Genomic DNA, 46,244 nt, shown 5'->3' with positions numbered 1-46,244 from the left:
AATTTAGAGGCGTGAGAAACATTGAGTTTTTCCTTTTTAGGCTAACTAATATATATGCCTAATTTTTGCTACTCCACAGGTTTTCGTTATGATCCGGTGAATTCATCGATAAGACTGTCTTTTGTGGCATCGGTGATGTGCAGTGACGTAATTACAAACAGGCAAAAACCGAGTAGGTTAGCCGATATGCTTAATATATGTTGGGAGGTTTTGTTGTCCAAAATTTATTTGTTTAAAGGAGCAACAGTTCACATGATTATAAAATACTTTAGGTTAAACCATAAACGCCACAAAGTAAAAGTTACGACGCAGCACTATGAATCCGTCACTTGCATTAGGCAAGTATTTAGGTATTTACTGCAATCGACTATAAATGTATAAAAAAACTACAACCTTCTCGAGCTGTAGCTGTTTATTTTAAACTTGACGAATCATAAAGCAAAAGCCTAAGACAAGTTATCGGATTTATAAATTTAGTTTAATGCTCTTGCATCTCACTTTTACGTTTTTTTAACTGTATTTCTAGATCTCTAATTGTTTCAGCGGCCGCAGCTTCAAAGCTATCTTCATTAGATGAGGCAAATATTCGTGGACCAGGGCAACTCAATAGAACTTCGCATATCTTACCTTTGCCGTAAGTTTCTTTTTCTTCTTTAAATTTAACATCAGCTCGAATAATCCAATCATAGTGTTTTTCTAACTGTTTTAATTTTTCGGTCACTAAAGCATCTGCTGTATTTTTCGTTTCTGCTTGTACAAATTGAGTATTTATTTCCATGGTTACTATTTTTTTTAATGTTAGTATTATCGAAAAAAAGGACTGCTATAAAAGGCATTTTAAATGCGAAATATGAAATTCGAGCGCTATTCAAATTTACGCATTAAATTCATAAAAGTAAAATTTAGAATGTTAAACAAACTAAAAATAAAAGAAAGTGATTTATTTGACTCGATATTTGTTGGATTTAAAAAAAGCAATTAATCTGGGATTAATAATTGTGCGATAGTCTACAAAGCAAGGTCTAGCTCTTTTATTTGTTTTTCGAAAGTTAGCGCATATTGATAACCATAATCAAAAATTTCATCGGCTCTTTTTAGATTAAAAAGGCTAAATTGACTCATGTTTGGTGGTTCGATGTATAAAGTACAACTGTCTATTTTACTTTGAACAGAACTTTTCATCGCCAAATGAAAACAGCGGTCAACAATGTTATTCATATGCACTTGATCGACCTCTTTCTTGATTGAATTTACATAACTTCCTATAATAATATCGCATTGCCCAGTTAACGGTTCAGTAGGGAAATTATTGAGTACGCCACCATCTACAAATAAAGTGTCATTGTAATTTACAGGTTGAAACAACAATGGAATACAGGAAGAAGCCATCAACGCTTGGGAAAGGTTTCCAGATGAAAAGTAAACCAGTTCTCCTTTTAAAATATCAGTAGCAGCTATGTACAGTGGTATGTTGAGGTCCTCAAAAGAATCAGTGGAAAAATATTCTTTATAAATATCATGAAATCCTTTCATCGCAAACAGACCCTGTCTCTTTATTAGAATATTAGAGAAATTAAAGATCTGTCCTTTCTTTAATATGCTTACGATTTCAGGGATTGAATAGCCTGATGCATAAAATGCGCCTGCAATCGCTCCTGCGCTAGTTCCTGAAATATGTGTGGGTACAACTCCAAATTCTTCCAACGCTTTTAAAACTCCTAAATGGGCAATTCCTCTGGCGCCACCTCCTGATAAAACAATGCCGATTTTACGTTTCATTTGCCAATCTTAATATTAGTATTTTTTAACTTTATCACTCAAAGTAGATGCAATGCGATGGGTGAGCAAGTCTCTTTTTATCCTATTGAACTAATGTAAATAAAAAAGACTAATTAGCAATGCAAAACATTGATAATTAGTCTTTATGTAGTTGATTAATTCTATTTTAAATTGAGAATTCCGTTTGCAATGTATAGAACCGCCTTAATTTAAAGTTCAATAAAATCGGCTGTTTTTGGCATGCTATTCATTGTTTTCATTGCTATTTCAGGAGTTGGGTTGGCTATTTTTCGTAGTTTTGTATCCATCCAGGCACCGTCAACAGTTATTGTAGCACATACTTTATCATCTGCATTTTTGAATTCATGTATAATAGACCAACGGGAAGCATCAGGTCTCATTTTCGAGATTTTAGTATGCATAAATATAGTGTCTGAAAGCGCTATTTCATTTCTGAAAACGCATTCTTCTCTAAAGAGTATTGGGCCAAAATGATTGGCCTGTAAAACTTTCATGGTCAAGCCAAGACTTTCCAGAATCTCGATACGATGCTGCGCACCAAAATCGTAATACACGCTGTGACGCACATGGAAATTTGGGTCTAAATCTGACCAACGAAAGGACAATTGTTTACTGAAAGATGTCATTGTAATTATATATTAAAAAGTTTAAATTCAATTTTTATTAATTGTGGTTCTTTTGTCATAAAAAACAATTGTAAAACAGTGCATATTTGTAGTTGTTTGCTCTGAATATGGTTTTCTATAAAACGAATGCTCCGCAAGCGTAAATATAGGAAAAAACAAGAGTTTTGATAAATTTTGTTCTTTTGAATTTACAAAGTAATCCTTTTTTTATTTTAGGAGGCAATGTCAATGTTTTGCTTCTACCATTTTTGAAAAACGACTAAGTTATGTACTTTTTTGGAACGATTAGTACTAACAGAAAAAAAGCAAGTAGGGGAAAGATTTTAAAACTATATTTGCGCCCTTGGTATTTTAGCCAAGATTGATCCCTGTTTTTATGATGACGAAAGATGAAATAATGCCTAAAACCGCAATAACTTCAGATGAAATTGATAGATGCATCGCCATATTGGCACAATTAAATTCGAATACCGACGAGATATTCGATATTGAGAAAGACCAGAGAACGGCCTTAATCAAAGCGGCAGGAATGTTTTCGCGACCGGATCGAGACGAACTTTCCCGACGTAAAAAAGACGGAAGGTTAGTCGCTAAACGCAAAAAAGAAAAGCAAGACAAAACTGCCCGCAAAGAGACCGGAATACGACACGCCCGGGAAGCGAGTATATTTATAGCGCCAAAACTATTGGCGTTTAATGATCTCGCCAATAAAGAACAATTAGAACTGGAAACGCCCAGAAATTGTTACGTATGTAAAGCCCCATTTACAAAAATGCACCACTTTTATGATACGATGTGTACGGACTGTGGAGATTTTAATTATGCCAAACGTTTTCAAACTGCAGATGTAAAGGGACAAATAGCAATTATTACTGGTTCTAGATTAAAAATAGGATATCACATTACCTTAATGCTTTTACGTGGAGGAGCAACTGTTATTGCGACGACCCGTTTTCCTGTAGATTCGGCTTTGCGTTTTTCTAAAGAACCAGATTTCATGGATTGGGGACACAACCTGAAAATTCACGGGTTAGATTTACGACACATTCCTAGTGTAGAGATTTTTTGCAATTTTATAGAACAAAAATACGAGCGTCTCGATATTCTTATTAATAATGCAGCTCAAACGGTTAGAAGACCAGCTGGATTCTATACTCATTTAATGGCAAACGAAGAGCGCCCGATAAGCGCCTTCCCAAAGCAAGCACAGGATTTATTAATGGATCACACCGATTGTTTGCAGGAATTAAAAGTATTGACCACAGGAGCTTCTTCTAATCAAAATATGCCGGTGACTTGGCATGGACCAGAACCTGGGATTGGTTTACGGGCTTCCGCCAAATTATCTCAGATTCCGTATAGTTTTGACAATACGCTTGCAGCAAATGAAGTGTTTCCAGAAGGAGAGTTGGATGCCGATTTGCAGCAAGTGGATTTAAGAAAGACAAACAGCTGGCGTTTGCGATTGGGACAAATTGAAACGACAGAAATGATTGAAGTGCAACTGGTGAATTCAGTAGCGCCATTTGTGTTGTGTAACCGTCTTTCGGAAATAATGAAGAAAGACAACACGGGACAAAAACACATCATCAATGTTTCGGCAATGGAAGGAAAGTTTCATCGCTTTTTTAAAGAAGCTCGCCATCCCCATACTAATATGGCCAAAGCGGCATTGAATATGCTTACGCACACCGCCGCAGGCGAATTAGCAAAAGACGGAATCTTCATGAATGCAGTGGATACCGGTTGGGTAACCGACGAGGATCCTGCAGAATTAGCTAAGAAGAAACAGGAACTGGAAGATTTTCAACCGCCTCTCGATATTGTGGATGGTGCAGCGCGCGTAATGGATCCTTTGTTTGACGGCATAAATACTGGAAAACATTGGTGTGGAAAATTCTTGAAAGATTACAATCCGATTCCTTGGTGATAAATAAAGGATTCCATTTTTAGAATTATAATACGCTTTCTTAACGGGTTGCTACTGCATCATAAAGTATCCTTTTTTTGATTTTTTGTGAGTACAAAATCTCTAGCTTCACCGACTTCATAAATACTTTTTTTATTGGGTGACAGTGAACTTAGTTTACATTACTATGTTTTTCATTTTGCAGTATTATGATTCATTTCTCAGGACATCAGCATTTTAAAATATAGAATCACCCTTACCTTATAATTTTGCAGTTTCCGAAGCCATATGTTTTTAATAGAAAATCATACAAGAATCGAGGTGCGTAACTTAATTATATTTTGATTTTCTAGTGGGCACAAACCTAATAATTGCGTGGTTGATAACGGCTATTTAAATTTATAGATAGCAGCGTCCATAAGGGTTTTTAACAAAAAAGGTCAAAATGTGATATTTATATTTTTTAAATAAAAAACTTATTTTATTAAGGTTTCTTTAACAAAAAAGAATAGCTTTGGTCACTGCAATATATTAAAAACCCAAAAAAACTATTTATGAAATTTAACCAATTTTTTTTAGGCGTACTATTTATGATAATAGGACCCACAGTTATGAATGCCCAAACAATCAAAGGGATTGTGACGGATGAGAATGGGCAAGCGCTGCCTTATTCAAATGTTGTTGATAAAGAAACTTCTAATGGTGTTACCACGGATGGGAATGGTAATTTTGAAATTAAAGTAAAAAGTTTTCCGGTTACTTTAATCGCTAAATATGTGGGATTTCAAAATAAAAGTATTGAGGTAACTAGTGCTGGTGCTGCTATCATTTTTAAATTAGATCCTAATAACAGTTTAGATGAGGTTGTTGTTACCGGAAACAGATCAAAAGTGCGAAGTGTATTAAACTCGGCTGTGCCAATTGATAAGTTGTACGCTGAAGATCTAAAATCAAGTGGACAGGTAACTTTTGATAAAATGTTAGCCTATAAAATCCCTTCATTTAATTCAAGTACTCAAGCTATTTCTGACGCAACTGCGCATTTTGATCCGGCTGATTTACGTGGTTTAGGGCCAAGTCGTACCTTAGTTTTGGTAAACGGAAAAAGAAAAAATCAAAGTGCATTAGTGTACATAAATGATACTCCAGGTAAAGGAGAGGTAGGAACAGATATGAAAAGTATTCCTTTTTCTGCTATCGAAAGAGTGGAAGTACTGCGTGACGGAGCTTCTTCTCAATACGGATCTGATGCAATTGCAGGAGTAGTAAATATTATCCTTAAAAAGCAAACTAATTTTACAGAAGTAAACCTCACATCTGGAGTAACTTCAGAAGGAGATGGTTTCAATTTTGGAGCAGATTTAAACTCAGGGTTTAAAATTGCGGACAAAGGTTTTGTGAATTTTAATCTTTCGTATTTGGATCAAAAGAAAACCAACAGAGCTGGAAAGCCAGGAAAAGACGATTTATTTGAAGATTCAAAGGAACCACAATGGGCCGACTGGTTAAGTAGAAATCCGGATTTAGGGATGACTATTGGACAGCCTGATTCTAAAATGGGAGCTTTAGTAGTTAATGCGGAATACCCACTTTCTGATAAAACTACGCTTTATGCTTTTGGAGATGTTAATATTAGAAAAGGAACCAGTTTTGCTTTGTATAGAGCTCCGTACTGGGTTTCAGATCCAAACAATTTATTGCACGAAGCAGGTACAACTTATAATGGATTCCAACCTACATTTAATACAGATGTATTCGATAATCTAGGATCTATTGGAATAAAATCAACTGTGTTTGGTTTTAACGCAGATTTCAGTTTAACGGCTGGCTCTAATAAGGTAGATTACACAGTAGGAAATACATTGAATGTATCTTTAGGAGCAAACAGTCCTACTGAGTTCAATGTTGGGGGATATTCTTTTAGCCAGTTGGTAGGTAATGCTGATTTTAGCAGAACTTTTGACAAAGTAACTTTCGGGTTTGGAACAGAATTAAGAAAAGAACAGTTTGAAGCTAGAGCGGGTCAGGAAGAGTCTTATGCAGGAGGTGGAGCACAATCATTCCCTGGATTACAACCTGCCAATGCATTAAAAAAAGATCGTAATAACTTTGGTGTATACACTACTTTAGATTACGATATGACAGAGGCTTTTTTAATAGGAGGATCTGTAAGATATGAGAACTATTCAGATTTTGGGGATAATGTTTCTTGGAAAGTAAACTCTCGTTACAAACTTAATAATGATGTTGCTATACGTGCTTCATTTAGTACAGGATTTAGAGCTCCAGCTTTGCACCAAATTTACTTGAGTAATATCCAAACTCTTGTTTCTGGAGGTACAATTTCTAATCAAGGAACTTTTAATAATGTGGATCCAGCAGTTATAGGTTTAGGAGTTCCTCAACTGCATGCTGAGAAATCACAAAATATTTCAACAGGTATTACTTTTAGATCAGGGGCAAATTTTTCGGCTTCGCTTGATTTCTACCATATAAAGGTAAAAGACCGCGTATTGTTTTCTGGAGAGGTTGGCTTTGACGGAGATGACACAACGACAAACCCAGTTGAACAGGTTTTAATTGCTAATGATATTACAAGTATGAAGTTTTTTATAAACGCAGTTAATACAATAACTAAAGGTGTTGATGTAGTTTTGAATTATAAAAACTTAGAAATAGGAACTGGTAGACTTGGACTTAGTTTAGCATCTAATATTGCTAATACTAAAATTGACGGACAAATTGCTACACCATCTATTTTGAAGACTAACGGATATGATATTTTCAACCGTAAAGAGCAAGGTAGAATTCTAAGTGCTAGACCTAATACAAAAGTACTGTTAGGGGCTAATTATGATTTAAAAAAAACAACTTTTATGTTTAATAACACTTATTTTGGCGAAGTTACTTGGCAACACGCTACTGATATCTCGAAAGATCAAACTTTTGCAGGAAAGGTTATTACGGACTTAGGTGTTGCTTATAAATTTACAAGTACGATATCTGCTAATGTGATGGTAAACAATTTATTCAATGTGTATCCAGACAAATTGGATCCAAAAGGAGATGTTGTAACTGATTTGGGAGGTCGTTTTAAATATGCTTGGGAAGTAAATCAATTTGGATTTAGCGGAACTACATTTACAGCGGGATTAAACTTTAAGTTTTAAAGGTAGATTACCAAAGACAAAAAAAAACGGGATTTATTCCCGTTTTTTTATGCCTTTATTTTTCTTTTATTGTCACACAATTAAGAATGTGCATCATGGTATGGAATGACTCGGTGTATACAAAGAGAAAATTAATTTGGGATTTTTTCGATTACAATGGCATCTCCTGCTGTATCAAAATAAGTGCAGGTCATTTCGATGATGTCCACACGCCATTTAGCAATTCCAGATTGGGCTGCTTGTTGGCAAAAAGTAAAATAATCAGTTTGTCCGTCTTGATGCATTACCAAAAACTCTATAAAACGTTCTTTATTTGCATTTGAAGCAATCTTAATTACATCGTATTTTTTATCAGTGCTCGCGGAATAGTCATTGTCTCCATAGTAGGCAACACGCCCGTCGTTGACAATCGTATCATATCCTTTTACACCTAAATTGATTAAGTCTTGTATGTAATTTGGAAAATCAGCTCCAGTTTGCACTTTATCATGTGCTTTTTTAATTTGTTCTAGGGTAAACATGTTTTTTACTTTTATTTTTTGAGAGTTCAAAGATAGTTTAATATACTTTAATTGTGGATTTGTTAGCAATTGTTCTAAAGCCAGAATGTGGTTTAAATAATGTAATCGTTTATTTAATTATTTAAAAGGATGTTGAGGTACTTGGAGACTGTTTTAAATTATAGTTTCTCCATTTAAATCAGTTGTAAGAACAACACTTAGGTAGTCAAAAAAGGGTCGGACAGATTGAAATATTTCGTTTGCCTTGAAAACAAACTGAGGATCAATTACTTCTTGATCTGTAAAATTATGTCTCAAGATAAATTGTTTGTGCCGAATTAAATCGATGGCTTCATGGTCTTTAGCAAATCCTCTTGGTGACGTAGGAACTTTATTCCCTGCTAATTCCACAAAATTATCCTTTATCGATTTTGAGTTTAAAATTTTGCGCCACGTTGCTGAATTAAGTTCGATATCTTTTCTTATTCTTTTCAGATCATCTGAATTAGGGGAGAAAAAACCACAAGCTAGAAAATTATTAGCAGGCTGTATATGCAAGTAGTAGCCACCTCTTTTTGAAGTTGTCGCTCTTTGTAGACCTAATGCGAATCGAGGCTTGTAAGGAGATTTGTCTTTACTGAAGCGGACATCGTTATAAATACGATACAAACTTTTCTTTCCAGAACCGTTTTCAATGGCGTCATGCGCGTTCATTAACGTTATTAGTTGGTCTGCAAACGCAATAATGTTGCTTTGTGCTGCTGTGTATTGTGTTTTATTTTCGGTAAACCAGTCTCTATTGTTGTTCTTTTCTAGATTTTTTAAAAAAGTAATGCTGCTTGATGCGATAGTGTGGTTTTCCATTTTTTTAATGTTTCGGGTTATTATAGTTTGATTTGAAAGGGTAAATCCCAAAATTAGGCAACTTTTTTATTGTCTAGAAATGGATAAAGTTAAACTTTTCTTGTTGTTTTTTTGAATGTAACGTTTAGGGCTTATTTTTACCAAGAGTTTAAATATCAAATTAAAAGATATATAAACAATTTTGTTTACATTTTTAGTATTAAAACGATTGACATTATAAAAGGAATTCACCCCGGAAAAATGGTCGAGCGGGAATTGAAGAAAAGGAACATCAATAAGAGGCAATTTGCGCTTTGTATTGATGAACATCCTCAAACTCTTGGTGCGATTATAAAAGGCAGTAGGAGAATGAATGTTGATTTGTCGCTTAAAATAGAGGAGAAGCTGGAATTTGAAGAAGGGTTCCTGATGACTCTCCAAGTTTTTTACGACATTAAGGAAGCCAAGAAGGATAGTAGTTATAAACCGGATCTTTCTAAATTTAGAAAAGGAGTATTTTGGGATACTACTTTTGATAGAATCGATTGGAAGTTGATGAAAGTTTCGATTGTGAAACGCGTTTTCGCTTACGGTAATAAAATAGAGCAAGAAGAAATTATACGTTTTTACGGGAAAGAGGAAGTTTCTAAAATTAATTTATTAAATCCTGAATGACTAACAAGATAGCTTATGTATTGGAATACAGTTTCGCCATTGCTAAAGTAAATTGAATCAGCAATCCCTTAGCCCTGATCGCAGCGGCATCCTTTATGTTCTTTCTTTAAGAACATAAAGATACAGCGGAGAGCAGGAATAGCTTCTAAATACTAATATTGAAACTGCCAACTGAATTTTATCGTTTTATCAATGACAGTCAGCCTAAAATGTCATCTTGGCAGATTATTTTCCGTCATTTTAACAAAAACTGACAATTTATTAGCCCCTGTTGTATTGGCATAGTGATTGACTTATGCACCATGAGTCATTAAAATAAGTATACATTATAATTAAATATAAATAAAAATGGGTAAAATAATCGGAATTGATTTAGGTACGACAAACTCTTGTGTTTCTGTAATGGAAGGTAATGAAGCAGTTGTTATTCCTAACGCAGAAGGAAAAAGAACAACACCATCTATCATCGCTTTTGTTGAAGGTGGAGAGATTAAAGTGGGAGATCCTGCAAAAAGACAAGCGGTAACAAATCCTACCAAAACAATTGCTTCTATTAAACGTTTTATGGGTCATTCTTTTAGCGAAGTTTCGGCTGAGACAAAAAGAGTTTCTTACAAAGTAGTAAAAGGGGACAACAATACACCACGTGTGGATATTGATGGTCGTTTATATACTGCACAAGAATTGTCAGCAATGACTCTTCAAAAAATGAAAAAAACTGCTGAAGACTATTTAGGTCAAACAGTTACTGAAGCAGTTATTACAGTTCCTGCTTACTTTAATGATGCACAACGTCAAGCTACGAAAGAAGCGGGTGAAATTGCAGGTCTTAAAGTTATGCGTATCATCAACGAGCCAACTGCTGCTGCACTTGCTTATGGATTAGACAAAAAAGGAACTGATCAAAAAATTGCTGTTTACGATTTAGGTGGAGGTACATTTGATATCTCTGTTCTTGAATTAGGAGACGGAGTTTTTGAAGTATTATCTACAAATGGAGATACTCACCTTGGTGGAGATGATTTTGACCACGAAATTATTGACTGGTTAGCTGACGAATTTAAAGCTGCTGAAGATATTGATTTACGTTTAGATCCAATGTCATTGCAACGTTTGAAAGAAGCTGCTGAAAAAGCTAAAATTGAATTGTCTTCTTCTACTGAAACTGAAATCAACTTACCTTACGTAACTGCTACAGCTTCAGGACCAAAACACTTAGTTAAAAAATTATCTAGAGCTAAATTTGAGCAATTAACTGATTCATTAGTAAAACGTTCTATGGCACCAGTTGCTAAAGCGTTGAAAGATGCAGGTTTATCTGTTTCTGATATTGACGAAGTTATCCTTGTAGGAGGATCTACTCGTATGCCAAGAATTGCTGACGAAGTAGAAAAATTCTTTGGTAAAAAAGCGTCTAAAGGAGTTAACCCTGATGAAGTTGTTGCAATTGGAGCAGCTATTCAAGGTGGAGTTCTTTCTGGAGATGTAAAAGATGTATTGTTACTTGACGTTACACCTTTGTCTTTAGGTATCGAAACTATGGGTGGTGTTATGACAACTCTTATTGAGTCTAATACTACTATTCCAACTAAAAAATCACAAGTATTCTCTACTGCTGCAGATTCTCAACCAACAGTTGAAATTCACGTATTGCAAGGAGCTAGAGCAATGGCTGCTGATAATAAAACTATTGGTCGTTTCCATTTAGATGGTTTACCACCAGCTCCAAGAGGGGTTCCACAAATTGAAGTAACTTTTGATATTGATGCTAATGGTATCATCAAAGTTTCGGCAACTGATAAAGGAACTGGAAAATCTCACGATATTCGTATCGAAGCTTCTTCTGGATTAACATCTGAAGAAATTGAAAAAATGAAACAAGATGCTGAAGCTAACGCTGAGTCTGACAAAGTTGCAAGATCTAGAGCTGAAAAATTGAACGAAGCAGATGGAATGATCTTCCAAACTGAAACTCAATTGAAAGAACTAGGAGCTAAGTTATCTGACGAAAACAAAGTTGCTGTAGAATATGCATTAACTGAATTGAGAATGGCTCACCAATCTCAAGACATTCCTGCAATTCAAACTGCACTTGATAACATCAATGCTGCTTGGAAAACTGCTACTGAAGCAATGTACGCTCAAGGAGAACAAGGTCAAGCTGATGCACAGCCACAAGCTGAAGCACAAGGAGATGATGTTCAAGATGTAGATTACGAAGAAGTAAAATAATTATTTACGGTAGATATAGGCTTCAGCTTATTTCTAATATATAATACAAGAAACCGAGCTAGAAATAGCTCGGTTTTTTTATGGGTTTTTTGTTGTTTTTTTATGCATCATTTTCAGAATTACTAATACATGTGGAAATGTGATAGCTGCAAGAAAAGAGAAAAACAGAGCATTAAATATTTCTTTATCTCTAAATAGGAAATAGAGAAGTAAGATTCCTAATAATGAAGCCAGCCAATAAGCAAAGGCGTTCCTACAATAGGCTATAAAGTTGCTAAAAGTAAATGAGCCATAAATAAATTTTATTTGATCTAAAATAGAAGGAATACTATGCCAAATAATAAAGTAGATTGCAAACCCCCAAATTAAACTCGAAGTTTTAAAGAGGATGGCAAAAACTAAAAGTAAAAATAATTCTGTCTGTAATTTTTTTCGAAAAGATTCAAATTTCCAATAAAAATAAGCGCTTATACTTAGAAAGATCAATCCGCTAGTCAAGAGGATTTCATTTATATATAACGTAGGGACTTTAAATCTTATGATCTCAGTTACGATCACTTTGACTTCATTGGAATGAAGGAAAAACAATAAAAATAATATAACGATTCCGTAAATGAAAGGATAAACAATCAGGATGTATTTTGATACTTTAAAATCTAAATAGAACCCTTGCTGATCGCCAAAGTGAAAGGAGCTAACTAAAATAAACAGAAGCAAGGCTACCATCGGTATCAAATAGAATAATAATAATCCAAATAGGACTACAATAACATAGTATAGAAATATTTTTTTAGATGAAATTTTGTTTGTAGAGTTTTTCATATTCTTAATCAAAAGCAAATCATTAGCGCCATGTAGAATTCCGAAGGTGAAAATGAGTGAAAAACCAACTATTATTTGTACTTCTTTAGAAAAGAGGGAGTTGAGCCACAGGCAAAAAAAGCTTGCTATGATTGGAATATTCGAATATTTAAGCATATGTACTTTAATTTTTGTTAAAATTAGGAAAAAAAATTAAGAAAAAACATTTTGTTTGTCTAACTATTATTATATTTACATAAACAAAAAAGAATTTAACCTTAAATTTTAACTATGACAAATTTTATGTTTATTTCAGGAATGGTCTCAAAGCTATCTCCTACAGACTATGTAGGGTTTACTTTTTTCGTAGGATGCATGGCAATGATGGCCGCATCTGCATTTTTCTTTTTATCACTGAGCCAGTTTGACAAAAAGTGGCGTACTTCAGTGTTGGTTTCGGGTTTAATTACTTTTATTGCAGCTGTTCATTATTTCTACATGAGAGATTATTGGGCTGCATTTGGTGAATCACCTACTTTTTTCCGTTATGTTGACTGGGTATTGACGGTGCCATTAATGTGTGTTGAGTTTTATTTAATATTGAAAATAGCAGGAGCTAAGCAGTCTTTGTTATGGAAAATGATTATCTATTCTTTAATAATGTTGGTTACAGGTTATTTTGGAGAAGTTGTAGATACAGCGAATGCTTCCATCTGGGGGGCAGTTTCAGGATTAGCTTACTTCGCAATTGTTTATGAAATATGGTTAGGAGAAGCTTCAAAACTAGCGAAAGCTGCAGGGGGAAACGTACTTGCTGCACACAAAATATTATGTTGGTTTGTACTTGTAGGTTGGTCAATCTACCCATTAGGGTATATGATGGGAACAACTGGGTGGTACAACGGAATAGTTCCTGCTGGTAATATTGATGTTGTCTACAATATCGCAGATGCAATCAATAAAATTGGTTTTGGATTGGTAATTTATACATTAGCTGTAAAATCACAAACAAACTAAAAAAAAATATTTTTTTTTGTTTATTAAAGCCGAGCTAGAAATAGCTTGGCTTTTTTGTTTTACTCTAAAACATGATTTATCTCATAAAACAAAAGAAGCAGTGTTAATATCTTTGTTTCCATTATGAACTATTAGTAATTTTCGTCAGTACTTTTTTCAAAAACGTTAAGGTAGTATTGATTGAAAAAAGTTTTTTGTAATATTACCGTATATATTATTTACATGAGGAAAATTAAATATAAGAAAGGTCGAAAAACGCATCCGAATCAGCTTGAATACACCGGAAGACATAAGAAGATGGAATCGGAGATGCAATTATTTGTGTACGACTCTGTCGACTTTGTTGAATATGAAGATATTGAGATAATCGATTTTAAAAGTTGCATCAATGAGCAAAAAACAAATTGGCTTAATCTGCATGGTTTAAATGAAGTTGAAATAATTGAAGCGATAGGGGCTTTTTTTAAAATTGATAATTTTCTGCTTTCTGATATTTTAAATACTACCAGGAGAACAAAACTCGAAGAATCTCCAGATACTTTGTTTTTTAATATAAAGTCCATGTTACCTACTGAGAATTCTGACAATATCAATGTGGAGCAGATTAGTTTTTTGATAAAAAACAATGTTCTGATTTCTTTTCAAGAAAAGAGAAGTGATTTTTTTTCACATATAAGGGAACGAATTAGAAACCAATCGGGTAGTGTTCGTAATAAAAAAGCTGATTTTCTACTCTATTTGTTGTTAGATACTGTTATGGAGAATTTCTATGTCACAATCGAAAATGAAGAAGATAAAGTGGAAGAATTAATAAACCTTTCCAAGAATAGTGCGGATCCTAAGATTCTGATACGAATTGAAAAACACCGTGATAATTTCAATTTTTTGAAAAGAGCGATTATTCCGCTTCGAGATTCTTTGTATGCGATTAAAAGTTTAAAAGAAGATGGAGATTTCAGTGTTATAGAATTAGAAACTTTTGGTTATTTTTCTAGATTACATCAAAAAAGTTTAGAGCTTTTAGAACAGATCGACTCTGATATGGGGATGTTAGAAAGCGCTTCTAATTTCTTTTTTTCTTCACAGTCTCATAAGATGAATGAGATCATGAAAACTTTAACTATTGTTTCGGCTATATTTATACCCTTAACTTTTATTGCAGGAGTTTATGGAATGAATTTTCAGCATATGCCGGAACTTCAATACAAGAATGGCTATTATACAGTTATTGGACTCATGGTTTTAATAGGAATTATTATGGTGTTTTATTTTAGAAAGAGAAAGTGGTTTTAGAAATAGTAATCAGTGTTCAGAGAATAGTATTCATTAAAATAAGCAGTCTATTAAAACACGAAAATTCGTTTAAAAGAATATAAAAGCAATGCATTTACGTTTTAAAAAGATTCGTAATGGCGATTAGATATAAGCAATTAAAAAATAAGTAAAATGAGCAAAGCCATATATATAGCAACCTCTGAACACAATAGCGGGAAATCGATTATTACTTTAGGTTTAATGAGTATGCTGATTGGAAAGACAGCCAAAGTGGGCTATTTCCGACCAATAATAGAGGATTTTGAAGATGGTAAATTGGATAATCATATTGAAACCGTAATCTCTCATTTTGATTTGGATATTGCATTTGAAGATGCGTTTGCAATTACGAAAAGCAAGTTAATCAAGAAGAAAAACAAAGGTAAAATAGGAGAAGTTCTAGATTTGATCATTGATAAATACAAACGACTGGAAGAGCAATTTGATTTTGTTCTGGTTGAGGGAACCAGCTTTAGTGGAGAAGGGACTGTTATCGAACTCGATATGAATGTGCTTATCGCCAAAAACCTAGGGATTCCAACGATAATTGTGGGTTCAGGTGTAGGAAAAACATTGGAGGAGCTAGTGGATAGTCTGTATCTGGCTTTTGATTCCTTTAAAGTTAAAGACGTCGAAGTGCTGGCTATTATTGCTAATAAAGTACAACCTGAAAACATCAAATTGGTAACAGATGGTTTGAGAGCAAGCTTACCAAAAGAAATTTTAGTTAATGCTATTCCTATAATTTCTAGTTTGAACAATCCAACGATTAAAGAAATTGTAGATGAACTCGATGCTAAAGTACTATTTGGTGGCGAATTCTTAAATAACGAAATAGGGAATTTTAGTGTTGGAGCCATGCAGTTACGCAATTACCTATTGCACCTTAAAGATAAGGCGCTTGTGATAACACCTGGTGATCGTGCTGATATTATTTTGGGAGCATTACAAGCTAATGAATCTGCAAATTATCCTTCGATTTCAGGGATCGTTTTGACTGGTAATATAGTTCCTGATGATAGTATTTTAAAGTTAATTAAAGGGTTGACTAGTATTGTCCCTATTATTTCTGTTGAAGGCGGTACATATGGTATCACTAATAAAATAGGAGATATAAAGGCTAAGATTTATGCTGACAACAAGCAGAAAATAGAGACCTCAATAAATACTTTTGAGAAATATGTTGACTTAGATAGCCTAGCTAAAAAATTAAGTTCTTTTGAAGCGGAAGGGATGACTCCCAAAATGTTTCAGTATAACTTAGTGAAAAGGGCAAAAAAACATAGAAAGCATATCGTTTTACCCGAAGGGAATGATGATAGAATACTTATTGCTGCCTCACGATTGTTAGCAATGGATGTTGTAGATATTTCTATTCTTGGAAATAAAAAACAAATAGAAAATAAGGTGGCAGAATTGGGCATTGCTTTTGATCTTTCGAAAGTAAAAATCATCAATCCGATTGAATCTGAGAATTATGAAGATTATGTAAATACCTACTACGAGCTTCGCAAGAATAAAAATGTGACATTGGGTATGGCTAAAGACTTAATGGAAGACGGTTCATACTTTGGAACCATGATGGTGTATAAAGGCGATGCAGACGGAATGGTTTCGGGAGCGGCTCATACCACGCAACATACAATTTTACCTGCCTTGCAATTCATAAAAACCAAACCAAATACGTGTATCGTTTCTTCTATATTCTTTATGTGCCTAGAAGATCGAGTGTCTGTTTTTGGCGATTGTGCTATTAATCCAAATCCTACCGCAGAACAACTGGCGGAAATAGCCATTTCCTCAGCTGATTCCAGTTTGGCGTTCGGTATAGAACCAAAAGTAGCCATGCTGTCTTACTCTTCTGGAGCATCCGGGAAAGGGGACGAAGTAGACAAAGTTAGAAAATCAACCGAAATAGTTCGATTAAAACGTCCAGATTTAAAAATTGAAGGGCCAATCCAATATGACGCTGCGGTTGATATGGAAATAGGTCAAAGTAAAATGCCAAATTCTGAGGTTGCAGGACAAGCAAGTGTCCTTATTTTTCCGGATTTAAATACTGGAAACAATACATATAAAGCAGTTCAAAGAGAAACAGGAGCATTAGCCATCGGTCCTATGCTACAAGGCTTAAACAAACCTGTAAATGATTTAAGCCGCGGTTGTACGGTTGATGATATTATTAATACGGTAGTAATCACAGCAATTCAAGCACAAGGATTGTAATAATAGTGTCAGGTTTTAAGTTTCAAGTTAAAAAATTAAACACAAACAACCTCCACTCCGGCCCTCTCTTTTGGAGAGGGCCGGAGTGAGGAAAATAAATAAAATGAAAATAGTAATTATAAATTCTGGGAGTTCGTCTATAAAGTATCAATTAATAGAGATGCCATCAAGAGATGTCATCTGTAGCGGTATGATCGATAGAATAGGGTTGGACATTTCAAATATAACCTACAAAACAAATACAGATTCTTTAGAAGAAAATATACCTATTCCGAATCATAAGATTGGATTAGAAAGGATTGCGCAATTATTGATGGATGACAGTATTGGTGTAATCAAAAGTACCCAAGAGATAGATGTGGTAGGACATCGTGTCGTTCATGGTGGTGCTAGTTTCTCTAATACGGTTGTTATTGATTCGGCCGTAAAAGAAAAAATTAGACAACTTTTTGCATTGGCACCGCTCCACAATCCGGCTAACCTAGAAGGAATAAATGTAGCTTCAGCAATTTTTAAGGAAGCGCAGCAAGTCGCTGTTTTTGATACTGCTTTTCATCAGACGATTCCCGTTATAGCACATAAATATGCAATCCCAAATAAATTTCTAACAGAAAATAAAATTAGGGTGTATGGTTTTCATGGAACAAGTCATAAATACGTTTCTGAGAGAGCCATAGAATACTTGGATAAAAGTAATAAAATTATAACAATTCACTTAGGTAACGGTTGTAGTATGACTGCAATTAAGGATGGCGAAAGTATCGATCACAGCTTGGGTTTCGCCCCTTCAAACGGATTGATAATGGGTACAAGAAGCGGTGATATAGACCCGTCTCTTGTGTTTTACATGGTCAATATGCTAGGTTATTCTTTGGATGCAGTGAATAATTTATTATTAAAAGAAAGCGGTATGCTTGGGCTTACCGGTTTTAGTGATTTGAGAGATATAGAATCACAAGCTGAACAGGGAAATGCAGCGTGTCAATTAGCATTAGCTATGAATGCGTACCGAATAAAAAAATTCATAGGTTCATATACAGCGGTGATGAATGGTTTGGACGCCATTATTTTTACTGCTGGAATAGGGGAGAATTCGTCATACATTAGAAAATTGGTTTGTACAGATATGGACTATTTTGGTTTGGAATTAGATGATGTCAAGAATCAAATCAGATCTAAAGAAATGCGTGAAATAAACACACCAAATTCTAAAACTAAAATTATGGTGATTCCAACCAATGAAGAAATTGAGATTGCAAATCAAGTTTATGATCTTCTTTTGAATTAGTAGTGTCTTTTTTATTTTAACTTTTTCTAACCTTCGGTATGCGTACCAAAGGTTTTTTTATGTAGTGTAAGTAATTACAGGAAGGCTTAAAAGGATATTAAATATGGTTTTAGTATTTTAGCTGTACTAAAAACAAAAAACAATAAAAATATGAAACATTTTTTATCAGCTATTCTATTTTTTGTCTTGAGCCTGCTTCAAGCACAAAGTGTAGCTTCTCCCTCAAAAAATATCACGTTGGACTTTAAGCTTAAAGAAAATGGTCAGCCTTCCTATACTGTAAATTATAAAAATGAAGTCGTTGTCTTAGAAAGTGCAATGGGAATTAAATTGAAAGCGAAGCCGGCTTTAGACGCTAATTTTACAATTCAAGGAGTCGAAAATACTACTTTTAATGAAATGTGGGAACCAGTTTTAGGAGAACAGTCCACTATTACTAATCACTATAACGAATTAAAGGTTTCATTGATTCAAAAGGAAATAAACGTAAAAATGAATATCATTTTTAGAGTTTTTGATGAAGGTGTTGCTTTTAGATATGATTTTCCAAAACAATCAGAGCTTAATTATTTCATTATTTCTGATGAAGTTACTCAATTTAATTTGACTGATAATTATAAAACATTCTGGATTCCTGGCGATTTTGACAGTAATGAATATGAGTATAATGAGACGAAGCTTTCTGAAATTGACAATTCTAAAATTGACATGAATAATGGCATTGGAGTCAAATCAATTCCAGGAAAATACATTGTACAGTCTCCGTTGATGATGAAGTCCCCTGCAGGATTATACGTTAATATTTTTGAAGCAGCCGTGGTAAACTACCCAGTAATGCATTTGAATGTTGATGTAAAAAACTATAAATTAAATGCACAGTTAGTTCCCAATGCAATTGGAGATAAAGCCTATTTACAAACTCCCTGTGTTTCGCCTTGGAGAACAATAATGATTAGTGACGATGCTAGAGATATTGTAAGTTCTAAAATGATTTTGAATCTAAATGAGCCTTCCAAAATTGAAGATACTTCATGGATTAAACCTATGAAATATGTCGGGATTTGGTGGGAAATGCACGTTGGGAAATCTACTTGGGATTTTGCAGGTTCGCAAAACGCACAGAATTCATTGACACAAGAGTTATTACCGTCTGGAAAACATGGAGCAACTACTGAAAACACAAAAAGATACATCGACTTTGCTGCCAAAAATGGTTTTGACGGAGTCTTAGTTGAAGGCTGGAACGTAGGTTGGGAAGACTGGTTTGGTAATTGGAAAGAGGAAGTTTTTGATTTTGTTACTCCTTATCCCGATTTCGATCTTGCCGCTATTTCGGCTTACGCCAAATCAAAAAACGTAAAAATGATTATGCATCACGAAACATCGGGCTCTGTAGCAAATTATGAAAGACATTTAGATCGAGCAATGGATGTAATGAAAAAATATGATTACCCAGCTGTAAAAACAGGCTATGTAGGCAAAATAATTCCACGTGGCGAATTTCATGACGGACAAACGATGGTGAACCATTTTAACTTCGTGGCCAGACGAATGGCTGATAATAAATTGATGCTGAATTCGCACGAGTCTTCAAGACCAACCGGTTATGGAAGGACATATCCAAATTATATTGCTGCAGAAGCTGCTCGTGGAGATGAATTCAATGCTTGGAGTGTAGGTAACCCACCGATGCATGAAACCATTTTACCATTTACAAGACAGTTGGGAGGCCCAATGGATTATACGCCGGGGATCTTTGAGATTAAAATGAGTTATTATGACAAAAGCAAAACGGAGCAAGTTCATACAACCTTAGCGAAACAACTAGCATTGTATGTGACGATGTATTCTCCACTGCAAATGGCTGCAGATTTACCTGAAAACTATGAGAAATACATGGATGCTTTTCAATTTATCAAAGATGTCGCTGTCGACTGGGATCAAAGTATATACCTTGAAGCTGAACCCGGAGATTATTTAACCGTTGTTAGAAAAGCAAAAGGGAAAGAATCTTGGTTTTTAGGAGCAATTACTGATGAAAACGCCAGAAAATCAGAAATAAAATTGGATTTCTTAACCAAAGGACAAAAATATAAAGCAACAATCTACGAAGATGCTAAAGATGCCGATTGGAAAGAGAATCCGATCGCTTATAAAATCAAAACAGCAGTAGTAACAAATAAATCAAAAGTTAATTTGAACTTGGCATCCGGTGGAGGAACAGCAATAAGTTTCGAATTGATTAATTAGTATATAAATTAAATAAATCAAGAAAAGTAATTTTTATATCAAGAATCAAAAAATGAAGAAAACCATAATTTTAGCGCTATTCCTTTTTAATGGATTTGCACTTTTTGCCCAAACTAAAGAAGAACAAACTATCAAGGAAATCTATAAATCATCGCTAACAAATTCTAAATGTTATACTTGGTTGGATGATTTATCCAATAAAATCGGCTCCCGTTTATCGGGATCGGCCGGAGCGGAAAAAGCAGTAATATACACAAAAGCTGAAATGGAAAAGTTAGGTTTTGACCGTGTGTTTCTTCAGGAAGTGATGGTGCCAAAATGGGTTCGTGGCGAAAAAGAAACTGCGTATATCCTTGATAAAAAAAATAGAATATCGGTTCCTATTTGTGCTTTAGGTGGATCTATCGCCACTGCCAAAAGCGGTTTGACAGCAGAAGTAGTTGAAGTAAAAAGTTTTGAAGAACTAACTGCTTTAGGTAAAGATAAAATTAAAGATAAAATTGTTTTCTATAATCGCCCTATGGAGAACGAACAAATAGAGTCTTTTCATGCCTATTCCGGCGCAGTCGATCAACGATATGCTGGTGCACAGAAAGCCGCAGAGCTAGGAGCTGTTGGAACTATTGTACGTTCGATGAACCTAAGATTAGATGATTTTCCTCATACAGGAGCGCAAAGTTATGGTGATCTTCCTAAATCACAATATATTCCTACAGCAGCTATTAGTACTAATGGTGCCGAGTTATTGAGTAAGAGTTTAAAAAACAATCCTAAATTGACTTTCTATTTCAAACAATCTTGTCAGCAATTTGACGATGTGTTATCGTATAATGTTGTTGGGGAATTAAAAGGATCTGAAAATCCGGACAACATAATGGTTGTAGGCGGACATTTAGATTCTTGGGATCTTGCTGATGGTTCTCATGACGATGGGGCAGGAGTAGTGCAAAGTATGGAAGTGGTCAATATTTTTAAAAACATAGGCTATAAACCCAAAAACACTATTAGAGTTGTTCTTTTTATGAATGAAGAGAATGGATTAAGAGGTGGTAATAAATATGAGGAATTGGCTCAAGCTAATAATGAAAACCACATATTTGCTTTAGAGAGTGATTCGGGCGGATTTAGTCCAAGAGGATTTTCATTAGAATGCAACGAAGCTAATTTTCAAAAAATAAGCAGTTTTTCAAAATTATTTGAACCATATTTAATACACAGTTTTGTAGAAGGACATAGTGGTTCTGATATTGGACCTTTAACCTCTAAAAACATTGTAAAAGCGGGTTTAAAACCAGATTCACAACGCTATTTTGACTATCACCATGCCGCAAACGATAAATTTGATGCTGTTGATAAAAGAGAGCTTGAACTAGGAGCTGCGACAATGGCTTCTTTGATGTACTTAATTGACCAAAATGGAATTTTGAAATAATTATATTTCTTTTATTGATACCAAAAGCCACTAGAGTGATTCTTGTGGCTTTATTATTTTTAATTAAGGTGTAAACTATGTAGAAAAATTTACTACTTCTTTCTAAAGTATTTGAAATAGACTTAGAGTAAAGGTAAAATTAAGGCTCCGTTTTAGTTTCTTCTTCGTCTCCACCTTCTCCTAATAATAGAGATAAAGTCTTTAAGCTTTCTGTACGATCAGCAATTAGTTTTGCAATACTTGTAAATGGAATGAAGAGAATCATTCCTGCAGCTCCCCATAAAAAACCTCCTGCAGTTATCATTATAATGATAACCAATGTATTAATTTTTAACCTACGGCCTACAGCTAAAGGAAATATTACATATGCTTCCAAGGCTTGAACAATTGAAAATACTACAATAACACCTATTGGATACCAAATGGAATTGAATGTTATCCAGGAAACAGCAATTGGTAAAAGTGAGGATATCATGATTCCTATGTAAGGAATAAAGGTAAGTATGGAGGCGATAAAACCAAACATAAAAGGATGTGGCACACCAACAATTAGAAGACCGATACTATTTAATAGGCCAACGATAAAATATACTAATAGCATCCCTTTGATAAAATTATAGTAGGCACTTATCGTTTCAATCAGGATTTCATGAACTGTTTCCTTTTTGTCAGCGGGAAAAAGTTGATACAATACTTTTGCTAATATTCGACGATAATAAAGAATTAGAGCTGAAAAAACAGGGATGATTAATAGAAAAAACAAGGATTCTGAGAGCGAATATAATGAGCTTCGAAGAAGTGAAAATGCCTGTGTACCTGAATTATTCATGGCATTTTTTAAAAAGATAACTTGTTCTTTTGTAGTTATTTTAAAACGCTCTGCAATAAAAACACTGAATTGATTCAAAGCTTCCAAAAGCTTTTTACTAAAAAGACCCCATTCATGAGAGAACTCATTAATTTGAAGAATAAGTAAATATACTATGATCCCAATGAATGAGATAACGATTAAAAGAGAGCTAATAATAGCGCCCATTTTGTTGATTCCTTTGCTTTCCATCCATTTACAAACTGGAAAAAGAATACAACTAATCAGTAATGAAAAACTAAGAGGAATGAAAAGTGTTCTTCCGTAATAAAGTATAAAACATATCAATACGATATATTGTAGTATTTCAAGTGTTGAATATTTACCGTTCCTGGCGAGATGTTTTGGTATTTTCGGAATTTCTATCATAACAGTTTTAAAATTAAACAAATATCAGGTTCTATTAGATCACTATTGCATTTTTCAAAACTCAAGCGTAACCTAATTCTCTATTTTTTTTTAATTCTTAAATGTGATTATAAATTTAGCGCCTTCATTAACCTTACTTTCCACTGCAATTCTTCCGCCTAAACTAGTGATGTGATTGTAAACCAAATACAATCCTATACCATTACTGTCACTGTTATGATGGAATTTTTCATACAATCCAAAAATCTTATCTTTCACCTTATTCATGTCAAAACCAAGACCTTTATCAGAAAAAATCAATTGATTCATTCCATTTATTTTTTTTGATTCGATGCGAATATAAGGTACTTGATTTATTTTTGAATATTTAATGGAATTGCTTAATAAATTCAAAAAAATACTTTTAATATATGCTTTATTAAAATTGATAATTTCGAAAGCTGAAAAGTCAACATTAATAATTGCTTTAGAATCTAGGACCAATGAATTTATGGAAATTAATACCTCGTTAAGAGATTCCTGTAAATTTATTTCTTCGATTTGAGTATTTATATTTTCATTTTCAATGAGTTGATCGATGGAATCATTCAAAGTGTTTTTCAAATTTTCACTGGTCAATTTAAGAATATTTACTAATTCTAGAGTTTCTGGATCGTTAATTGTCGAAACGTCAATCAGGTTAAAAACAGACAGTAAATTATTGATAGGAGATTTTAAGTCATGGGATGTTTTATGAGATAATACGGTAAGTTCCTTATTAATTTGGGTCAAGTTGGCAAGGAGTAGATTACGCTCTTTTTCAACTCTTTTGGTATGGGTAATGTTTTTAGCAATGGCATAAACTAATTTCTCAGACACAACTGGCATCGATGTCCAAGATAACCAGATAATTTCTCCAGCTTTGGTCAAATATCGATTTTCAAAGTTAAAGAGGGGAATATTTTTGTATACTTCCTCCCTAGTCTCTATTGTGTTTTTAAGGTCTGGCTCATAAACAAAACTATTGATCGGTTTTGCATACAACTCCTCGTCGGTGTACCCTAATAATTTAGAAACTGCTGGGTTTACTCTTTTCAAATAGCCATCATATCCAGCTATACAGAGTAAGTCGGCCGATAAATCAAAAAATTTCTCGAAGTTATCGAAACTATCATAATTATCATTTATCACAGTTTCTTCTGCTCGTTTCATTTTTTCCATTCTCATAATAATAAAGCCTAGTCAATAGCAAAGGCCAGTTTTATAATTGATATACTAAAGTAACTATAAATTATTAGATAACGCACATACACAGCTAAAACTATAAGAATGAAGTATTATTTGCGCTAAGAATTCTGTTTTGAATAGAAAAAGGAGATTGTCTTTATCAGACAATCTCCTTTTTAATTATTTGTAACTGCATTTTTTTAAATTCTAGCAGTACCATTTCTTATTGGATTACAAAAGTAATATGATATCTATTATCAAGTAGTTGCTAAAAAAATTAAAATGAATTAACTGTTTTTCTGATGGCCACAAGTTTAGTCATTAACGCCTCAAAATAATCCAAATGCAGCATGTTTGCACCATCACTTTTGGCATTAGCTGGATCAAAATGAGTCTCTATGAAAATTCCATCAACGCCTACTGCAATTCCAGCTTTAGCAATTGTTTCAATCATATCTGGTCTCCCACCTGTTACACCAACCGTTTGATTGGGCTGTTGTAATGAATGTGTTACATCCAGTACTGTAGTTGCATACTGTTGCATCGTAGGAATTCCTCTGAAATCAACAATCATGTCTTGGTAGCCAAACATAGTTCCACGATCCGTCACCATTACATTTCCATTGTTACAATCTAATACCTTTTGCACGGCATGTTTCATGCTTTCGGGACTCATAAATTGTCCTTTTTTCAGGTTTACTACTCTTCCTGTATTGGCTGCAGCCACAACTAGATCAGTTTGACGAACCAGAAAAGCAGGAATTTGAAGTACATCCACATATTGAGCGGCCATAGCAGCATCTTCATTCGTATGAATATCAGTTACGGTAGGAACCCCAAAAGTTTCAGATACTTTTCGAATGATTTTTAACGCTTTTTCGTCACCAATTCCTGAAAAACTGTCAATTCTTGAACGATTTGCTTTTTTAAACGAACCCTTAAAAACGTAAGGAATTTGTAATTTTTCAGTGATGCCAATTAATTTTTCAGCAATACGCATCGCCATTTCTTCACCTTCTATAGCACATGGCCCAGCAAGTAAAAAAAAGTTACCGCTATCTGTATGTTTAATTTGAGGAATATCTTGTATGTTCATAATAGTTTTTTTTGAAAGTGCAAAGATAGTTATGATTTGCAACTTAATTTTAGATTTTATTTCTTTTTTCAGAAGCTATTTCCTGCTATTTGCTTGTATCTTACTGTTTTTAAAGAAAAACCAGTAAGGATATCGCTTCTATCAGGGCTAGGGGAATCGCGATTATATTTAAAACTTTTTTAAACTCAGGCCCAGAGGTACCATTAAGGCTCCCTTTTCATAAATGTTTATATAGAGAACAATAGGTTTCTTTTGACCCTCCCATGTTATTTCATAGGCATCCAGAAACCCAGCACCCATTTCGCTTCTTTTTGTAGGAAACGGACAACAACTTTCTATTTTTTGGAAAGTGATTTTTTCGCCTTTGGGTCCGGCCAATGCATTTAGAAAGCGTGCTTGATTTATAGTGTCGTCTTTAGTACTTCTAAAAAAAATATTTATAGGATAGTCCTTGTTGTAACCATATTTTGCATCCTTGCTATATTCAGTAATTATAAATGTATTATTCCTTGATACTTGGGGGATAGGAGCATTGTCATCTACGTTTTGCAAAGTAGATTTCGTGCTTACGCAAGAAACGGAAATAACGAGTAAAAAAATAAAAAATACTGTTTTTTTCATGTTTTATAAATATTATAGGTTCCATTTGAGGTTTAAATATAAGGTATTGATTATCTTTTCTATCATTACTTTATAAGATACAAATATAGAGGAAACAGAACTCTTAAAATAATTGTGTCGTAAATTGTGATTACTATAAAAGTTAGAATCCCTACTTTTGCAAAAATTAAATTAAAAAGATGAATATTATTTTTCAAACATGGCCGTGGTATGTATCCGGTTTTTTGATCGGCATGATCATGCTTTCCTTAATATATTTCGGAAAAACATTTGGTATGTCTTCTAATCTGCGCTCTTTATGTTCTATGACCGGCTTAGGAAAACGTGTTGCTTTTTTTGACTTCGACTGGAAAGCACAGCGTTGGAATTTAATCGTGGTTTTAGGTGCGATGATGGGAGGTTTTGTAGCGGTTCAGTTTATGAGTGATCCTTCAAATGTTGCTATAAATACAAAAACTATTGCGCAGTTGGCACAATTGGGAATCGATGCTCCAAACGGAAAATTAATGCCGGACGCCCTTTTCGGTCCTGCTGTTTTTAATTCGCCAAAAGGTATTTTAATCTTATTAATAGGAGGCGTTTTAATCGGTTTTGGAACTCGTTATGCAGGTGGTTGTACTTCAGGTCATGCGATTTCTGGTTTGAGTAACTTGCAAATTCCTTCTCTAAAGGCCGTTATAGGATTCTTTATCGGAGGATTGATTATGGCTTATTTATTATTCCCTTTAATTTTCTAAAATATGAAAGTAATAAAATATTTATTGGTTGGTTTTGTATTCGGAATTGTACTCACAAAATCAGAGGCAGTTTCTTGGTACCGAATCTATGAAATGTTTCAGTTTCAGTCGTTTCATATGTACGGAATCATTATGACTGCCATAGGTACAGGAATCATTGGAATCCAGTTGATAAAAAGAAAAAATTTAAAAGACATCAAAGGATTTGTAATTGAGATTGAGGATAAAGAGGAAGGATCTGCACGATATTGGATCGGCGGATTGTTTTTTGGATTGGGTTGGGCACTTGTAGGTGCTTGTCCGGGACCTATTTTTATATTACTTGGTGCTGGTTTTTGGAGCGTTGGGATTGTCCTTTTCGGAGCTCTGTTAGGAACGTATTTATATGGAGTTTTAAAAGATAAGTTGCCTCATTAATTATAGCGGCATTAACAAACTAAAAAATAGCATTTTCTAAAAATTGAGAATGCTATTTTTTTTATTTAATTTTAAAATTCCTACTACAATTAGATATTGCGCTACAAGATAAGTTATCATGATTAGAAAAGAACTCAATACAACGGGTTGATAAAACTTATTGAAGGCCAGAATACTGTCTGAACTTATAAATATAATGGCACCTATCAAAACATACCAATTTGCGGGTTCTTTCCATATTAGGAAACCTTTAAAAGCAAATAATAGCATTGTTGAGATAACCAGCGCATAAACAAAAACAGGAATAGTTAAATCACCTAGACTTGGCAATAGCACGGCAATCATTACAATTAAATACATTATAATTGCAGTAACACCCATCCAGAAAACAGCTTTATTTTTTGTGTTTTTTGGTTTAATTTGTTTGTTAAATAATAGAATATAGCCGATATGAGAAATTAAGAAAGCGATTAAACCTACGATGAAATACATCTCATCCCTATCCGCAAATAAAAGGATAATATCGCCAAACCAAGAAAAACTTAAAGCCGTTAATAGGTACTGTTTCGAAGGGAAATCACTATGAAAATAAACACCCAGCAATAAAAATGGAATCAAAAAGGGTTTAATAAACCAAGCAATGCTTTCATAACCCAAGAGTATAATCAAGAGGTAGATAGCACTTATAATAAGGTAACTTTTTAAAAACAATGTGTTTTTCATGGTTGTTTTTTAGACATTGATAAGTATTGCGTTTTTTGTTTTAAATTCATAAGCTACAAAATAAACTGCCATGGCTAATGAAAGTAGCAGGTAACCGATAATGATGTAATTCCCAAATGGAAATAAGGAATTGAATCCAAACCAGTCTCCGAAATAATAAATAATACCCAAACCAAATAGAAAACATATGGTTTCCCAATAAATAGCGAAACGACTTTCATCCATCAATTCACTGTAGCTATATATAGTTATGAATATAAACAATCCGTAGATGAAAATAGCTGGCAAGCCTATTTGACCAATGTTATTAAATAAAAAACTGACAAGTAATAAGGTTATGAAAACTTTTGTAACCGACCAATAAATAAGTTTTGACGAAGCTTCAGTTCCATATTTATCAAAAGAATATACGTTAGTAATCTTGTTTACCGGATACTTTTCTTCAAAGTTTTCTGGACGCCATCCAGTGGGTTTAAACCAAATTGTAAATTTATCTTTCCAGTTCTCGGCACGCCAAGCATCAGAAATTAATAGGCTCAAATGTTGAAAGTTAATCCGTATTGGATTCCAGGTTTGTGCTGGTCTTGTAATGCCAAAGACAGGAGGCACAGCTTCCAATTCCTCTTGGAAAGTATTAAATAATTTATCCCAAATAATAAAAATCTGAGAATGATTTTTGTCGATATATTCTGGGTTGATAGCGTGATGTACTCTATGGTGCGATGGTGTTACAAGGATATGTTCTAAAACCCCCATTTTTTTAATATGCTTGGTATGATACCAAAATTGTAAAAACAACTGAATGGGAAGCGTTATGGCAATCACAGCAGTGGGAACTCCTATAATAGCTGCGGGAATAAGTAAAAAAGTAAATAGATTTACAAAACTGGAAACGGTTTGCCTTAAAGCGCAGGCGAGATTAAATTCCTCGCTGCTATGATGAATGGCGTGTTTGTTCCAAAAGAAATTGACTTGATGCGCAATACGATGCGTCCAATATCCGTAAAAGTCGATGATGACAAAAGCGACTAAATAAGTAATAATGTTGGCTTCCAATTGAAAAATAGCGATTTTAGATACCATCCAGCCATAGGAAATAAAAGTAATGCTAAGACCTAATACATCTTTTACGGCATTAGTAATTCCAGAACTGATACTGGAAACACTGTCCATTATAGGAACGCTATCTTCTCCTTTGTAACTACCATAAATTTTTTCTAGCACTATCAGTACAAAGAAAAGAGGCATTGCAATTAGTAATATTTTACCATATTCTTCCATAAAAACATTCTATTTTATCCAAATATATAATAAAATAGAATGTTTTTTGAAAAATTTATAAAAAAAGCACCAAAAAACTATTAATTTTGACTCTAACGTAATTTAGATGATTTCAGCGCTTAATCCTGCTTCCAGTAAACTAGTACATTGTGGCTTTAATTTATTAAGAGGCCCCGTTTTTACGGTACATTTTCCATTATAATGAACAATTAGAGAACATTGCTCTGCTTGCTCTGGAGTGTGTTCACAAACACGCATTAAGGTGTCGATTACATGGTCGAAAGTGTTAACGTCGTCATTGTAAACGATGATTTCGTTATTTTTAGAGGTCACTGCTTTAACACTAACTTTTTCTCTTATTTTTTCTTTTGTACTCATTTTTAAATAATTTAAGGGTTAGATAAAAATATAGTTTGACTTATCGTTTTTTAAAAATACAAAATATAAAATTTTGTATCGTTTCAAAGGGAGTTTTATGATCTTCATTAATGCATTTTAGTTTTTCAAAAGCGACCTGAAATTCTTGTTCTAGTGCCGTTTCTGTATATTGTTTAATATCAAGGCCACTACATTTTGTAGGGCCTTTATCTGAAAAAGTACCCATTATTAAAAAACCAGTAACCCATTTTTGAGCAGTTTTAAAATAATTGCTTATTTGATCAGCGGTGGTTAAAAAATGAAATGTAGCCCGATCATGCCAAATGTCATAACTGCAATCGGGTTTGAAATCATTGATATCTGAAACAATCCAACGCACTTTACTCGCTTTTTCTCCTAAACGAACCTTTACTCTTTCTAATGCTTTTTCCGAAATATCCAAAACAGTGATGTTTTCGTATCCCGCTTCCAATAGGTAATCGACAAGTTTACTGTCACCACCGCCAATGTCAATGATTTTGGCAGATTTTCCTAATTGGGTTTCTCGTATAAAATCTAGAGAAGTTTTAGGATTGTCCTGAGTCCAACTCACCTCCTTAGGCATTTTAGTTTCGTAAACGGTCTCCCAATGATTTTTCCGGTTGATTTCCATTGCTCTAAGTTAACTACTAATTTACGTATTTTAGTGAAACCCAGTTGTTTCTTTCAAATTTTTTAACATAAGTCAACCCTTTTTCTGTGCAGGAAGCATCAATAAATGGGATGTCTTGTTCATAGAAACCGCTTAAAAGAAGTGTTCCTTTTGGGTTTAAGCAATCTGTATAGCTTTGCATGTCGTTCAACAAAATATTTCTGTTGATGTTGGCAATAATTAAATCGTATTTCTTGTCTTTTAATAAAGAGGCATCTCCTTCGTAAACTGTGATATGTTCACAATTATTACGTTCTGCATTTTCGATAGAATTCAAATAACACCAGTTATCAATATCAATAGCATCAATTGGTTGTGCACCTTTCATTTCAGCAAGAATAGCTAAAATGGCTGTACCGCAACCCATATCTAATGTTTTCATTCCTGAAACTTCTGTTTCTAACAAGTGCTGAATCATCATATGTGTCGTCTCGTGATGTCCTGTTCCAAAACTCATTTTAGGCTCAATTAGAATATCAAATTCAGCATCCGTTTTTGGGTGAAAAGGAGCACGTACATGACAATTTCCTTCGACATCAATTGCCTCAAAGTTTTTCTCCCATTCTTCATTCCAGTTTACCTGATCTATTTCTTCAAAAGTATATTCGATATTAAATTCTTCAGATTGTAAAATTTGAATGTTCTCCAAGATCGTTTCGTCCCATAAGTCCTTTTGTACAAAAGCAGAGATTCCTGTCTCCGTTTCAGTAAAACTTTCAAAAGCAGTTTCACCTAATTCAGCGATCAATATTTCAGAGCCTAATTCCTTTGGTTCAACCGTAAAATGGTAACCGATATATATGTTTGACATGTTTAATTTTTTTGCAAAGGTACTATTTCCTTTTTATTGAATAATATAAAAATAAAAAAAGCGGTAAAATCAATTACCGCTTTTCTTGTATTTCAAATAATGAGCTTAAATTGCATTGACAATCGCTATGAAATCATCTGCTTTTAAAGCTGCACCACCTATAAGACCGCCGTCTACATCTAGTTTAGAGAAAATTTCTTTTGCATTTTCTGGTTTTACGCTGCCTCCATAAAGAATAGAAACATCTTCCGCAATATCGCTTCCGTATGCTTTACGAACTGTTTCTCTTATGAATTCATGCATTTCTTGTGCTTGTTCTGGAGAAGCAGTTTCACCTGTTCCAATAGCCCACACTGGCTCGTATGCTAAAATAACATTTCCCCAATCTGAAGCTTGAATATTGAATAATCCATCTCTCAATTGATTTTCTACTACATTGAAATGGTTCTTAGATTGACGGTCTTTTAATTCTTCGCCAAAACAAAAAATCACAGTCATGTCATGCTCTAAAGCTGTATTTACTTTGTTTGCAATCAAGGCATCCGTTTCATTAAAAATCGCTCTGCGTTCTGAGTGTCCAAGAATTACAATATTCACACCGACGTTTTGCAACATATCAGCAGATATTTCTCCTGTAAAGGCACCACTTTCCGCTTGATGCATATTTTGAGCAGCAACATCAATGTTAGTAAATTCTAAATGATCAACCGCTGTAGCCAGATTAATGAACGTTGGAGCTACAATTACTTGTACTTCAGTTTCAAGAGGCATTTTATCGATCAATTCATTCAACAAATCTTCTGTTTGCTCAGCATTTTTATGCATTTTCCAGTTTCCTGCAACTATCTTTTTTCTCATTTCAATTCGTTTTATTTAGTTCTTAGTTTTTAGTTTTTTTTCGAAATAGCATTATTTTAAGTCAGCTAAAGTCTCGTTGATTTTATCGAAATCAGTTTCTATGGCACGGTACAAAACAATTTTACCTGTTTTATCTACAATAATATATCTTGGAATCCAATCTAAATCAATTGCTTTTGCAAAAATGCCTTCCATCTGATCATTGGCCATAAAATGATCCCCCTTTAGTTCGTGTTTATCGATACCTATTTTCCATTTATCCGCCGTTTTATCCATGGAGATAAATACGTAGGCTACATCGGGATTATTTGCTTGTAGTTCCTTAATTTTTGGCATTGCTTTTACACAATCGCTACACCATGAGGCCCACATTTCTATGACTACCGTTTTTCCTTCGTGTTTCTTTAAAATATCTTGAAAAGCAACTTGACTTCCATCAGTTGCTAATACTGTTTCTGATAAAGCTTCTTTAGAAAATTCGGTTTTACCCGTATTTGATTTAGAACAAGAAAGTGCAAGGAATGCAATTACTAAAGCAACTATTTTTTTCATTTTTATATTTTTAACAAAGTTAAACAAACAATCTAATTTGGGTATGCAGATTAAGAAAAATTGAATATCCTCCTTTTAAATAACAAAACTGCGTGGTTTGGTTATGAAACTAAGATTGAAATCGTAATAGTTGGACTTAAATAAATTCTGTTAGAACTTGATGACTGATTTTATCTATAAAACTATCTGAAATTTCAATTTTAGATACTACGATAGTCTAATTTTAGGATCAAGATAGGCATAAATAATATCGACCATAATGTTGATAACGACAAATGTTGTCGAAATTACCAAAACTGAACCCATTATTACAGGCAAGTCTAAATTGTTCAAAGCTTCCACTATTTCTTTTCCTAATCCATTCCATCCAAAAATAAATTCAACAAATACTGCACCGGCAAGCATTGAAGCAAACCATCCAGAAATTGCAGTAACGACAGGATTTAAGGAGTTTTTTAAGGCGTGTTTTCTAATGATTTGATATTCAGATAGTCCTTTGGCTCTTGCAGTACGGATATAATCTTGACCAAAAGTCTCCAATAAGGAGTTACGCATCAATTGAATCACCACTGCCAAGGGACGAATTCCTAAAACCACTGCCGGTAAAATAATATTTTTCCATTGGATATAGCTTCCTTCGCCAAAATCGTCTACTTCATACAAGCTTCCCGTCATGTTCAGGTGGGTATATTTTTGCAACACAAAACCAAATAACCAGGCAAACAAAATAGCACTAAAAAACGAGGGAATACTCATTCCCAATGTGCTTACCAGCGCAATTAAACGATCGATCCAGGTATCTTTGTGCAAGGCCGAAATGATTCCAAACAGAATCCCAAATACAATAGCGATTACAATGGCAAAAAAGGCCAATATCGCTGTGCTGGGTAGGGTGTTTCCAATGATTTCTGACACTTTCTTTCCGCTTTTCTGAAAACTTTCCCTCAGATAAGGAGTCTTAATGACCATATTTACATTCGAAAAACTAAATAATTGTGTCGCATTGTATTTGTCTTCGCTCAAATAAGTATAATCCGATTCGGTTTTACTGTGTAAGGAAATAGGAGAGAGGTCATTGAGATAATAAAAATATTGGGTAGCAATAGGTTTGTCAAAACCATACTTCCTTTTAATCAATGCCAGTTGCTCTGAATTTTCATTTTGATCTAGCATCATTCTTGCAGGATCTCCGGGCAAAACATTAAATAAAAAGAAAATGACCGTAATCACGCCATAAAGTGTGAGCAGTGCATATCCGAATTTATTTAAAAAGTATTTAAGCATTGGTATTTTTCTACAGTCAAATGCCTAAAGTTCTCGCGTAAAATATTTTTTTACGCGAGAACTTTAGGCTTCTGGTTTATTTATAATTTCAAATCTTTGATGTCGTTGTAATGAACTTTTTGTTTAATAGTTCCTTTCTCTAGAACTACAATACTTGGATTAGCTCTTTCAATTGTTTTTAAAGCTATTGCGTCACAAGTATAGAAGTCAAAAGTAAGACCATATTTCTTCTTAGCTTTTTCAATTTCTTCTACTGCAGAGTTTGTCATTCCAATTACTTTGTATCCTTTGGCTTTAGCTTCCTGGTTTAATTTCTCCAGTTTTTCCATACCACCTTCTTCTGCTATGGTTAAGTCATAAGTTACAAACATTAGCAATTTAGGTTCTACTAACAATTCTTCTTTATAATCTGAATCGTCTTTCATCATCGTAAAATCATGAATAGGAGGAACGTAACCTTCGATGATTACCTTGTCTTTTCGATCTACAAAAGTGGCTCCTTCAGGAAGATTCATCAAGTCATCTGTCGAAAATTCTTTATCTACTCCATTTACTTTATAAATAAAAATCATTTCTACAACAGACTGTGGCGCACCTTCAGGAATTTCCATTGCTTTTTGGATATTGGTTCCTACTTTATAAGGGCGAAAGTCAATTAAAGGCAAATGATTAAGTACCCATACTGCCATAAACATACACAAGATGATACTGGCATAGGCTATTATGTTTTGGGCGCTGTTTGCAAAAAGAGGTTTTACTAATTTTTGATTAATGAATAAAATAAGGATGAAGAATAATAAAACGATATCCTTTGTAAAAGACTCCCAAGGCGTTAAATGTAAGGCGTCACCAAAACAACCGCAATCTTTTACAACATCATAATAAGCAGAATAGAACGTTAAGAATGTAAAAAACACAATCATAAGCAACAGGCTTCCAATTGTGAATTTAGATTTGTATCCTATCAGTAGCATTACACCAAGAACCACTTCGACAATGACTAAAAACAGAGCCAAGCCTAGTGAAAACGGAACTAAAAATGGAATGTTAAAAACAGGTTCTCCAAAATATTCAGCTAGTTTATAGGAGAAACCTACTGGGTCGTTTAGTTTTATTAATCCTGAAATGATAAAAAGTAAGCCAACGAATATTCTAGAGAATTGAGTAATAATGTTTTTCATTTTTATCTTTTTTTTATTTAGCAAAATCCATTAGTATTAGTGCAAATATCGAGTAATTGATCATGTCTTGATAATTGGCATCAATGCCTTCTGATACAATTGTTTTTCCTTTGTTGTCTTCGATTTGCTTTACGCGAAGTAATTTTTGCAAAATCAGATCTGTTAGGGAACTCACGCGCATCTCGCGCCAAGCTTCACCATAATCATGATTTTTATTTTCCATCAACTCTTTGGTTAGTTTGACTTTAGCATCATATAATTCGGTTGCTTTTTTAACATCTAAATCTGGCTGATCTGCTACTCCAAGTTCCAATTGGATTAAAGCCATTATCGAATAATTGATGATTCCGATGAATTCACCAGTTTCGTCTTCGTTTACTTTTCGAACCTCATTTTCCTGTAAACTGCGTATTCTTTGTGCTTTTATGAAGATTTGATCCGTTAATGAAGGCAATCGTAAGATGCGCCAGGCACTGCCGTAATCAGTCATTTTATTGATAAATAGCAAACGACAAATTGCAATTACGTTATCGTATTCTTGAGAAGTATTCTTCATTATTGATGTATATTTGTCTAAAATTTCCTCAAAAATAGGAATTAATTTTAAAAGGTTTAAAGTTTCAGGTTTAAAGTTAATGGAATAGTTGAGTTTTGCATTTGAACAACTTTAATCTTTAAACATAGAAAACTTTAAACAAGTAAAACCTTAAACAAAAAATTAATGACAATTAACTGTAAAGGACAACTTATCGATTTATCAATTCCTAAAGTAATGGGGATTTTGAACGTGACACCCAATTCGTTTTTTGATGGAGGAAAGTACAATGATGAAAGTGAACTATTGACTCAAGTTGACAAAATGATTAGTGATGGCGCGACTTTTATTGATATTGGGGCATATTCCAGTAAACCTAGTGCAGAATTTGTTTCAGAAGGAGAGGAATTGGGTAGAATCATTCCTGCAGTTCAATTGATCTTAAAACATTTTCCGGAAGCCTTGCTTTCTATCGATACTTTTAGAAGTGAGGTAGCCAAAGCCTGTATTGAAAATGGCGCTGCTATTATAAATGACATTTCTGCTGGAAATCTAGACGATGAAATGTTTGATGTCATTGCCAAATATAAGGTTCCGTATATTATGATGCATATGCGTGGCACCCCGCAAACGATGCAGAGTATGACCCATTATGAAGATATTCTCAAAGAAATACTGTTCTATTTTTCAGAAAAAGTCAATAAGGCGAGGAGTTTAGGGATTAACGATTTGATTATTGATCCTGGTTTTGGCTTTGCCAAAACGATTGACCAGAACTATGAAGTACTTCGAAAAGCAGAATTATTTCAACTACTGGAATTACCTTTATTAGTGGGAGTCTCTAGAAAATCAATGATCTATAAAACGCTGAATAACAGTGCTAAAGAAGCTTTTAACGGAACCACGGTTTTAAATACCATTGCCTTGACTAAAGGAGCCAAAATTCTCCGCGTTCACGATGTAAAAGAAGCGATAGAGTGTGTGCTACTTTGGAAAAAAATTAATTTATAAATAGGATAGGAGCGTGCCAGAAATTCGAGGTAAACACGAATGCATTAATGTCAAACCAAGTTTAATGACTCAAATAAAAACCCAAAAACGGAATTGTTTTTCTGTTACTTTTAAAAAATAAATAATATCTACATATGAAATATTTAAGTTTAGTTATCGTTTTTCTTATAGTGTCTTGCGGAAATAAAGAAGATATCTTATTGCCAAAATCCAATGTAACAGTAGTAAGCAATGTTGTTGATCACTCGGCCATTTATATTTTTTTTAGAATAAGCGGCAAAGATACTTTGGCGGAAGTAAACCGAAAAAATAGCATTATCACAACCAATTGGATTCTTAATATTGACAAGCGCTTGCCGTTGAAATTAGTTATTCCTGAGGTAGTGAAATTACAAGATAAGAAACGCAAAGAAAAAGCCCATAAAAATGAAAAGGCTGAGAATTATTATTCTTATGCAGATAGTATCGGGAAGAATATGGCTTTTATTCCTTTCACGAAGGTGTATTATAAAATGGAGAAACCAATTGGAACTATTATCTATTTCGATAAAAAAAATGAAATTTTAATTGAAAATAATGTTATTAAAAGAGAAAAAATTAAAGAGATGTTTACCACGATATTGCCAAAAGAATTAGCTAATAATTTTATTTTTATGTTTGATAAAAACATGAGCTACGGAATGTACATTCAAAATAAGATTTTTATTGAAAGTTTGAGATTGGATATTAAGAATAGAGAGGAGTTTGTGTATTAAAAGACACGATACTGAATACTAAAGACTGAACCCTGATCACTTTTTATTGGTGATGATACGGTTCATTCTTTAAAATAGTAAATCCACGATATAGTTGTTCGATAAAAAACAAACGCACCATTTGATGAGAGAATGTCATTAACGAAAGCGAAATCTTTCCTTGTGCTTTGGCGTAGACTGTATCAGAAAAGCCATAAGGTCCACCAATTACAAATACTAAAGTTTTTATGCCAGAATTCATTTTCTTTTGCAGTTCTTCAGAGAATCCTACACTTGAAAAATTCTTTCCATTTTCATCCAATAGGATCAATTGATCAGTTGGGGATATTTTTGCCAAGATTAATTCACCTTCTTTCTCTTTCTGTTGGCTTTCAGATAAGTTTTTTACATTCTTAATATCTGGGATAACCTCTAAGTCAAACTTGATATAAAAAGACAATCGCTTTGTATAATCGTCAATTAAGGATTGTAATGCTTTATTATCTGTTTTGCCAATGGCGATCAATTTGATGTTCATTAGAATTTATTTTAAAGGAAAATTGGCTTCAAAAGTTTTAAATCTCAAGTCAAGATCTTTTAATAATTGTTTTTTTACCTTATCATCCTGTATAAAGCTGTAGTTTATGCTGTTGTACACATATTGCTTGATATCAGCATAGGATATGTCTTTGTATCTCTTAGCCAATAAAACATATTGTTCAGTCATATTAGATCGCAATATCCCGGCATCATCTGTACTGATAACGATGGGAACTCCAAACGCTTTGTATAGAGAAATTGGATGGCGGTTTTCTTTGACTTTCAAAATGAACTCATTGCTTACTAGATTGATTTCAATAGCAATCTTGTTTATTGCCATGTAGCGTAACAACTCGTATGATTTTGCTTCGTACGCCATGTCAACTCCATGTCCAATACGATTGGCTCCAGCCGTATAAACAGCATCGTTAATATGTGATGTCAGATCTTCAGGTTGAACCAGTCCTAAGGTGAGCTCGCCCGCATGCATCGAGTATTTTACATCAGGAAATTTAGTGTGGCAATAGTTGAACATTACCATGTGCAACCAATAATCTTTCATCGAGGTTTCACTGTCTTCTGGCGAAACAATATTAACACCAGCCATTAGCGGACTGCTATCGGCTGAGATAAAAGCGACGACTAAATTTTTAAATAAATCCACAGGTTCCATAAAACGCAATACAAAATTTTGATAACGCATCGTGAAACGTTCATCGTCAATTTTCAAATCGGTGTGTAGTTTAGTTACAAAGTTCGTGTTGAAATCCTTCGCATCTGCCACTGCATCTCTTTTTAGCATTGTGCTGTAAAGCGTATCAAGAAGTGATTTTACTCCTTTTTCGTTTCTGTTGTTTGCCAATTGTCTTAATTGGGTATTAAAACCTAATAGATCAGCGGTATTGATTTTAGAAGGGATAGTCGAGAATTCGGTTTCGATATAACTCACGTTTTCCTTAATTGCTCTATTTTTTAGTTCCAATAAACCTTCGCCAAAATGCCCCACAATTGCTGGACTGAACTTTCCAAAAGACTCAAAAAACAATTTGTCTGACGGGTAACTAACATGATTATAGTCTTTTACAGACCATTTTTCCATTATTTTCTGTTTGTAAACGCCTAGTTCACCGCGATTAGCTATAGCAGAGAATTTTTCCCAAGTACCAGTTGCAGGTTTTTCCTTAAGCACTTCCATAGTGGTAGTATTCAAGTAAAAGTCTTCGGTTATTGCGTCTTCTAACATTGGTTCGGCATAAATGGAACCACTAAAATGGTGGTGTAGATCGCCTCCTTTTGGCATTTGAGAAAAGAAAGCTGTAAGTTCAGCTTCATTATTTCTAATTTTCTCTAAGTAAAGACTAGGGGATTGTGAGTAGCTTAGATTCAGCATTGCCGAAAAAAGAAGCGTATAAATTAATTTCATAATATCTGTTTTTGTGGTTCCGATAATTATCGGTAAAATTGAAGCAAAGGAATTCATTTTGAGTACCTGAATTATAGTTTGCATATCATTATATCTATTCTAAATCATTAATGTCCGATAAAAAATAAAATCGTAATATTTTATTTTTTATCTATTTGATTTTCATTGTTTTAATTTTCATCTTCTATGCTTTTCCAAAAACAGGTCACAAAATTAATGATAGTTGTTCTGTTTCAGCCTTGTCAATTATCCAATCCTTTTCTGGATTTTCCAGAAATTTCATTAAATTGATGTAATTAAAAAGATGAATTTTACAAAAGCTAACCAAATTTGAAAATGCCCAACTGCGCTTTAGTTTCTTTTTGACCACCGCTAATAGCAAGTTAACTATCAAAACACAATAAATCTGTATTTTAATGGCATTTTCATTATCTCCCAAGAAATATTTTAATGGAAAATTTTGCTTTAATTGTTTGAATAATAACTCTATTTGCCATCTTGTTTTATACAAAGCCGCAATTAAATCGGCGCGCAAGTCAAATAAATTAGTTAAAAACTCAAATTCTCGTTTGTTTACTAGGTCATAAAACGTCACTTTTCTCAACCTTAATTTCGACATTTCTTTACCTTTTTTCACATCAATTTCAATAATTTCATCTTCTAAAACTCCGTTATGAATTCGTTCTCCAATATCTAGTTTTTCGATACTTATATACGATGCGTTGTCTTTTATTCGAGTTACAAACCCTGTTTTTTGAGCTGTAAAATGCTCAAAAGCCTTGTAATCATTGTATCCTTTGTCAAAAACATAAATGGTGTTTTCATCGCATTTTAATTTTTCTAAAAAATTGTGGTCGTGTGTTTTGGCTTCGCTGAACCAAACCAAACTCGGCACCATTTCATCAGCATTGACAACCGTATGCAATTTAATTCCTCCTTTTCTTTTTCCACTTTTTGGATTTCTTCCTACGCAACCCATAATGTCTTTGAATAGGCTAATTGTTGAACTATCAAAAATTTTGACCTGCTTATTTATAACATCTTTAATGCGGCTGTCCGATAAAAAACCACCATATTGCTTTAGCAATTGATGATAAATATTTTCAAAAACCAAAACATCTCTTTTCTTATTAGCATCAGATAAAGTACTCCTTTTAGGGATGTGATTTAACTGAAAACTACTTGTTTTACCTGATAAACCAAGCATTGCTCCAGATATTTCTCTAAGTGATGTACACTTTGAGAAAGAACAAAAAAGCATACTTATCAAATGGTCTTTTGTGGTAAATCGCTTTGTATAACGGTCTGATTCACATTTTTTGACTTCTTTTTTTATAATCGAATCGTCAATTAAAGAAATCAGCTGTCCGAAAACAGATTTACTAGAAAAATAATTACTTTTACTCATCGTATTTTGTATGTCGAAACACAAATTTACGATTCATTTAAAGAAGCCATCTTTTTGGCTTCTTTTTTTATCGGACAACAATGATTCTAAATATGCTATTCAGAATAAATTGGAGGCAAATATAAGCGATTAAACGTTTAAAAAAAATAGCCGATATGAATTACTCTTTTTTCAATGTCACATTAAATGGAGGAGCTTGATATTCTTTGTCTAAATAATTCTCAGGAATAGTGGTTCTATTTCCATCTCTTGCTGCGCGATAATGTGGCGACATAATTTCAATTCCTCTTTCATTACACACATCTTGAATGTTTTGATGTAGATCAGAATAGATTACCGCCTGCTTGTTAGGCTCTTTGATATACGCATTGATCTCATAAGATACATAGAAATCATCTAGGCTGGTTTGTAATACAAAAGGTTTTGGTTCTTGTAAAATTAATGCTGTTTTTAAAGCAGCATCAATCAATGCTTGATGCATGTCTTTCCAGGGCACATCGTAACCAATAGTTACTGTGGAGTGAATAATCAGCCCTTTCTCAGGAGCATCGCTACTGTAATTAATCGTGTGGCTACTCATCACGGTCGAGTTAGGAATAGAGATGATTTCGTTTTTAATCGTTCTTATTCGGGTGACTAATAATGATTTTTCGATTACGTCACCTACCACTTCGCCAATTTTTACTCGGTCACCAATTTTAAACAAGCGCATATACGTCAGTATTAAACCAGCAATAATATTCGAAAGTGATCCTGCTGAACCAAACGTAAACAGGAAACCCAGAAAAACAGAAACGCCTTGAAATACAGGGGAATCACTTCCAGGAAGATAGGGGAAAATTACGACAACCATAAAAGCAAATACAATTACTCTTATAATTTGATAGGTGGGATTAGCCCAATCTGGAAAAAAACCAGGTAGTTCTAAATTCCCTTTTTCAATTTCGTTTTTAAGGAACTTAATTCCTTTTAATACGTATCGGAACACAAAAATAATCACCAAAATCGTAATCAAATTTGGCAGATAATTCCAAAAACCAAGACCTATCTTTTTAAGCGGATTTAGGATATATCCAAAAAGGGTAGAAGCAAATCCTTTAGTCCATGGGAAAATCCCAAAGAGAATGGGTAAGGCAATATAAACGAGTAATGCGATTAGCAACCACTTAAGTACCGTGTTGATATTAAGCAATGCATTCACCTGCTGCTTGGCATCAAATAAAATGAAGTTCCTAATTTTTATTCCTTGGATTCGTTTGTCTTCCTGAAATTTAATTTTAAATGCTGTCCATTTAAAAAACTTCTTCAAATAAGAAATTAATACAAACATAATAATCAAGACAAGTAATGCTAATCCGATTTCTTTGGCTAATGTGGCCAAGCTGGTTTCACTTTTGTATTTGATTATAGCGGCACTAATCAATGCTTTGTATTTCTTTGCCAATGTCTGTTTTGTGGTATTGTTCCAAAGAGCATCATTTTCAGTAATACTCATAATAATGCTTTCGCCATTCACTAAATCCAAGCTTGTTTCTGTTTCAACTGTTTTGATGGAATCTGCATTGAAACCATATTGATCAGCAAGATTTGTTATTCGAACACTAATAGCATCAGCTCGGTCCTTGGCTGAGAAACTACCTAATTTACTGTAGATGTGAAATAAAGTGTCATTAAAAAATCCGTTAACTGGATATCCTTTAGCGGTAAGCCGCATTGAATTAATTTGTGCTTTCTTTTCAGTAAGGCGTAGCGAGTCTTTTTCATGTAACGCTAGTAGTTGTTTTTCTAGGTCTTCTTTTTTAAGATTATCGGTTGTTTTTAAGGAAAGGAGTTGCTTTTCTAATTCCACTTTTTTGATGGAATCAGTAAGGCGTTGCGCTTCAATAATAGACAGTTTTTTGTTGAATGCCTGAATTAGAGAAGTGTTTATGGAATCATTTTGCTTATTGATGCTATCGTTTTGTGAGAAGGCTGCCGCCGAAGCCAACAGTAAAAAAACACTTAATAATATGGTTTTTATTTTTCTAATTATAAAACCCGAAACAGTTTGATTCGATACAGAAAGAAAAATGTTTTTATGATATTTAGTAGGTCGGTGCTGCATAAATTAGTTCCATTAAAGGTATTAAAAACTGTATTTTTATGTTTTTTTGGTAAATAAACTCTCGCTTTTTAATAGGCTAAGATCTCCATTAAATTTCATTTCTATTTCTGCCCTTTCAAAAGCTTGATAGGAATGATGCATTGCGGCTATTTTTATAGCAGAATTATCGATGGCATAAACGCTGTTAAAGGCTTTTTGAAGTCGGATCATTACTTCAATATTTCCGGCACCATCTCTGGCTATGGGTCTAAACGCATCTTCAAATAGATCTGCAATTGCAAGTTCAGGAACGGCGATACGGTCATAAGATAATTTTTCTTCCTTTTTCGAATGAACCGGTTCGGCCCACAAAGAAAATAAACGCACATGGCTACTAATTATCTGGATCGCCGTTCCGGGGTCATTGACTGCGGGAGATAAAGCACGACTCGCAATTTCGCTTAAAGTGATGAGTCCAAAACGTGGATCTTCTTCAAAATAACGCATGTTACCTATTACAAATGCTTTTCTCATTTCATTATAATCATCCTCAGTGGTCGTGTTTTTTAGTACTGAGATATAAAACAAGGGCTTGTCTATGGCCGAAAAAGTTCCAGGAACTGCGTTTATGGTAATGAGGGCATCTAATTTTTTTGCAATTATCTGTAGGTTAGACATATATATTTGTTGGACATACCCAGTAATGTTACCATAAACGGCCGTACCTTTTTCTTGATTTGGATTAATACTGATTCCATTTAACGTAGGGGACGCTAATCTTGTTTTTATCGCATTTTCGGTGGCATTTTCCACTAATTTAATGGTATGTTCCATACGCCCCAATCGGGAGATACGCTCAACCCATCGTAAAAAAGTAAGAATAACCAGTGCGAAGAAGAGTAGTGTAAATACAAATAAAGTAAAGTTGCCTGCCACGCCGTAGTAGCCATTTTTTAAAGCGACCGTTGCCACAATACTATAAATGAACGAACCTATAAAAACAGAAAGTGCGTTTCGTGACACATCATCTGCAATAATTAGTTTAAAGGAGCGGGGAGTGGCCGTATTGCTGGCTGCCGAAAATGCTGAAACCATCGAGCCCACCGCGAAAATGGAAATCACCAACATACTTGCTGATATGGTATCGAGTAATGTTTCCAAGGATTCCGTATTTATTTTGGGAACTAATTCATGAAGACGGGTACTGTCGGCTATTTGTGCAATTAACGCTCCCAAGATGGAAAGTATACAAAAAATCAAGGGTCTAAACCATAATTTTTCTGTGATGCGATTCATTGTAAAAAGTACTTTTTCGTTCATAACGGGAAGGTTTAGTACTAAATTAATATTTATTTCTTGAAATAACTAAAATCCGTCTCTGTTACGCTTTTCTTACAATAGCTAGAAAAAGTTTTTTTAGGAATAATTTTAGCTTTTTAAAGGTTTGAAAAAAAACATTTTTTGTGTTTTAATCAAATAGGGGTCATTTTAGTTTTGCATGTATCATTATAGTAATTTCAAATATAGGTATCTGATTTTTAATAAAGTAAACCATTTTATCTTAATTTATTCGGGAACAATATATGGGAGTTCTTGGAATGGAATCACTACTAAAAGAGATTTTATAAGAAATGTATAGCAAAGTAAAGAGCACCTTTGGAATAATAGTAGCTCCAATTTTAAATATTAAAAAAATGAGGTAAAGATTATTGTGTAGAGTATTGTAACAATCTGATAAAGTCTACTTTATTTTTCTATACTCCAAGCGTGGGCCGTCGCAGTTTTGCCAGGTACTGACTAAGACATCAGTAGTGTCGTAATAAAGTTCTTCTTTTAAATTGCCGTAGCAGCTGCCAATGATGTCACTTTGGGATGAATAAGTAAGTTCAATATAGTTTTCGGTACCGTTAGTATTGGTTTTGTATGTTCCAGTACTTTGGGAAGTATTGCTAGCGAAGGTTCTGGACTTGGTAAAAGTGCCATTGTCATTAAGTAAATAGAATTCCTGCCACTCCATATCAGTACCTGAAGTTTCAGAGTTCAGCGTTCTGCCGCTCATTTTTACCAATTCCCATTTGCCTTGAGAACCAGGCTGTGACTCAATGACATCTGTACCTGAACAGGAGATAAGTAGCGCAAATGCTATAAAAATAAGAAAAGTGGATTTCATTTTATTTTTATTTTGGTGTTTTAATGTTCCTTCTTTTGTCAAAATATATTTTAAACAAGAATAACGTGATTGGTAATCTAAATCAACGATAAAAACCTATATCTTCTTTAAAAATAGTACCTCGTACGAGGATTTATTATTAGATAAACCGCTAGCAAAGAAAAGAAATATTCACTAATATATTCATAGCTGATACAGTGTATTTTTCTTCTATGTTAATTAACTACATTTTTTTGTTTATAGATTCTTCTTGTTTTTAAAATAGTTTCCTTAGTCGTAAAATCATTTTTATGTAACAAAACGGAAGTTTATTTATTTAACTATAGCACATTTATGATTTTAGATCAGAATTATGGTCTTTTCAAATACAGGAATTATTTTACTTAGTAACGTAAAAAAAAGATTATTATTTTTATCCTTTAATGCATGGTTGAGGGATTGTGCAGCTTGTAAATTCTAGTGTATTGCCTTTTCGTTCTCCATATTTGTACTTCTGCAAGATTGCTTAATGTCACGAACTCGGGATCATATTCGTTAAACAAATTTTCAGTTTAACAAAAAAAACCTACTTTAGCAGTATATAAATTTCTTATAAAAATGATTAGCGAAGCACAATTTAAAAACGAGTTACAGATACTAATTGCAAATGCCATACGTGAAGATGTTGGTGATGGAGATCACAGTTCTTTGGCTTGTATTCCAACGTTTGCAGAAGGTAAAGCAAAGTTGTTAGTAAAAGACAACGGGATTATTGCTGGTGTCGAATTTGCTAAAATGATTTTCCATTACGTAGATCCAAATTTAACAGTAGAGACTTTTATAGTTGATGGCACACCAGTGAAATATGGTGATGTAGTGTTTCATGTTTCAGGTAGCTCACAATCCATCCTAAAAGCAGAAAGAATGGTGTTGAACTCAATGCAAAGAATGTCAGCCATTGCTACTAAAACTAACAACTATGTCAAATTGCTTGAAGGAACGAAAACCAAAATTTTGGATACCCGTAAAACCACACCTGGTTTTCGCGTAGCTGAGAAATGGGCTGTGAAACTCGGGGGCGGTGAGAACCACCGTTTTGCCTTGTATGATATGATTATGCTCAAAGATAACCACATCGATTTTGCGGGCGGAATCGCTTTGGCTATCGCTAAAACTAAAACTTATCTCAAGGAAAACAAATTAGC

At 33.9% G+C, this 46,244-nt stretch carries 41 protein-coding genes (1 of these 41 only partly in view); 15 read left to right on the top strand and 26 right to left on the bottom strand.

All coding sequences use genetic code 11. From position 1 onward, the window contains the following. Positions 1-478 precede the first annotated feature (478 nt). The 3 genes from hpf to BMW63_RS12135 form a co-directional block, all read right to left on the bottom strand. Positions 479-778: a ribosome hibernation-promoting factor, HPF/YfiA family gene (hpf, locus tag BMW63_RS12145; protein WP_074723736.1), complete on the bottom strand. Its 300-nt coding sequence runs from the start codon at positions 776-778 to the stop codon at positions 479-481. A 230-nt stretch (positions 779-1,008) separates the two neighbouring features. Beyond that, the gene (locus tag BMW63_RS12140; RefSeq protein WP_074723735.1) at positions 1,009-1,779 is read right to left on the bottom strand and encodes a patatin-like phospholipase family protein; all 771 of its coding nucleotides are present in this window, start codon (positions 1,777-1,779) and stop codon (positions 1,009-1,011) included. 209 nt (positions 1,780-1,988) lie between these two features. Beyond that, entirely contained in the window at positions 1,989-2,426 is a 438-nt protein-coding gene (locus BMW63_RS12135) for an acyl-CoA thioesterase (protein ID WP_074723734.1), read from the bottom strand. 379 nt (positions 2,427-2,805) lie between these two features. Between BMW63_RS12135 and BMW63_RS12130 the strand changes: the two genes are divergently transcribed. After that, on the top strand, positions 2,806-4,356 hold the full coding sequence (locus BMW63_RS12130) for an SDR family NAD(P)-dependent oxidoreductase (RefSeq protein WP_074723733.1): 1,551 nt from the start codon (positions 2,806-2,808) through the stop codon (positions 4,354-4,356). Between the two features lie 533 nt (positions 4,357-4,889). After that, positions 4,890-7,505 carry a TonB-dependent receptor gene (locus BMW63_RS12125; protein ID WP_074723732.1) on the top strand — a complete coding sequence of 872 codons (2,616 nt, stop codon included), beginning with the start codon at positions 4,890-4,892 and terminating at the stop codon, positions 7,503-7,505. 131 nt (positions 7,506-7,636) lie between these two features. Here the strand turns inward: BMW63_RS12125 and BMW63_RS12120 are convergent, their stop codons facing one another. Together BMW63_RS12120 and BMW63_RS12115 are read right to left on the bottom strand one after the other, a co-directional pair. Then, positions 7,637-8,026 carry a DUF1398 domain-containing protein gene (locus BMW63_RS12120; RefSeq protein WP_074723731.1) on the bottom strand — a complete coding sequence of 130 codons (390 nt, stop codon included), beginning with the start codon at positions 8,024-8,026 and terminating at the stop codon, positions 7,637-7,639. 153 nt (positions 8,027-8,179) lie between these two features. After that, positions 8,180-8,869, bottom strand: a complete 690-nt coding sequence (locus BMW63_RS12115; protein ID WP_074723730.1) for a DUF2461 domain-containing protein — start codon at positions 8,867-8,869, stop codon at positions 8,180-8,182. 255 nt (positions 8,870-9,124) lie between these two features. Here BMW63_RS12115 and BMW63_RS12110 point away from each other — a divergent pair, with 255 nt between their 5' ends. Together BMW63_RS12110 and dnaK are read left to right on the top strand one after the other, a co-directional pair. Then, complete coding sequence (locus BMW63_RS12110) at positions 9,125-9,523, top strand: helix-turn-helix transcriptional regulator (RefSeq protein WP_245744952.1); 399 nt, start codon at positions 9,125-9,127, stop codon at positions 9,521-9,523. Positions 9,524-9,871: 348 nt separating this feature from the next. Continuing rightward, positions 9,872-11,755 carry a molecular chaperone DnaK gene (gene dnaK, locus BMW63_RS12105; protein ID WP_074723729.1) on the top strand — a complete coding sequence of 628 codons (1,884 nt, stop codon included), beginning with the start codon at positions 9,872-9,874 and terminating at the stop codon, positions 11,753-11,755. 78 nt (positions 11,756-11,833) lie between these two features. Here dnaK and BMW63_RS12100 read toward each other — a convergent pair whose 3' ends face one another. After that, positions 11,834-12,733: a Brp/Blh family beta-carotene 15,15'-dioxygenase gene (locus BMW63_RS12100; protein WP_074723728.1), complete on the bottom strand. Its 900-nt coding sequence runs from the start codon at positions 12,731-12,733 to the stop codon at positions 11,834-11,836. A 114-nt stretch (positions 12,734-12,847) separates the two neighbouring features. On the opposite strand from BMW63_RS12100, the gene BMW63_RS12095 reads away from it, so the two are divergent. The 6 genes from BMW63_RS12095 (at position 12,848) to BMW63_RS12070 (ending at position 22,083) form a co-directional block, all read left to right on the top strand. Next, positions 12,848-13,573: a bacteriorhodopsin-like gene (locus BMW63_RS12095; protein WP_074723727.1), complete on the top strand. Its 726-nt coding sequence runs from the start codon at positions 12,848-12,850 to the stop codon at positions 13,571-13,573. Between the two features lie 222 nt (positions 13,574-13,795). Then, positions 13,796-14,866, top strand: coding sequence for a magnesium/cobalt transporter CorA (corA, locus tag BMW63_RS12090; protein ID WP_074723726.1), 1,071 nt, complete (start codon positions 13,796-13,798; stop codon positions 14,864-14,866). Positions 14,867-15,019: 153 nt separating this feature from the next. Continuing rightward, positions 15,020-17,113 carry a phosphate acetyltransferase gene (pta, locus tag BMW63_RS12085; RefSeq protein WP_074723725.1) on the top strand — a complete coding sequence of 698 codons (2,094 nt, stop codon included), beginning with the start codon at positions 15,020-15,022 and terminating at the stop codon, positions 17,111-17,113. Between the two features lie 103 nt (positions 17,114-17,216). Further along, a complete protein-coding gene (locus BMW63_RS12080; protein ID WP_074723724.1) occupies positions 17,217-18,401 on the top strand; it encodes an acetate/propionate family kinase in 1,185 nt (394 codons plus the stop codon). Positions 18,402-18,551: 150 nt separating this feature from the next. Next, complete coding sequence (locus BMW63_RS12075; protein ID WP_074723723.1) at positions 18,552-20,651, top strand: glycoside hydrolase family 97 protein; 2,100 nt, start codon at positions 18,552-18,554, stop codon at positions 20,649-20,651. 52 nt (positions 20,652-20,703) lie between these two features. Next, a complete protein-coding gene (locus tag BMW63_RS12070) occupies positions 20,704-22,083 on the top strand; it encodes a M28 family peptidase (protein WP_074723722.1) in 1,380 nt (459 codons plus the stop codon). A gap of 139 nt (positions 22,084-22,222) precedes the next feature. On the opposite strand, the gene BMW63_RS12065 is transcribed toward BMW63_RS12070, so the two are convergent. From BMW63_RS12065 to BMW63_RS12050, 4 genes are all read right to left on the bottom strand, one after another. Then, on the bottom strand, positions 22,223-23,320 hold the full coding sequence (locus BMW63_RS12065; protein ID WP_074723721.1) for an AI-2E family transporter: 1,098 nt from the start codon (positions 23,318-23,320) through the stop codon (positions 22,223-22,225). A 90-nt stretch (positions 23,321-23,410) separates the two neighbouring features. Beyond that, the gene (locus BMW63_RS12060) at positions 23,411-24,511 is read right to left on the bottom strand and encodes a PAS domain-containing sensor histidine kinase (protein ID WP_074723746.1); all 1,101 of its coding nucleotides are present in this window, start codon (positions 24,509-24,511) and stop codon (positions 23,411-23,413) included. A 292-nt stretch (positions 24,512-24,803) separates the two neighbouring features. Beyond that, positions 24,804-25,622 carry a 3-deoxy-8-phosphooctulonate synthase gene (kdsA, locus tag BMW63_RS12055; RefSeq protein WP_074723720.1) on the bottom strand — a complete coding sequence of 273 codons (819 nt, stop codon included), beginning with the start codon at positions 25,620-25,622 and terminating at the stop codon, positions 24,804-24,806. 168 nt (positions 25,623-25,790) lie between these two features. Continuing rightward, complete coding sequence (locus tag BMW63_RS12050; protein WP_074723719.1) at positions 25,791-26,243, bottom strand: 2-dehydro-3-deoxyphosphooctonate aldolase; 453 nt, start codon at positions 26,241-26,243, stop codon at positions 25,791-25,793. A gap of 179 nt (positions 26,244-26,422) precedes the next feature. Here BMW63_RS12050 and BMW63_RS12045 point away from each other — a divergent pair, with 179 nt between their 5' ends. Continuing rightward, positions 26,423-26,980, top strand: a complete 558-nt coding sequence (locus tag BMW63_RS12045; protein ID WP_074723718.1) for a YeeE/YedE family protein — start codon at positions 26,423-26,425, stop codon at positions 26,978-26,980. A gap of 3 nt (positions 26,981-26,983) precedes the next feature. Then, positions 26,984-27,397, top strand: a complete 414-nt coding sequence (locus tag BMW63_RS12040; RefSeq protein WP_074723717.1) for a DUF6691 family protein — start codon at positions 26,984-26,986, stop codon at positions 27,395-27,397. 36 nt (positions 27,398-27,433) lie between these two features. On the opposite strand, the gene BMW63_RS12035 is transcribed toward BMW63_RS12040, so the two are convergent. The 10 genes from BMW63_RS12035 to BMW63_RS11990 form a co-directional block, all read right to left on the bottom strand. Next, positions 27,434-28,120 carry a lysoplasmalogenase gene (locus tag BMW63_RS12035; protein WP_074723716.1) on the bottom strand — a complete coding sequence of 229 codons (687 nt, stop codon included), beginning with the start codon at positions 28,118-28,120 and terminating at the stop codon, positions 27,434-27,436. A gap of 9 nt (positions 28,121-28,129) precedes the next feature. Further along, positions 28,130-29,401, bottom strand: coding sequence for a sterol desaturase family protein (locus tag BMW63_RS12030; RefSeq protein WP_074723715.1), 1,272 nt, complete (start codon positions 29,399-29,401; stop codon positions 28,130-28,132). A 102-nt stretch (positions 29,402-29,503) separates the two neighbouring features. Beyond that, complete coding sequence (locus BMW63_RS12025; protein ID WP_074723714.1) at positions 29,504-29,779, bottom strand: ATP-dependent Clp protease adaptor ClpS; 276 nt, start codon at positions 29,777-29,779, stop codon at positions 29,504-29,506. A 40-nt stretch (positions 29,780-29,819) separates the two neighbouring features. Continuing rightward, positions 29,820-30,431, bottom strand: coding sequence for a class I SAM-dependent methyltransferase (locus BMW63_RS12020; protein ID WP_074723713.1), 612 nt, complete (start codon positions 30,429-30,431; stop codon positions 29,820-29,822). A 16-nt stretch (positions 30,432-30,447) separates the two neighbouring features. Then, positions 30,448-31,281 carry a 50S ribosomal protein L11 methyltransferase gene (prmA, locus tag BMW63_RS12015; RefSeq protein ID WP_074723712.1) on the bottom strand — a complete coding sequence of 278 codons (834 nt, stop codon included), beginning with the start codon at positions 31,279-31,281 and terminating at the stop codon, positions 30,448-30,450. A 105-nt stretch (positions 31,282-31,386) separates the two neighbouring features. Then, positions 31,387-32,139: a triose-phosphate isomerase gene (tpiA, locus tag BMW63_RS12010; protein WP_074723711.1), complete on the bottom strand. Its 753-nt coding sequence runs from the start codon at positions 32,137-32,139 to the stop codon at positions 31,387-31,389. Positions 32,140-32,190: 51 nt separating this feature from the next. Further along, entirely contained in the window at positions 32,191-32,691 is a 501-nt protein-coding gene (locus tag BMW63_RS12005; protein WP_074723710.1) for a TlpA family protein disulfide reductase, read from the bottom strand. A 207-nt stretch (positions 32,692-32,898) separates the two neighbouring features. Continuing rightward, the gene (locus BMW63_RS12000) at positions 32,899-33,975 is read right to left on the bottom strand and encodes an ABC transporter permease (RefSeq protein ID WP_074723709.1); all 1,077 of its coding nucleotides are present in this window, start codon (positions 33,973-33,975) and stop codon (positions 32,899-32,901) included. 80 nt (positions 33,976-34,055) lie between these two features. After that, positions 34,056-35,156, bottom strand: coding sequence for a BT_3928 family protein (locus tag BMW63_RS11995; RefSeq protein ID WP_074723745.1), 1,101 nt, complete (start codon positions 35,154-35,156; stop codon positions 34,056-34,058). A gap of 13 nt (positions 35,157-35,169) precedes the next feature. After that, positions 35,170-35,712 (bottom strand): DUF1599 domain-containing protein, encoded by a 543-nt coding sequence (locus BMW63_RS11990; protein ID WP_074723708.1) that lies wholly within the window; start codon positions 35,710-35,712, stop codon positions 35,170-35,172. A 165-nt stretch (positions 35,713-35,877) separates the two neighbouring features. Here BMW63_RS11990 and folP point away from each other — a divergent pair, with 165 nt between their 5' ends. Both folP and BMW63_RS11980 read left to right on the top strand, forming a co-directional pair. Then, positions 35,878-36,702, top strand: a complete 825-nt coding sequence (gene folP, locus BMW63_RS11985) for a dihydropteroate synthase (RefSeq protein WP_074723707.1) — start codon at positions 35,878-35,880, stop codon at positions 36,700-36,702. A 134-nt stretch (positions 36,703-36,836) separates the two neighbouring features. Further along, on the top strand, positions 36,837-37,457 hold the full coding sequence (locus BMW63_RS11980) for a hypothetical protein (protein ID WP_074723706.1): 621 nt from the start codon (positions 36,837-36,839) through the stop codon (positions 37,455-37,457). Between the two features lie 43 nt (positions 37,458-37,500). On the opposite strand, the gene rlmH is transcribed toward BMW63_RS11980, so the two are convergent. The 6 genes from rlmH to BMW63_RS11950 all read right to left on the bottom strand — a co-directional run bounded on the left by rlmH (position 37,501) and on the right by BMW63_RS11950 (position 45,060). Then, complete coding sequence (rlmH, locus tag BMW63_RS11975; protein WP_074723705.1) at positions 37,501-37,974, bottom strand: 23S rRNA (pseudouridine(1915)-N(3))-methyltransferase RlmH; 474 nt, start codon at positions 37,972-37,974, stop codon at positions 37,501-37,503. Positions 37,975-37,980: 6 nt separating this feature from the next. After that, positions 37,981-39,399 (bottom strand): amidohydrolase family protein, encoded by a 1,419-nt coding sequence (locus tag BMW63_RS11970; RefSeq protein WP_074723744.1) that lies wholly within the window; start codon positions 39,397-39,399, stop codon positions 37,981-37,983. 205 nt (positions 39,400-39,604) lie between these two features. Then, positions 39,605-40,807, bottom strand: a complete 1,203-nt coding sequence (locus BMW63_RS11965) for an IS4 family transposase (protein WP_074723704.1) — start codon at positions 40,805-40,807, stop codon at positions 39,605-39,607. A 160-nt stretch (positions 40,808-40,967) separates the two neighbouring features. Next, positions 40,968-42,911 (bottom strand): mechanosensitive ion channel family protein, encoded by a 1,944-nt coding sequence (locus BMW63_RS11960; protein WP_083380469.1) that lies wholly within the window; start codon positions 42,909-42,911, stop codon positions 40,968-40,970. Between the two features lie 36 nt (positions 42,912-42,947). Further along, the gene (locus BMW63_RS11955) at positions 42,948-44,210 is read right to left on the bottom strand and encodes a DUF2254 domain-containing protein (protein ID WP_074723703.1); all 1,263 of its coding nucleotides are present in this window, start codon (positions 44,208-44,210) and stop codon (positions 42,948-42,950) included. 421 nt (positions 44,211-44,631) lie between these two features. Next, positions 44,632-45,060, bottom strand: a complete 429-nt coding sequence (locus tag BMW63_RS11950; protein ID WP_074723742.1) for a hypothetical protein — start codon at positions 45,058-45,060, stop codon at positions 44,632-44,634. A 597-nt stretch (positions 45,061-45,657) separates the two neighbouring features. Here BMW63_RS11950 and nadC point away from each other — a divergent pair. After that, positions 45,658-46,244 carry the 5' portion of a carboxylating nicotinate-nucleotide diphosphorylase gene (gene nadC / locus BMW63_RS11945; RefSeq protein ID WP_074723702.1) on the top strand. It continues 271 nt past the right edge of the window, so the window shows 587 of its 858 coding nt (coding positions 1-587); the start codon lies at positions 45,658-45,660; its stop codon lies beyond the right edge, outside the window.

It is taken from the genome of Flavobacterium frigoris, from assembly GCF_900111075.1.
Classification (GTDB): Bacteria; Bacteroidota; Bacteroidia; order Flavobacteriales; family Flavobacteriaceae; genus Flavobacterium; species Flavobacterium frigoris.
This window is presented reverse-complemented; position numbering and strand designations above follow the sequence as displayed.

Bases quoted from the DNA above. Each gene is read 5' to 3' on its own strand.
- hpf (WP_074723736.1), bottom strand. From the start codon at position 778: ATGGAAATAAATACTCAATTTGTACAAGCAGAAACGAAAAATACAGCA.
- BMW63_RS12140 (WP_074723735.1), bottom strand. From the start codon at position 1,779: ATGAAACGTAAAATCGGCATTGTTTTATCAGGAGGTGGCGCCAGAGGA.
- BMW63_RS12135 (WP_074723734.1), bottom strand. From the start codon at position 2,426: ATGACATCTTTCAGTAAACAATTGTCCTTTCGTTGGTCAGATTTAGAC.
- BMW63_RS12130 (WP_074723733.1), top strand. From the start codon at position 2,806: ATGACGAAAGATGAAATAATGCCTAAAACCGCAATAACTTCAGATGAA.
- BMW63_RS12125 (WP_074723732.1), top strand. From the start codon at position 4,890: ATGAAATTTAACCAATTTTTTTTAGGCGTACTATTTATGATAATAGGA.
- BMW63_RS12120 (WP_074723731.1), bottom strand. From the start codon at position 8,026: ATGTTTACCCTAGAACAAATTAAAAAAGCACATGATAAAGTGCAAACT.
- BMW63_RS12115 (WP_074723730.1), bottom strand. From the start codon at position 8,869: ATGGAAAACCACACTATCGCATCAAGCAGCATTACTTTTTTAAAAAAT.
- dnaK (WP_074723729.1), top strand. From the start codon at position 9,872: ATGGGTAAAATAATCGGAATTGATTTAGGTACGACAAACTCTTGTGTT.
- BMW63_RS12100 (WP_074723728.1), bottom strand. From the start codon at position 12,733: ATGCTTAAATATTCGAATATTCCAATCATAGCAAGCTTTTTTTGCCTG.
- BMW63_RS12095 (WP_074723727.1), top strand. From the start codon at position 12,848: ATGACAAATTTTATGTTTATTTCAGGAATGGTCTCAAAGCTATCTCCT.
- corA (WP_074723726.1), top strand. From the start codon at position 13,796: ATGAGGAAAATTAAATATAAGAAAGGTCGAAAAACGCATCCGAATCAG.
- pta (WP_074723725.1), top strand. From the start codon at position 15,020: ATGAGCAAAGCCATATATATAGCAACCTCTGAACACAATAGCGGGAAA.
- BMW63_RS12080 (WP_074723724.1), top strand. From the start codon at position 17,217: ATGAAAATAGTAATTATAAATTCTGGGAGTTCGTCTATAAAGTATCAA.
- BMW63_RS12075 (WP_074723723.1), top strand. From the start codon at position 18,552: ATGAAACATTTTTTATCAGCTATTCTATTTTTTGTCTTGAGCCTGCTT.
- BMW63_RS12070 (WP_074723722.1), top strand. From the start codon at position 20,704: ATGAAGAAAACCATAATTTTAGCGCTATTCCTTTTTAATGGATTTGCA.
- BMW63_RS12065 (WP_074723721.1), bottom strand. From the start codon at position 23,320: ATGATAGAAATTCCGAAAATACCAAAACATCTCGCCAGGAACGGTAAA.
- BMW63_RS12060 (WP_074723746.1), bottom strand. From the start codon at position 24,511: ATGAAACGAGCAGAAGAAACTGTGATAAATGATAATTATGATAGTTTC.
- kdsA (WP_074723720.1), bottom strand. From the start codon at position 25,622: ATGAACATACAAGATATTCCTCAAATTAAACATACAGATAGCGGTAAC.
- BMW63_RS12050 (WP_074723719.1), bottom strand. From the start codon at position 26,243: ATGAAAAAAACAGTATTTTTTATTTTTTTACTCGTTATTTCCGTTTCT.
- BMW63_RS12045 (WP_074723718.1), top strand. From the start codon at position 26,423: ATGAATATTATTTTTCAAACATGGCCGTGGTATGTATCCGGTTTTTTG.
- BMW63_RS12040 (WP_074723717.1), top strand. From the start codon at position 26,984: ATGAAAGTAATAAAATATTTATTGGTTGGTTTTGTATTCGGAATTGTA.
- BMW63_RS12035 (WP_074723716.1), bottom strand. From the start codon at position 28,120: ATGAAAAACACATTGTTTTTAAAAAGTTACCTTATTATAAGTGCTATC.
- BMW63_RS12030 (WP_074723715.1), bottom strand. From the start codon at position 29,401: ATGGAAGAATATGGTAAAATATTACTAATTGCAATGCCTCTTTTCTTT.
- BMW63_RS12025 (WP_074723714.1), bottom strand. From the start codon at position 29,779: ATGAGTACAAAAGAAAAAATAAGAGAAAAAGTTAGTGTTAAAGCAGTG.
- BMW63_RS12020 (WP_074723713.1), bottom strand. From the start codon at position 30,431: ATGGAAATCAACCGGAAAAATCATTGGGAGACCGTTTACGAAACTAAA.
- prmA (WP_074723712.1), bottom strand. From the start codon at position 31,281: ATGTCAAACATATATATCGGTTACCATTTTACGGTTGAACCAAAGGAA.
- tpiA (WP_074723711.1), bottom strand. From the start codon at position 32,139: ATGAGAAAAAAGATAGTTGCAGGAAACTGGAAAATGCATAAAAATGCT.
- BMW63_RS12005 (WP_074723710.1), bottom strand. From the start codon at position 32,691: ATGAAAAAAATAGTTGCTTTAGTAATTGCATTCCTTGCACTTTCTTGT.
- BMW63_RS12000 (WP_074723709.1), bottom strand. From the start codon at position 33,975: ATGCTTAAATACTTTTTAAATAAATTCGGATATGCACTGCTCACACTT.
- BMW63_RS11995 (WP_074723745.1), bottom strand. From the start codon at position 35,156: ATGAAAAACATTATTACTCAATTCTCTAGAATATTCGTTGGCTTACTT.
- BMW63_RS11990 (WP_074723708.1), bottom strand. From the start codon at position 35,712: ATGAAGAATACTTCTCAAGAATACGATAACGTAATTGCAATTTGTCGT.
- folP (WP_074723707.1), top strand. From the start codon at position 35,878: ATGACAATTAACTGTAAAGGACAACTTATCGATTTATCAATTCCTAAA.
- BMW63_RS11980 (WP_074723706.1), top strand. From the start codon at position 36,837: ATGAAATATTTAAGTTTAGTTATCGTTTTTCTTATAGTGTCTTGCGGA.
- rlmH (WP_074723705.1), bottom strand. From the start codon at position 37,974: ATGAACATCAAATTGATCGCCATTGGCAAAACAGATAATAAAGCATTA.
- BMW63_RS11970 (WP_074723744.1), bottom strand. From the start codon at position 39,399: ATGAAATTAATTTATACGCTTCTTTTTTCGGCAATGCTGAATCTAAGC.
- BMW63_RS11965 (WP_074723704.1), bottom strand. From the start codon at position 40,807: ATGAGTAAAAGTAATTATTTTTCTAGTAAATCTGTTTTCGGACAGCTG.
- BMW63_RS11960 (WP_083380469.1), bottom strand. From the start codon at position 42,911: ATGCAGCACCGACCTACTAAATATCATAAAAACATTTTTCTTTCTGTA.
- BMW63_RS11955 (WP_074723703.1), bottom strand. From the start codon at position 44,210: ATGAACGAAAAAGTACTTTTTACAATGAATCGCATCACAGAAAAATTA.
- BMW63_RS11950 (WP_074723742.1), bottom strand. From the start codon at position 45,060: ATGAAATCCACTTTTCTTATTTTTATAGCATTTGCGCTACTTATCTCC.